Annotated in this window: 48 protein-coding genes and 1 tRNA gene (1 of these 49 running past the window's edge); 21 read left to right on the forward strand and 28 right to left on the reverse strand. The window is 60.7% G+C overall.

Features of this window, described 5'->3' with window-relative positions; translation table 11 throughout:
* Window positions 1–287: 287 nt before the first annotated feature.
* The 9 genes from rplT to recJ form a co-directional block, all read right to left on the reverse strand.
* Complete coding sequence (gene rplT / locus DXC90_RS01700; RefSeq protein WP_022094123.1) at window positions 288–647, reverse strand: 50S ribosomal protein L20; 360 nt, start codon at window positions 645–647, stop codon at window positions 288–290.
* Window positions 648–693: 46 nt separating this feature from the next.
* Window positions 694–885: a 50S ribosomal protein L35 gene (gene rpmI, locus DXC90_RS01705; protein ID WP_117734492.1), complete on the reverse strand. Its 192-nt coding sequence runs from the start codon at window positions 883–885 to the stop codon at window positions 694–696.
* A gap of 32 nt (window positions 886–917) precedes the next feature.
* Window positions 918–1,487: a translation initiation factor IF-3 gene (gene infC, locus DXC90_RS01710; RefSeq protein WP_117734493.1), complete on the reverse strand. Its 570-nt coding sequence runs from the start codon at window positions 1,485–1,487 to the stop codon at window positions 918–920.
* Window positions 1,488–1,734: 247 nt separating this feature from the next.
* A tRNA-Leu gene (locus tag DXC90_RS01715) sits at window positions 1,735–1,821 on the reverse strand.
* A 39-nt stretch (window positions 1,822–1,860) separates the two neighbouring features.
* Window positions 1,861–3,294, reverse strand: coding sequence for a transglutaminase-like domain-containing protein (locus tag DXC90_RS01720; protein WP_117734494.1), 1,434 nt, complete (start codon window positions 3,292–3,294; stop codon window positions 1,861–1,863).
* 254 nt (window positions 3,295–3,548) lie between these two features.
* Window positions 3,549–4,415 (reverse strand): class II fructose-1,6-bisphosphate aldolase, encoded by an 867-nt coding sequence (gene fba / locus DXC90_RS01725; protein ID WP_117734495.1) that lies wholly within the window; start codon window positions 4,413–4,415, stop codon window positions 3,549–3,551.
* 194 nt (window positions 4,416–4,609) lie between these two features.
* Window positions 4,610–5,293, reverse strand: a complete 684-nt coding sequence (locus DXC90_RS01730; RefSeq protein ID WP_117734496.1) for an MBL fold metallo-hydrolase — start codon at window positions 5,291–5,293, stop codon at window positions 4,610–4,612.
* A gap of 84 nt (window positions 5,294–5,377) precedes the next feature.
* A complete protein-coding gene (locus tag DXC90_RS01735; RefSeq protein ID WP_117734497.1) occupies window positions 5,378–7,738 on the reverse strand; it encodes a bifunctional (p)ppGpp synthetase/guanosine-3',5'-bis(diphosphate) 3'-pyrophosphohydrolase in 2,361 nt (786 codons plus the stop codon).
* Between the two features lie 15 nt (window positions 7,739–7,753).
* Window positions 7,754–11,041, reverse strand: coding sequence for a single-stranded-DNA-specific exonuclease RecJ (gene recJ / locus DXC90_RS01740; protein WP_117734498.1), 3,288 nt, complete (start codon window positions 11,039–11,041; stop codon window positions 7,754–7,756).
* Window positions 11,042–11,316: 275 nt separating this feature from the next.
* Here recJ and DXC90_RS01745 point away from each other — a divergent pair, with 275 nt between their 5' ends.
* Complete coding sequence (locus tag DXC90_RS01745; RefSeq protein ID WP_117734499.1) at window positions 11,317–12,315, forward strand: bile acid:sodium symporter family protein; 999 nt, start codon at window positions 11,317–11,319, stop codon at window positions 12,313–12,315.
* Between the two features lie 70 nt (window positions 12,316–12,385).
* Here the strand turns inward: DXC90_RS01745 and DXC90_RS01750 are convergent, their stop codons facing one another.
* The gene (locus DXC90_RS01750) at window positions 12,386–13,063 is read right to left on the reverse strand and encodes a copper homeostasis protein CutC (RefSeq protein WP_117734500.1); all 678 of its coding nucleotides are present in this window, start codon (window positions 13,061–13,063) and stop codon (window positions 12,386–12,388) included.
* 284 nt (window positions 13,064–13,347) lie between these two features.
* On the opposite strand from DXC90_RS01750, the gene DXC90_RS01755 reads away from it, so the two are divergent.
* From DXC90_RS01755 to DXC90_RS01765, 3 genes are read left to right on the forward strand one after another with little or no spacing between them, the layout of a single operon-like run.
* Window positions 13,348–13,668 carry a PadR family transcriptional regulator gene (locus tag DXC90_RS01755; protein ID WP_187362357.1) on the forward strand — a complete coding sequence of 107 codons (321 nt, stop codon included), beginning with the start codon at window positions 13,348–13,350 and terminating at the stop codon, window positions 13,666–13,668.
* Window positions 13,655–14,287: a DUF1700 domain-containing protein gene (locus DXC90_RS01760; RefSeq protein WP_117734501.1), complete on the forward strand. Its 633-nt coding sequence runs from the start codon at window positions 13,655–13,657 to the stop codon at window positions 14,285–14,287. The genes DXC90_RS01755 and DXC90_RS01760 overlap by 14 nt, the downstream gene beginning before the upstream one ends.
* A 14-nt stretch (window positions 14,288–14,301) precedes the next feature.
* Window positions 14,302–14,565 (forward strand): hypothetical protein, encoded by a 264-nt coding sequence (locus tag DXC90_RS01765; protein WP_117734502.1) that lies wholly within the window; start codon window positions 14,302–14,304, stop codon window positions 14,563–14,565.
* 308 nt (window positions 14,566–14,873) lie between these two features.
* Here DXC90_RS01765 and DXC90_RS01770 read toward each other — a convergent pair whose 3' ends face one another.
* From DXC90_RS01770 to DXC90_RS01795, 6 genes are all read right to left on the reverse strand, one after another.
* Window positions 14,874–15,575, reverse strand: coding sequence for an ABC transporter ATP-binding protein (locus DXC90_RS01770; RefSeq protein WP_117734727.1), 702 nt, complete (start codon window positions 15,573–15,575; stop codon window positions 14,874–14,876).
* A 12-nt stretch (window positions 15,576–15,587) separates the two neighbouring features.
* Window positions 15,588–16,448 carry an ABC transporter ATP-binding protein gene (locus DXC90_RS01775; RefSeq protein WP_006234439.1) on the reverse strand — a complete coding sequence of 287 codons (861 nt, stop codon included), beginning with the start codon at window positions 16,446–16,448 and terminating at the stop codon, window positions 15,588–15,590.
* Window positions 16,438–17,517, reverse strand: coding sequence for a branched-chain amino acid ABC transporter permease (locus tag DXC90_RS01780; RefSeq protein WP_117734503.1), 1,080 nt, complete (start codon window positions 17,515–17,517; stop codon window positions 16,438–16,440). The genes DXC90_RS01775 and DXC90_RS01780 overlap by 11 nt, the downstream gene beginning before the upstream one ends.
* A 9-nt stretch (window positions 17,518–17,526) precedes the next feature.
* Window positions 17,527–18,408 (reverse strand): branched-chain amino acid ABC transporter permease, encoded by an 882-nt coding sequence (locus DXC90_RS01785; protein WP_117734504.1) that lies wholly within the window; start codon window positions 18,406–18,408, stop codon window positions 17,527–17,529.
* A 139-nt stretch (window positions 18,409–18,547) separates the two neighbouring features.
* Window positions 18,548–19,735, reverse strand: a complete 1,188-nt coding sequence (locus tag DXC90_RS01790) for an ABC transporter substrate-binding protein (protein WP_117734505.1) — start codon at window positions 19,733–19,735, stop codon at window positions 18,548–18,550.
* Window positions 19,736–20,006: 271 nt separating this feature from the next.
* Window positions 20,007–21,173, reverse strand: coding sequence for an ABC transporter substrate-binding protein (locus tag DXC90_RS01795; protein ID WP_117734506.1), 1,167 nt, complete (start codon window positions 21,171–21,173; stop codon window positions 20,007–20,009).
* A 249-nt stretch (window positions 21,174–21,422) separates the two neighbouring features.
* Here DXC90_RS01795 and DXC90_RS01800 point away from each other — a divergent pair, with 249 nt between their 5' ends.
* Both DXC90_RS01800 and DXC90_RS01805 read left to right on the forward strand, forming a co-directional pair.
* Window positions 21,423–22,766, forward strand: coding sequence for a homoserine dehydrogenase (locus DXC90_RS01800; RefSeq protein ID WP_117734507.1), 1,344 nt, complete (start codon window positions 21,423–21,425; stop codon window positions 22,764–22,766).
* Between the two features lie 221 nt (window positions 22,767–22,987).
* Window positions 22,988–23,737, forward strand: coding sequence for an SDR family NAD(P)-dependent oxidoreductase (locus DXC90_RS01805; protein WP_117734508.1), 750 nt, complete (start codon window positions 22,988–22,990; stop codon window positions 23,735–23,737).
* Window positions 23,738–23,898: 161 nt separating this feature from the next.
* Here DXC90_RS01805 and DXC90_RS01810 read toward each other — a convergent pair whose 3' ends face one another.
* Window positions 23,899–25,461: a cation:proton antiporter gene (locus tag DXC90_RS01810; protein ID WP_117734509.1), complete on the reverse strand. Its 1,563-nt coding sequence runs from the start codon at window positions 25,459–25,461 to the stop codon at window positions 23,899–23,901.
* 184 nt (window positions 25,462–25,645) lie between these two features.
* On the opposite strand from DXC90_RS01810, the gene DXC90_RS01815 reads away from it, so the two are divergent.
* A complete protein-coding gene (locus DXC90_RS01815) occupies window positions 25,646–29,392 on the forward strand; it encodes a phosphoribosylformylglycinamidine synthase (RefSeq protein WP_117734510.1) in 3,747 nt (1,248 codons plus the stop codon).
* Between the two features lie 100 nt (window positions 29,393–29,492).
* Window positions 29,493–30,428: a DMT family transporter gene (locus DXC90_RS01820; protein ID WP_117734511.1), complete on the forward strand. Its 936-nt coding sequence runs from the start codon at window positions 29,493–29,495 to the stop codon at window positions 30,426–30,428.
* Between the two features lie 136 nt (window positions 30,429–30,564).
* Here DXC90_RS01820 and DXC90_RS01825 read toward each other — a convergent pair whose 3' ends face one another.
* The 4 genes from DXC90_RS01825 to DXC90_RS01840 all read right to left on the reverse strand — a co-directional run bounded on the left by DXC90_RS01825 (window position 30,565) and on the right by DXC90_RS01840 (window position 33,986).
* The gene (locus DXC90_RS01825) at window positions 30,565–31,476 is read right to left on the reverse strand and encodes a GGDEF domain-containing protein (RefSeq protein WP_117734512.1); all 912 of its coding nucleotides are present in this window, start codon (window positions 31,474–31,476) and stop codon (window positions 30,565–30,567) included.
* A 339-nt stretch (window positions 31,477–31,815) separates the two neighbouring features.
* The gene (locus DXC90_RS01830; protein ID WP_117734513.1) at window positions 31,816–32,838 is read right to left on the reverse strand and encodes a 2-keto-3-deoxygluconate permease; all 1,023 of its coding nucleotides are present in this window, start codon (window positions 32,836–32,838) and stop codon (window positions 31,816–31,818) included.
* 142 nt (window positions 32,839–32,980) lie between these two features.
* Window positions 32,981–33,304: an AzlD domain-containing protein gene (locus DXC90_RS01835; protein ID WP_117734514.1), complete on the reverse strand. Its 324-nt coding sequence runs from the start codon at window positions 33,302–33,304 to the stop codon at window positions 32,981–32,983.
* On the reverse strand, window positions 33,294–33,986 hold the full coding sequence (locus DXC90_RS01840) for an AzlC family ABC transporter permease (RefSeq protein ID WP_158550197.1): 693 nt from the start codon (window positions 33,984–33,986) through the stop codon (window positions 33,294–33,296). The genes DXC90_RS01835 and DXC90_RS01840 overlap by 11 nt, the downstream gene beginning before the upstream one ends.
* 137 nt (window positions 33,987–34,123) lie before the next feature.
* Here DXC90_RS01840 and DXC90_RS01845 point away from each other — a divergent pair, with 137 nt between their 5' ends.
* Window positions 34,124–34,936, forward strand: coding sequence for an HD domain-containing protein (locus DXC90_RS01845; RefSeq protein WP_117734516.1), 813 nt, complete (start codon window positions 34,124–34,126; stop codon window positions 34,934–34,936).
* On the opposite strand, the gene DXC90_RS01850 is transcribed toward DXC90_RS01845, so the two are convergent.
* From DXC90_RS01850 to DXC90_RS01860, 3 genes are read right to left on the reverse strand one after another with little or no spacing between them, the layout of a single operon-like run.
* Window positions 34,933–36,138, reverse strand: a complete 1,206-nt coding sequence (locus DXC90_RS01850) for an electron transfer flavoprotein subunit alpha (protein ID WP_117734517.1) — start codon at window positions 36,136–36,138, stop codon at window positions 34,933–34,935. The genes DXC90_RS01845 and DXC90_RS01850 overlap by 4 nt on opposite strands.
* Window positions 36,139–36,954 (reverse strand): electron transfer flavoprotein subunit beta/FixA family protein, encoded by an 816-nt coding sequence (locus tag DXC90_RS01855; RefSeq protein ID WP_117734728.1) that lies wholly within the window; start codon window positions 36,952–36,954, stop codon window positions 36,139–36,141.
* Window positions 36,955–36,956: 2 nt separating this feature from the next.
* Window positions 36,957–38,558: an FAD-binding oxidoreductase gene (locus DXC90_RS01860; RefSeq protein WP_233502105.1), complete on the reverse strand. Its 1,602-nt coding sequence runs from the start codon at window positions 38,556–38,558 to the stop codon at window positions 36,957–36,959.
* A gap of 345 nt (window positions 38,559–38,903) precedes the next feature.
* Between DXC90_RS01860 and DXC90_RS01865 the strand changes: the two genes are divergently transcribed.
* The 9 genes from DXC90_RS01865 (at window position 38,904) to DXC90_RS01905 (ending at window position 48,644) form a co-directional block, all read left to right on the forward strand.
* Window positions 38,904–39,200: a hypothetical protein gene (locus tag DXC90_RS01865; RefSeq protein WP_089573322.1), complete on the forward strand. Its 297-nt coding sequence runs from the start codon at window positions 38,904–38,906 to the stop codon at window positions 39,198–39,200.
* Entirely contained in the window at window positions 39,197–39,706 is a 510-nt protein-coding gene (locus DXC90_RS01870; RefSeq protein ID WP_117734518.1) for a hypothetical protein, read from the forward strand. The genes DXC90_RS01865 and DXC90_RS01870 overlap by 4 nt, the downstream gene beginning before the upstream one ends.
* 89 nt (window positions 39,707–39,795) lie before the next feature.
* Window positions 39,796–40,395, forward strand: coding sequence for a hypothetical protein (locus DXC90_RS01875; RefSeq protein WP_117734519.1), 600 nt, complete (start codon window positions 39,796–39,798; stop codon window positions 40,393–40,395).
* Window positions 40,379–40,660, forward strand: a complete 282-nt coding sequence (locus DXC90_RS01880; protein WP_117734520.1) for a hypothetical protein — start codon at window positions 40,379–40,381, stop codon at window positions 40,658–40,660. The genes DXC90_RS01875 and DXC90_RS01880 overlap by 17 nt, the downstream gene beginning before the upstream one ends.
* 18 nt (window positions 40,661–40,678) lie before the next feature.
* Window positions 40,679–42,109 (forward strand): hypothetical protein, encoded by a 1,431-nt coding sequence (locus DXC90_RS01885; protein WP_117734521.1) that lies wholly within the window; start codon window positions 40,679–40,681, stop codon window positions 42,107–42,109.
* A 118-nt stretch (window positions 42,110–42,227) separates the two neighbouring features.
* Entirely contained in the window at window positions 42,228–42,944 is a 717-nt protein-coding gene (locus tag DXC90_RS01890; protein ID WP_199406591.1) for a DUF554 domain-containing protein, read from the forward strand.
* An 87-nt stretch (window positions 42,945–43,031) separates the two neighbouring features.
* Window positions 43,032–44,792: a TerB N-terminal domain-containing protein gene (locus DXC90_RS01895; protein ID WP_233502106.1), complete on the forward strand. Its 1,761-nt coding sequence runs from the start codon at window positions 43,032–43,034 to the stop codon at window positions 44,790–44,792.
* Window positions 44,785–46,089, forward strand: coding sequence for an ATP-binding protein (locus DXC90_RS01900; RefSeq protein WP_117734522.1), 1,305 nt, complete (start codon window positions 44,785–44,787; stop codon window positions 46,087–46,089). Before DXC90_RS01895 ends, DXC90_RS01900 begins: the two co-directional genes overlap by 8 nt.
* Window positions 46,090–46,205: 116 nt before the next feature.
* Window positions 46,206–48,644, forward strand: a complete 2,439-nt coding sequence (locus DXC90_RS01905; protein WP_117734523.1) for a DEAD/DEAH box helicase — start codon at window positions 46,206–46,208, stop codon at window positions 48,642–48,644.
* A gap of 118 nt (window positions 48,645–48,762) precedes the next feature.
* On the opposite strand, the gene DXC90_RS01910 is transcribed toward DXC90_RS01905, so the two are convergent.
* From DXC90_RS01910 to DXC90_RS01925, 4 genes are all read right to left on the reverse strand, one after another.
* Entirely contained in the window at window positions 48,763–49,638 is an 876-nt protein-coding gene (locus DXC90_RS01910; RefSeq protein WP_117734524.1) for a spermidine synthase, read from the reverse strand.
* The gene (locus DXC90_RS01915; RefSeq protein ID WP_117734732.1) at window positions 49,639–51,546 is read right to left on the reverse strand and encodes an elongator complex protein 3; all 1,908 of its coding nucleotides are present in this window, start codon (window positions 51,544–51,546) and stop codon (window positions 49,639–49,641) included.
* 98 nt (window positions 51,547–51,644) lie between these two features.
* Window positions 51,645–52,544, reverse strand: coding sequence for a DUF4097 family beta strand repeat-containing protein (locus DXC90_RS01920; RefSeq protein WP_117734525.1), 900 nt, complete (start codon window positions 52,542–52,544; stop codon window positions 51,645–51,647).
* Complete coding sequence (locus DXC90_RS01925; RefSeq protein ID WP_117734526.1) at window positions 52,541–53,257, reverse strand: helix-turn-helix domain-containing protein; 717 nt, start codon at window positions 53,255–53,257, stop codon at window positions 52,541–52,543. Before DXC90_RS01925 ends, DXC90_RS01920 begins: the two co-directional genes overlap by 4 nt.
* Before the next feature lie 265 nt (window positions 53,258–53,522).
* Here DXC90_RS01925 and DXC90_RS01930 point away from each other — a divergent pair, with 265 nt between their 5' ends.
* The 3 genes from DXC90_RS01930 to DXC90_RS01940 all read left to right on the forward strand — a co-directional run.
* Window positions 53,523–54,395, forward strand: coding sequence for a class I SAM-dependent methyltransferase (locus DXC90_RS01930; RefSeq protein ID WP_117734527.1), 873 nt, complete (start codon window positions 53,523–53,525; stop codon window positions 54,393–54,395).
* 117 nt (window positions 54,396–54,512) lie between these two features.
* Entirely contained in the window at window positions 54,513–55,352 is an 840-nt protein-coding gene (locus DXC90_RS01935) for a tRNA (guanosine(46)-N(7))-methyltransferase TrmB (protein WP_117734528.1), read from the forward strand.
* 309 nt (window positions 55,353–55,661) lie between these two features.
* Window positions 55,662–57,671 carry the 5' portion of an RNA helicase gene (locus tag DXC90_RS01940; RefSeq protein WP_117734529.1) on the forward strand. 672 nt of this gene lie beyond the right edge of the window, so only the first 2,010 of its 2,682 coding nucleotides appear in the window; its start codon is at window positions 55,662–55,664; its stop codon lies off the right edge, out of view.

Raw genomic sequence — 57,671 nt, forward strand, 5'->3', positions numbered from 1 at the left:
GGCCGCGCGGCAAGGAGATATATTGCCAGACCGGAGGGGCCTGTGGAACGTCAATTCCACTCTTCACAAGTCCTACACAATATATCGCCTTCTATAGCAAATAGAAAGACTGGTGCGAATCTTCCGCACGTATCAGATGATGACCCTTTGGTTCAGGAATATATAGAGATCGGTCACCTGTAGGTGTCTATCTACCCGCGCTTTTAGCAATATAAACCGCGCCTTCAGATAAAAAGAGGGAGCGCCGCGCACAACGCGACACTCCCCTAGCGATTCAAGAGAATCTATTAGGCCTCGAGAGCCTTCTTGGCGATGGCGGCCAATTCGTTGAAGGACTCGATGTCCTCGTAAGCCATCTGAGCCAGGACCTTGCGGTCGAGCTCAATGCCGGCAACCTTCAGGCCGTGCATGAACTGAGAATAAGAAATGTCGTTCAGGCGAGCGGCAGCGTTGATACGGGTGATCCAGAGAGAACGGATCTCGCGCTTCTTGTTGCGGCGATCACGATACTGATACTGCAGGGAGTGCTGGACCTGCTCTTTAGCATGCTTGTAAGTACGCGAAGCGGCACCGTAGTAACCCTTCGCACGGTGCATAACGGTACGGCGCTTCTTCTTGGCGGCAACAGCGCGCTTAATACGTGCCATGTTCTATCAACTCCTAGACGGTAAGACGAAAAAAGGGAACGCGAACTTAAGCGAGACGCGACTTGATGACCTTGCGGTCGGCAGCGGCGATCTCGGTCTCCTTGCGGAAGCCACGCTTACGCTTGGTGGACTTCTTGCTCAGGATGTGGCTCTTGAAAGCCTTGGCGCGCATGAGCTTGCCGGTACCAGTCTTGCGGAAACGCTTCTTGGTGCCGCTGTGGGACTTCATCTTAGGCATGAAATACTCCTTAATCGGTTACAGAACACTAGTTACTTAGTATCGTTTGCCGCTTTTTCCTCATCGAAAGCGCCCTTAATCGGGGCGAGCAGCATAAGCATGTTACGGCCTTCCATCTTAGGCTTGGACTCGACCGTAGCGTAAGGCTTGAGATCCTCGGCGAGACGCTCGAGAACGTTAAGACCCTGCTCCGGGTGAGCCATCTCACGGCCGCGGAACATGATGGTGATCTTAACGCGTGCGCCCTTCTTGAGGAAACGCAGAACGTGGCCCTTCTTGGTCTCGTAGTCGCCAACATCGATCTTGGGTCGGAACTTCATTTCCTTGACCTCGACCTTAGACTGGTTCTTACGAGCGGCCTTGGCCTTCATGGCCTGCTGGTACTTGAACTTACCGTAGTCCATGACCTTGCAGACCGGCGGCTCCGCGTTGGGAGCGATCTCGACCAAGTCGAGACCCTGATCGTCGGCGACGCGCTGGGCATCGCGGATGGCGAACAGGCCGAGCTGAGAGCCATCGACGCCAATCAAACGGCACGAAGATGCAGTGATCTCGTCGTTGATGCGGGTGTCATCAGACTTAGCTATTTTCCCTACCTCCATTCATAAAAAAATAACCCGGCGCTTCTCAGCAACCAGGTCGTACACATAGACATCCTCGAAATGAGGAAGGGAATCTAAGTTGTATGACCAGTCAGCTGCTCATTGGCGCCAAAAGGTGGGAACCCTCGGGTTCCTCTTTAGGGCATTGCGGGAACAACGCCTCGGCGATAATAACACGTACAGCGCGCTATCACATTACGTACACGAAAAAGGGGCCTTGGCCCCCTTGAACGCTCAGCTGCATGTATGGTGCCCGAGGCGAGACTCGAACTCGCACGTTGTTGCCAACGGTGGATTTTGAGTCCACTGCGTCTGCCAATTCCGCCACTCGGGCACGTAATGCGTGAGTTAGTTTATCACAGCTTTCTGTTGATTAGTCCGAAAATGGAACTTCGAGCATTTCGATGAGCTCGACCGAACGGAGCATCTCGCGCCGACGGCATCCACGACCGTCGACCGAGACCTCCCCCATCTGGTTGTCATAGGGATCCTCGCGCATACCGTCGAAGACGGGTTCAAACCCTGCCTGGAACCGGGAATTTGCCACCATGCGCCACGGATCGAGGTTACCAAAATAGTGGCGGCGGCGCCATTCCTCCCCCATCCTACGCGCCGAGGAACCAAACGAGACATCGGCGTTGAGCCAGCCAGTCTGCGGCGTATAAAACTCCGCCCAGTCATGCGGCCCCACCGAGTCGGGCGCAACGTACAGGCCGCTCTGCCAGCGGGCGGGCACACCGGCAATGCGGCACATGGTGATAAACGTGAGCGCCATAACGCCACAATCACCGCGAAGCGAATGCGCACAGTCATCGGCGATGGAGCCCAAAAGCAGATACGGCGGCTGATAGCGATAGTCGATATGCAGCGTCAAGTAATCATAGATAGCCCGAGCTCGATCGAGCTGGTCCTCGAGCCCGTCAACGACACGCTCAGTCAGCTGCTGCAGATACGGCGTGAACGCAATGTGTGGACGGTCCTCGGAAATGTCCTCGGGCAGCGATGTGTCCATACACGGATGCGCCGGAAGCGCACCCCCATAGATATCGTGATAAGCGGCATCGATTTGATAACGATAGATCACCGAGAACGAGCGATCGGTCGAGGAGACCCACGAAGCGGTGCGCGCCAAGGCGTTCGCAGGGGCAATGACCCCCTCCGGCGTCATATCAAGAATCTCGATCTGAGACTGCTGGCGGCAGGCAGCGGCAACGGGAAGCCACGCGCGAACGGCCTCTCCTTCCAAAGCCCCGGGGACAGACACGCACGCCTTAAGCGTAATGGTGCGAGACAGGCCGCCCTGCGTTTCCATCTCCTCGAGCATCTGGTTGCGCAGCGCAATGCTATCCGTAGGATCGGGGCGCAGGCCCGGAACCTCCTTGGGATACACGCGCAAGGAATCAAGGAAATTGTCGAGGACGAATAGCTCGCCATCGATAAAACGCCAATCGATACGCTTGCGGTCAATCAGGTCGTCAAACTGCTTATCGGTAAACTCGGGCCATTCCTCGCGGATCATCTCAATAGCCCGATCACGCGACACCGAAAAATGAAGCGGCGTCTCGATCATGCGATACCGCTCGGCACGAACGCAGGCGACAAACGAGGGATCAGGATTCTGCTTCAAAAGACGATCGCAAGCCGCAACCGCCTGTGTCAGATATCCAGCATCCTTGAGACGAAGAATCTCAGGCGGCAATCCGATATCGAGATGACGGAAATCATCGTCACAAACCTCAACAGAGCACCCAACGGGACCCTCGGCAACAACCTTCCCGTCAGCAGGCAAAATATCAATAACAGCCATAACCACTCCCAAGTAGTACGACAACCTGAGCCCATTGTACCGACATAAAAACAAAGCCCCCGACCAAGGAGCCCTCAACACCGATAAACGGTATCAATTCGATTATCTCAGCCCAGTAACCCTGTAGCGAGTTAACGAAGGAGGCCCCGTTCGCCCGGAGCTTTTCTCATTGCGCGACTTCTGGCAAAGCCAGGCGAGCGCAAGGGAAAAGCGTAGGGCGAACGGGGCCTCCGGCGGGAAAGTTAAACCGCTACTTACGCCTTGTTGACGGAGCCAAACTCCTCCATGAGCTCCCTGGTGCGAGCAACGATGTTGTCGCGACCAGGCTTGAGGAGCTTGCGGGGGTCAAAGCCCTTGCCCTGCTGATCCTTGCCAGCCTCGATGTACTCGCGGACGCCCTTGGCGAAGACGAGCTGCAGGTCGGTGTTGACGTTGATCTTGGAGATGCCCAGGGAGATGGCCTTCTTGATCTGATCCTCGGGGATGCCGGTACCACCGTGCAGAACGAGGGGCAGGTCACCGGTCTGGGCCTTGATCTCGCCCAGACGCTCGAAGGACAGGCCAGCCCAGTCGGCGGGATACACGCCGTGGATGTTGCCGATGCCGCAGGCGAGGAAGTCAACGCCCAGGTCGGCAATCTGCTTGCACTCAGCGGGGTCAGCGAGCTCGCCGTTGGAGGTCACGCCGTCCTCGGTGCCGCCGATACCGCCAACCTCGGCCTCGATGGACATGCCCTTGGAGTGGGCAAGCTCAACGAGCTCCTTGGTGCGGTCGAGGTTAAGCTGGAAGGTCTCCTCGTGAGAGCCGTCATACATGATGGACGTGAAGCCGGCCTCGATGCACTTGAAGCAGTCCTCGTAAGAACCGTGATCGAGGTGAAGGGCGACGGGAACGGTAGCGCCCGTGGCCTCGACGGCAGCCTTGACCATGTCGGCGCAGACCTTGAAACCGCCCATCCACTTAGCGGCACCAGCGGTGCACTGAAGGATCAGCGGAGACTTGGCCTCCTCGGCGGCCTGGAGAATGGCCAGGGTCCACTCGAGGTTGTTGGTGTTGAAGGCACCGAGAGCGTACTTGCCGGCCTCGGCCTTCTTGAGCATGTCTGCTGCGTTGACGAGCATAAAAGAAACCTCCTGTAAGGTTGCTCCGATAACGCCTGAGATTTTACCACGGCATACCCGCGCAGAAACGTTCGTTTGTTTACGAATATCGCCCGAATGGACTTTTTTTGACCGTTTGCCCAACGGAATCGACCCGTTGGGGAAAATAACTTGACGTTTGGACACTTCTCGTGCTTACAAAGCTGGCGATAAAGCTATATCTGCATGAACGGGTTCTGCATGAGCTCGCGCGCCATGGTGGTCGAATCACCATGACCCGTCAGGCAAACGGTATCGGCCGGAAGCAGCCGGGCGAGCTTGGAGAGCGAGCGCAGAATCGCAGCCTCGTCTCCGCCGGAAAGGTCGGTACGGCCGCGGCTGCCCGGGAATAGCGTGTCGCCAACAAAGGCGATGCTTCCCTGCTCGGTGGCGGCGAACAAAACAATGCCACCCGGTGTGTGCCCGGGCGTCTCGATCACCTGCAGGCAGATATCGCCCACCTCAATAGCATCGCCCTCGGCGAGCAGGCGCGTCGGCTCCCCGGGGTCGGGCGTCTCAATGCCCCACATAGCTCGCTGTTCCTCGATATTCGCATACGGCACCGCCACATCCTTAGCACACAGCTCATACTGGCAGCCCTCGCCAACGGCGGTTCGTACGCCGGCAACACCACCAACATGATCGGCATGGCCATGAGTGCATACGGCTCCAAGCACGCGTACACCGGGATGCTCGGCTCGAATATGCTCCACCAGGCGCTCGCCTTCCCATGCGGGGTCGATAATCACGCACTCATTGTCCGAAATAACAGCATAGCTGTTGGTCTGAATGGGACCGTTTACGAGCGTCTCGATCTCGACCGATCCTTTGGGAGTTAAATCCAAGGACGCAGCGCTCATATCCCTCTCCTCTCTATAGAACTCGAGGCATCAAACGATGCCTCGAGTGTAGCGAATATCGATAATGTGGCACGTTCGTCGCGACTAAACGCGGCGCTTGAGCTGAGCTCCGCCCTCGCCAGGCATCAAACGACGTGCATCGTAGACCGAGTCGACGCTGCTAATCGATGCCAGCAGCGGATCCAGACCACTCGCGTCCGAGATCTCGACCATAAAGCGCAGGGTTGCAATACCCTCGCGGTTGGTCGACGTGGCAGCAGAAAGGATATTGCCGCCCGCATCGCCAATGGCAATGGTGACATCCTTGAGCAGGCCCATGCGGTCCAGACACTCGACCACGATCTCGACCTGGAAGAGGGTGTCGGCAGCGCCGTCCCACTCTACATCAATCATGCGCTCGGGGTGCTCCATAAGGCCCTTGACGTTGGGGCAGTTGGCGCGATGCACCGAGACGCCTCGGCCGCGCGTGATGAAGCCGACGATGTCGTCGCCCGTCACCGGATTGCAGCAATGCGCCAAACGGACCAGCAGACCGCTGTTGCTCTCGCCCTTGACGATAATGCCGTTGCTGGCGCTCTTGCCGCGCTTTTGCGGCTTGCGGTTGGAGCCGCGGGCAGGCTGCTTGACGACCTCGGCAATGGCCTCGGCCTTGGTGAGCTGCTCCTCGGGCTTGGGGTCCAAGATTTGCTCGACCTTATTGCCCACGGCACGTGGGGCGACTTTGCCCGCCCCAACGGCTGCGAACAGGTCCTCGAGCTGCTTGTAGTTAAACTGCTCCGCCACAGCATTGAGCGCACGCGTGGAACGCGGCGTAGAGATGCCATAGCCGCGCTTGCGCAGGTCCTTGGCCAGTATATCGCGGCCGGCTGCAGCGTCATCGTCTTTGGTCGCGGCAGCGAAGTAACGGCGAATCTTTGACTTGGCAGAAGGCGTCTTGACGATCTTGAGCCAATCGCGCGACGGCTTGGAACTCTTGTTGGTCAGAATCTCGACACGGTCGCCCGTCTTGATTTCGTGCGTGAGCGGCGCCACCGCACCGTTGATCTTGGCACCGACGCAGTGGTTACCGACCTCGGTATGGACGGCGTAGGCAAAGTCGAGCGGCGTAGAGCCGGCGCGAAGCGCCATGACCTCGCCCTTGGGCGTAAAGACAAAAATCTCCTGATCGAACAGGTCAACCTTCAGCGAATGCAGATATTCCTTGGCGTCGGTGATCTCGTCAGACGCCGCCCAGTCGAGTGAGTGCTTGAGCCAGTTAATCTGATCATCCAGACGCTGGGCGTCGTTGGTCTTGGAGGCAGACGATCCGCCCGACTTCTTGTACAGCCAGTGGGCGGCGATGCCGTACTCGGCCTGCTCGTGCATCTCGTAGGTTCGAATCTGAATCTCGAGCGGACGGGCCGTGGGGCCGATAACCGTCGTATGGAGCGACTGATAGTTATTGACCTTGGGCATGGCGATATAGTCTTTAAAGCGCCCGGGCATGGGGTGCCACAGCGTATGCACCGCGCCGAGCGTGGAGTAGCAATCGCGCACCGAATGCGTGATGACGCGCAGTGCCACCAGGTCGTAGATCTCGGAGAATTCCTTGCCCTTGCGCTTCATCTTTTGGTAGATGGACCAATAGTGCTTGGAGCGGCCATTAATCTGGAAACCCTCCAGGCCAATGCGGTTGAGCTCGTCGGTGAGCGTCTTGATGGTCTCGGCCAGATAGCGCTCGCGAACCTCGCGCGACTCCGCCACCATGCGCGCGATGCGCTGGTAGGCGTCGGGCTCAAGGTAGAAGAAGGACAGGTCCTCGAGCTCCCACTTGATAGAGCTCATGCCCAGGCGGTCGGCCAGAGGCGCGTATACGTCCATGGTCTCGCGCGCCTTAAACAGGCGGCGGTCCTCGCGCAGGGCGGCAAGCGTGCGCATGTTATGCAGGCGGTCGGCGAGCTTGACGATGATGACGCGAATATCCTTGGACATGGCAAGGAACATCTTGCGCAGCGTAAGCGCCTGCTTCTCGTCCATGCTGTCGACTTCGATGTTGGTGAGCTTGGTCACGCCGTCGACGAGCTCGGCCACCGTATCGCCAAACAGGCCGGAAACATCGGTAAGCGAGGTCTCGGTATCCTCGACGGTATCGTGCAGCAGCGCGGCGCACACCACATCGCAGTCCATCTTAAGATCGGCCAAAATGATGGCAACCTCGACGGGATGGTTGATGTACATCTCGCCCGAGCGGCGCTTTTGGTTGCAGTGCTTCTCGGCAGCAAAGCAATAGGCCTGCTCCACCTTGGAGAAGTCATCCTCATTCATATATTTGAGGCACAGGCGCTCCAGCTTGTCGTAGCTGTCCGCCATAATCTCGGGCGGCAGCTCATCGGCATGCTTATAGTGCTCCATCTCAGAAAAAGGCTGGAGGGTGGAATCATGGGCGGTACGGGCTGCGGCATCCATCGAGGTCCCCTTCCCCTAGGCCCGTGGTACGATCGGGCGGTTAACTTTGGCTAGCATATCAGAAGCACACGAATCGAGCGCCCAGCTCCGGAAAGCCGAGAACTCCATGCGCGAGCGCAAGCCCTCCAAATAGCGAATTGACCTGCTCAATTGCACGCGGCCAGGGTTTTCGGCCATCGCGATGCGACGGGTGTCGTCAAACCCCGAAACGCGACAGAAACCAAGCTCTTCGAAGATTCCCAGGCCGCTTTCCACCGAGCGCTCATCGACCGGCGTGCGCGCGTCGATTGCAAGGCACATCTGCGCAATGTCGATATCGCTTGCGCAGAATGAATCGTCCCCCGTCTTGCCGCGGTTGGAGCGCCACATGGTCTGCAGCGCTCGATAGAGCGTGACGAGCTCATCGCGTTCGGGCGCGTAGCAATCGAGTAGGCGCTCGTTAATACGGGCGTCACGCGACGAATAGAGCAGATGAATCACAGCGGGCTGTCCGTCACGACCGGCACGGCCGCTCATCTGGTTAAACTCAATCGCGCCAAACGGCATATGGTAGAGCACGACATGTCGGATATCGGGCAGGTTCACGCCCTCACCGAAGGCCGAGGTCGAGACGATGCAGCTGAGGCTGCCATCTCGAAACGCCTCCTCGACGCGGCGGCGATCGGAACGCGCGAGCCCGGCGTTATAGAACGCGATATGGGTCGCACAGTCTGGCACGCGCTTGCGCAGCGTCTTGGCAAGTGCCACGGACTGGTCGCGCGAATTGACGTAGATAACGGTCTTCTCCCCCGTCGCCACAATCGACACCAGGCGATTTTCGCGGCTTGCGAGGTCGCGATCGTCCTCGAGTTGCAGGTTCTCGCGCACGGTCTCGTCAACCACCGTGCTGGTAATGGGCAATACGCGAGCGAGCTCTGCCACGACCGGAGCCGTCGCGGTAGCCGTTGCCGCCATGACAACGGGATCGCCTAGCGCTTTGAGAATATCGGGCATGTCGAGGTACGCGCTCCGGTCGCCACCTTTGGCAAGACCGGCATGATGCGCCTCATCGATAACGACAAAACCGATGCGCCCCGAACGCGCAAAGCGATCGCGGTGAATGGACAGGAACTCGGGCGTCGTGAGCACGATGCCGGTGCGGCCCGAAGCCAAACCGGCAAACACGTCATCGCGCGCCGCCTCCACGGTCTCGCCGGTCAGCACGCCAACACCAATGCCAAGCGCTGCCATCGTCGAAGAAAGGTGATAGGCCTGGTCGGCAACGAGCGCACGCAGCGGATAGACAAAGATGCTCGCACGTCCGCGAAGCACCGCCTCACGCGCGGCATGTACATGGAAGATGAGAGACTTGCCGCGGCCCGTTCCCATAACGGCCAAGACGCTCTTGTGGTCGGCCAAGGCATCGAGTGCCTCAACCTGTGCGCGGTGCGGCTGGTTCGATCCGATAAAGCTGTGAATGAGCGAGCGCGTGAGCTCGGTATAGGAAAGCTGGGCAAGCGTCTCGCGCTTACGCGACTCCAGGCGCGGGCCTAAGTCCGCCGGCCGCACGCCACGACGAAGCTCGCACGCCGGATCGTCGATATTGGGCGCCGTGGTATCGCGCACCAAGACATCTTTGATCATGAGCTTGGGCTTCACGCGTCCCTGCCAATGCTCGGCCACGGCCTCGAACACCAAATCGACGGCGCTATCGCAATTGATGAGCTTATCGATCTGCGGCACGCGGAACATAATAGCCGGCACACTCGCGGCGCCATCGGTCGCCACGAAGCGCATGTGCTCGCCGGTTTTGCCCACCACGGCGCGATCGCACATTGTCACGCCCTCGGCCGCCAACAGCGGCACCTTGTTGCCCTGGCCAAACGGCTCAAGACGGGAGATCTGCTCGATGGTCTCAATATTCAGCTCGGAGAGGTCAACGGTGGCGGCAACCTCGTCGGTGTCCTCAAAGTCCTCGGCGGGAAGCTCGGACAGCACGGCGGAAAGGCGACGACGGAACTCGTCGAGCTTGGATGCCTCGATGGTCACGCCCACCGCACCGGCATGCCCGCCGCGACGAATCAGCAGGTCGGAGCAACGCTCGACGGCGTCGAACAGGTTGACCTTGCCCACCGAGCGACCCGAACCGCGAGCGATACCGTCTTCGATCGAGAACAGCAGCGCCGGCACGTGATAACGGTTGGTCAGACGGCTCGCTACGATACCCTTGACGCCCTCGTGCCAGCCCTCGCCGCCCACGACGATCGCGCGACCGCCGTCATAAGTCTCCTCGACCTTCGCCATGGCATCGCGTGTAAGCTCCGCCTCGATCTCGCGGCGTTGGCGATTGATTTCCTCGAGCTCGGCGGCAAGCGCACTCGCTTCGATGGGGTCGCGGGCAAGCAGCAGGTCGAGCGCCAGCTTGGGATCAGCCATGCGGCCGGCAGCATTCAGACGAGGGATGAGCGAAAACGACAGGCCATCGGCCGTAATGCTAGAGAGGTCGGCCTTGGCGAGCGCTGCCAGCGCGATGTAGCCGGGACGAGCCGTCACGCGCATCTGTTGGATGCCCTCGGCGACCAGTGCGCGGTTCTCGGGCGTCAGCGGCATCATGTCGGACACGGTGCCAAGCGCCGCAACCTCGATCAGCGAACGCCAATACGACGGTTTGCCCAAACGCTCGCCCAGGACTTGCACCAGCTTGAGCGCCACACCGGCACCGGCAAGCTCGCGCGAGGGGCCCTCGTTCTCAAGCTTAGGGTCGGTCAGGGGCACGCCCTGCGGCACCTGATCGGAGGGCTCGTGATGGTCCGTGACCACCAGGTCGATTCCCAGGCTCTCCAGATAGGAGACCTCCTCCTTCGCCGCGATACCGTTATCAACGGTCACGATCAGATTGGGTTGGGCGAGCTCGTTGACGCGGTCGAGCGCCGCGCGCGAAAGGCCATATCCCTCGTCAAAGCGGTGCGGGATGAATGGTGTGACATTGGCGCCAAACGTGCGGAGTGCCTCGGTCAACAGGCAGGTCGACGTAATACCGTCAACGTCAAAATCGCCAAAGACCGCGATGCGCTCGCGGTTACGAATAGCACGCTCGACGCGGTCAGCGACGACCGCCATGCCCGGAATAACGAGCGGGTCCGCCCAGTCGCGATCGAGCGAAGGCGTCAAAAACAGCTGGCCTTCCTCGATGGATGTAATGCCGTGCGCAACCATAATGCGCGCCACCAGCCCGGGTATGCCCAGGCCAGCCGAAAGCTCCTTTTCGAGCTCGAGGTTTTGCCGAGCGACCGCCCAGCGATGCGTCGTCTTAAGCGATGACATAGGCGCCCACCCCCGATAGGGGCAGGTCGCCGCGATACCTCTCACGGTTCATAGCGATGAGTCCTCTGTGTATACCCGCTTCGGCAGGCAGATCTATTGAACGGATTTATTATACCGTGCAGCGCGGACGCACAACGTCCAGCACGCCGCGGTTTCGATAAACGAGGGCGGTAATAGCCTCGAAATATTCGAGCGTTTCTGACGCACAGACGCATGCGAGCGTCTAGCATATCCATTCAAAACGAATTCACGAGCAAAGGGAGTCACAAGAGCATATGAAGCAATGGGTTGGACTGGGCAAGTTTCTCGCGGGGCACATGCAGGTCATCGTTCCGATTTGCGTGACGCTCGGCGTGCTCTTTCCCCAGCAGATCGGCGTGCTCAAGCCCATCGTTCCCGCCCTGTTTGCCTTTATGACGTTCCAAGGTGCGCTCAGCAACACCTTTCACCAGGTGGCCGAGGCGTTCCGCCGTCCCCTACATTTGATTTTGGCGTTATTTGTCTCGGCCGTGCTCATCCCCATCGCGGCGTATGCCATGAGCTCACTGTTCTTTGGTTCCAACCCAAACCTTGTCTGCGGCATCGTGCTCGAGTACAGCGTACCCGTGGCAGTCACCGCCTTTATGTGGATTAGCATGTTCGGCGGCAACGGCCCGCTCGCACTCACCATCATCCTGACGTCTTCGGTTATATCACCCGTCACGATTCCGCTCACGCTTAAGCTCCTACTGGGCGCCACCGTTGCAATCGATGTTCCGGGCATGATGCAGAACATGGCCTTTATGATCGCCATCCCCGCCGTGCTCGGCATCGTGATCAACGAGTTCACGCGCGGATGGGGACACGAGAAACTCTCCCCCGCGCTTTCGCCCGCCTGCAAGTTCATGATGATGGGTGTCATCGCCTCCAACTCCACCGCCATGAGCGAGTACGTGCTGCACATGAATGCGGTGCGCCTGGAAGTCGCCCTCTTTATTTTGACCTTCGCCATCAGCGGCTTTGTCGTCGGCATTCTGGTCGCCCGCGCGTTGCACCTGCCGTATAGCGAGACGACCACCATGTGCTTTACCTGCGGCATGCGCAATATCTCTTCGGGCGCCGTCATCGCCACGCAGTATTTTCCCGGCGAGGTCGTGTTTCCCGTCATGTGCGGAACGCTGTTTCAGCAGGTGCTCGCCTCGGTTATCGGACATCTCTTTGAGCGACTGACCGGCGAGGAGCGCGCCGCCCAGCGCAAGCGCGTCGAGGCCGGCCGCGACGCCATGGCACGCTAGTTTGTCCGCTTTGTTCGAGCGCTCCCCTTGTTACTCAAGCGCCATGGGATGAACACGCAGCCAGCGCGGGCTACGCCTCCAGCGGCACGATCTTGGTGCCATGAAGCTCGGGGACGCCTAGCGCTGCCGCGACCGCGTCGCGATTTGCCGTAGTGATGCCGCCGCCGGGAAGGATGGTCAAACGATCACCCGCATACTCGATTAAACGAGCCAGGTGATCGAAATTATCCTCGATCGACGTACCGGCCGCGCCGCCATGCGTGAGGATGCGCGTAACGCCGCAGTCGGCAAGTGTATCAATCGCATCGAGTTGAGCCTCGGGCGAGAGCTGGTCAAATGCCATGTGGAAGGTGATGTCAAGGGACTCGCGCTTGCATTCCTCGGTCGCACACCCCGCGGCCATAACGAGGGCGCCGAGCGTAAGCTCGTCAAGCGCCCATCCGCCGGCACAAGGCTTGCAGCAGCCAAAGACCAAGCCGTCGGCGCCGGCGCTCACGGCAAGGCCCAAGTCCATCTCCATCATGCGCAGCTCGTCCTGGTTGTAGTGAAAGTCGCCGCCACGCGGGCGAATCATGCACATCACTCGCGCGTCATGCTCGTGAGCATAGCTGACCGTAGCGCTGATAACGCCGGCCGAGGGCGTGGTACCACCGACGGCAAGGTTATCGCACAGCTCGATGCGCTTTGCACCGGCATCGATAGCCGCCGGCACCCGCTCAAAGTTCTCAGCACAAAACTCGTATAGCATAGATAGCCCCCAGGAGACATTTCGATTTCCACACGGCATTGTCGCACGTTAAATAGCAACCCGCACGATGGAACAAAACCTTGACAAGGAGTGTCCCAAAGTGCCGGCACATAAGGAACGTCCCCAGATGCCACCTTGAGCGATGGGTACTCATTTAAGTACGTCCCCAATGAGTACCCGCAGGGGACAGACAGACCGGACTCCCTATACGACAACTGTTGACATCATATACTATGTGTCATATAGTAGGTGTTACACAGTATACTACGAAAGGAGGTGTGCGGATGGAGGCACAGATGAAGCGCGGCTTCCTCGAGGCCTGCGTGCTCGCGGCCGTCTCGGGCGAGGAATCCTACGGCTATCAGATCGTGAAGGACGTGCCCGCGAGTATGGGGCTCACGGAATCCACGCTCTATCCGTTGCTCAAGCGCCTGGAGAAGGCGGGCTGCATCACCGCGCGCTCCGCCGAACACAACGGGCGGCTGCGGAGGTACTACCGCATCACGGACGCCGGGCGCGAGCGTATCGCCGAGTTCCTCGCCGAATGGCCATCCGTGCAGGAGATCTACCGTTACGTGGAGGGGGCGCACCATGACGCGCGATGAGTTCTTGAACCGGCTGGGCGAGCTTCTGGCCTGCCTGCCGGCAGATCAGGTAAAGGAAACGCAGGAGTTCTACGCGGAGGCCATCGCCGACCGTATGGAGGACGGCATGACGGAGGCCGAGGCTGTGGCCGCCATGGGCACGCCCGGTGAGGTCGCCGAGGCAACGCTCGACGAACTACCCGCCGTGCCGCGCGCGATCGCGAGGACCAAGCGCAAGAGCACGGCACTTCTATGGGCGCTCGCCATCGCGGGCTCTCCGGTATGGATTCCGCTGCTGCTCGCGTTCGTCGCCGTTGCCGCTGCAGTCTACATCTGTATTTGGGTTCTTGCGCTCTGCGTGTGGATCGTGGCCGCGGCATTCGGGGGCGCGGGCCTGGTAGGGCTCCTGTTCGCCGTGGACGGCATCATTATCGGGCATGTTCCGTACGTTTTGGCCTCGATGGGAATGGGATTCGCTTCCATCGGTGTGGCGCTCCTCACGGGAGCCGGCGCCTGGACGGCGTCCAGGCAGATCGCGCGCCTCTCTGCCCTTTGGGCGAAGAAAGCCGTTTCGCCCTTCTGGAAAGATCGGGGCAATAAGAGCCGCATGGGCGCTGAAGCGGCGCCGCTCACGGCATAGGAAGGAGTGCAACCATGTCCAGCGTAAAAAAGATTTACCTTGCCGTAGCGGGTGGGCTTGTTGCCACGGGGCTCGTCCTGGCTGCTATCGGATTTGTGGCCTCCGGCTTTAACCTCGCTGTGTTCAACACGCAGATCGACCTGCGCGATGACACCATCATTCTGGGTGGTGTTGAAATGGACGACCCGACAGGGCTTCCACTCATCGAGCAGCTTGCCGAGGTTGGCGAGATCCATATTGGGTCTGCAACGGCTGGTTCGTCTTCTACTCGCAAATGATCGAGCTCGTAGCAGCCATCCCCCTTCGGGCACACCACGACGGGCGTGAGCACGCCGCACTCGGAGCCTTTTGACCTAGTCATTGGGGACGTTCTCAAACGACTAGTCATTCAAGAACGTCCCCAACGACTACCCCCAACGTCGATGTTTTGGCAACGACAGCGAAAACCCGCCAGAGCGAGCAAGGTGCCTTGAAACGAGGCGGCATTGACCTTCTGGTCATGCCGCCGAAGTTGAAAGGCAGATTGCCGCCCTGGCGGACTTGCAGCGTCGAGCCGTTACGCGGTTTGGTAAAACCGCGTAACTAGTTAGCCGCCCAGGTAAGCCTTGCGGACGTTGTCGTCGTGCAGGAGCTCTTGGCCGGTGCCGGTCATGGTGATCTTGCCGGTCTCGAGCACGTAGCCGCGCGTGGCGATGGAAAGCGCCATCTGCGCGTTCTGCTCGACCAGGAGCACCGTGGTGCCGGCCTTGTGCAGGTCCTCGACAATCTGGAAGATCTGCTCGATCAGAATCGGTGCCAGGCCCATGGAGGGCTCGTCGAGCATGAGCAGCTTGGGGTTGCTCATAAGGGCGCGGCCCATAACGAGCATCTGCTGCTCGCCACCCGAAAGGGTGCCGGCAACCTGGCGGCGGCGCTCCTTAAGGCGCGGGAACTGCTCGTAGACGCGCTCAAGACCCGGAGCCACCGTGGACTTGGGCTGCGTATAGGCGCCCATCTCCAGGTTTTCCTCAACCGTCATCTGCAAAAAGGCGCGACGGCCCTCGGGAACCTGAGCCAGACCCTTGCTCACCAGTTTATCGGCGGGCGTATGGGTAATGTCCTCGCCCATAAACTTGATGGAACCGGTCTTGGAGCGCAGCAGGCCCGAGACGGTCTTAAGCGTCGTGGACTTGCCGGCGCCGTTGGCGCCGATCAGGGCCACGATCTCGCCCTCGTTGACGTTAAAGGAGATGTCCTTGATGGCGTGGATGGCGCCGTACCAGACGTTGATGTTGTAGACGGAAAGCATCGGCTCTGCCATTTAGTTCTCCCCCTTATCCTGCTTGCCCAGATACGCCTCGATAACGGCGTCGTTGTTCTGGATTTCCTCGGCCGTGCCCTTGGCGATGACCTTACCAAAGTTGAGCACGCAGATGCCCTCGCAGATGTTCATGACGAGCGACATATCGTGCTCGATGAGCATGATGGCGATGCCGAAGGTGTCACGGATCTTGACGATATTCGCCATGAGCTCCGCGGTCTCGGACGGGTTCATGCCGGCGGCAGGCTCGTCGAGCAGCAGCAGCTTAGGGTTGGTAGCAAGCGCGCGGACGATCTCCAGACGACGCTGGGCGCCATAAGGCAGCGAGCCAGCCTGCTCGTTTGCCAGATGCTCCATATCAAAAATGGACAGCAGCTCCATAGCGCGCTCATGGGCGGCCTTCTCATGCTTCCAATACGTCGGCAGGCGCAGCACGCCCTCAAAACCGGAGTAGCGCTCCTGGTTGTGCAGGCCGACCTTAACGTTGTCCTCCACCGTCATGGTGTTGAACAGGCGGATGTTCTGGAAGGTACGGGCGATGCCCATGCGGTTGACCTGGTAGACGGACTTACCCGAGGTATCCTCGCCGTCGAGCAGGATGGTGCCGTGCGTGGGCTGGTACACCTTGGTAAGCAAGTTGAAGACCGTGGTCTTACCGGCGCCGTTGGGGCCGATCAGACCGGCGATCTCGGTCTTGCCAATGGTCAGGCTAAAGTCGTCGACCGCCTTAAGGCCGCCAAACTCAATGCCCAAGTGGATGCACTCGAGCGCCGGGCGCTGGCCCAGGTCGCGGTCGGGAACGATGGCGCCAGAAGGATACGGGACCATCTTGCCCTTGTTGAACTCAAACTTACTGGGCATCGGCTGCCACCTCCTTCTTGGGAGCAAAGCGGTCCTTAACGCGACCGAAGAACGCCTTGAGCTGCGGGTTGTTGGTAAAGACCATGACCAGGATCAAAACGATGGCATAGATGAGCATGCGATAGTCCGAGAACTGACGGAGCAGTTCGGGAAGCACCGTGAGCAGCGCCGCCGCGATGACAGAACCGCGCATGTTGCCCAGGCCGCCCAAGACCACGAACACCAGAATGAGGATGGACGTGTTGAAGTCAAACTTGGTGGCGGAGAGCTGCGAGAAGTTACCGCCGAACAGGGCGCCTGCAGCACCGGCGAGGGCGGCAGAAACCACGAAGGCGATCATGCGGTACTGGGTGACGGAGATGCCTACGGACTCGGCAGCGATCTTGTTGTCGCGCACGGCCATGATGGCACGGCCGGTACGGCTACGGACCAGATTGAGCACGATCACGAGCGCGATCATGACCAGGATGGCACCGGCAAGGAAGGTCGAGTAGGTCGACACGCCCGACGCGCCCTGGGCGCCCTTGATGATGGCGGTGCCGTCCTCGAGCAGATGAAGGTCGTCGATCGTGGAGTTGCCCGTGATGTTAAAGATCACGTGAAGGCCGCGGGAATCGACGCCCACGATAAGGCAGGTGACGATCTCTTTGATGATTTCGCCGAAGGCCAGGGTCACGATGGCCAGGTAGTCGCCGCTCAGGCGAAGAACCGGGATACCGATCAGGAAGCCCATAATGGCAGCAGCGACAGCGCCGACCACGATGCTGATGATAAGACGCACCGGATCGGAGGGAACGGCGCTCTCGAGGGCAACGGCGGTGACGATACCCGTATAGGCGCCGACACTCATAAAGCCCGCATGGCCCAGCGAAAGATCGCCCGCGATGCCGACGACGAGGTTAAGCGAGATGGCCATGACGATATAGGCCGTGATGGGAACCAGCTGACCGGCGATCATGCGCGGGATCATATGGTTGGACTGCATAAAGAACACGATGGCGAATGCCACGATGCACATGGCGTACGTGACAAAGTCGTGACGCGTCTGCTTGTCTTTAAGGAACTTCATAACGCTCACCTACACCTTCTCGGGGACGTACTTGCCCAAGAGGCCGGCAGGCTTGACGAGCAGGACGATGATCAGAACGCCAAAGACGATGGAGTTGGCAAGGCTCGTGGAAATGTAGGCCTGTGCCATTGCCTCGATGATGCCGATAAGAATGCCGCCGACAAAGGCGCCGGGGATGGAGCCGATGCCACCGAAGACGGCGGCGTCGAAGGCTTTGATGCCAGGCATGGCGCCCGTCGTGGGCTGCAGCACCGGCGAGTAGGAGCACAGCAGCACGCCGGCGATGGCGGCAAGGGCAGAGCCGATGGCAAACGTCATCGAGATGGTGCGGTTGACATTGATGCCCATGAGCTGAGCGGCGGCCTTGTCCTCGGACACGGCGCGCATGGCCTTGCCCATCTTGGTCTTGCCCGTAAAGAACACCAGACCGGCCATGATAATCAGGCAAGCGACGATGGTGACGAGCGAGACAGCGCTCACGTTATACTTGGCCAAGAACTCCGGCACCGGGAAGGTGACGAGCGAAGTAAAGTTCTTGGGCGTGGCGCCCCACAGAAGCTGGGCGGCATTCTGCAAGAAATAGGACACGCCGATAGCCGTGATCAGAACGGCCAGCGGGCCTGCCTGGCGCAGCGGCTTATAGGCCAGGCCCTCGATGAGAACACCGAGAACCGTGCAGACCGCACAAGAGAGAATTACAGAAGCCCAGCCCGGGAGGCCGAGATACGACGTGGCGCAGAACGAGACATAGGCACCGACCATGATGACGTCGCCGTGAGCGAAGTTCAGCATCTTGGCGATACCGTAGACCATGGTGTAGCCCAACGCGATGATGGCGTAGACGCTGCCCATGGACAGGCCGTTGACCAGGTATTGGATAAAGACCGTCATGTTCCACATCCCCCTTTCGAATAGGTTTCCAGTTGATGTATGAAACAGGGACGTTACATCGTCCCTAGATACCAAGCAAGCAGGGAAGGCCAAAACCTCCCCTGCTTGGGATCAAAACCGCTCTATGTAAGGCGGTCTATTAGGCCTGTACGTACTTGCCGTCGGTGATGACGTACGCCGTGGGGTCCTTCTGGACCTGGCCCTTGTCATTCCAGGAAAGCTTGCCGGTCAGACCGTCAACGGTGATCTTGAGCATAGCCTCGGGCAGCTTCTCGGCGACCTCGGTGGGGTCGGCGTCGACGCCCAAGCCGGCCTCCTTAAGAGCCTCGACCACAGCGTGCACGCCGTCGTAGGCGTCGGCGGCAAACTGGTCGGGGGTATCGCCGTACTTATCCTTGTAGGCGTTAACGAAGTCGGCGTTCTTCTCGTCGTCGGCGGAGAACGGGGTCATGAGCAGCAGGCCCTCGGCAAGGGAGGTGTCGAAGCCCTCCACGCCCAGGATGCCGTCCATGCCGTCGCAGCCCATCATCTTGACGTCGTAGCCCATGTCCTTGGCGTTCTTGAGCAGGACGGACGCCGGCGTGTAGTAGATCGGCGCGAAGATCATGGTGGCGCCGGCCTGCTTGGCCTTGGTCAGCTGGTTGGTAAAGCTCGTTGCGGAGTCGTCCTTAAAGGTCTCCTCGTCAACGATCTCGAGCTTGGACTCAGCGGCCTGAGCCTTAAAGGAATCCGCGATACCCGAAGAATAGGCGTCGCCGGAGTTATAGAACAGAACGAACTTCTCGTCCGCATACTTCTGGGCCAGGAACTTGGCAGCGTTGACGCCCTGGTTGGGGTCGGTGAAGCAAACCTGGAAGACGCAATCCTTGCCGTCGGTAACGTCCTCGGAGGACGCGGACGGGGTGATCATGAACGTCTTGGGGTCGTTACCGCACTCGGCGGCAACGGCAACCGACGCACCCGTGGTGGTCGGGCCGACGAGGGCCTGCATGCCCCAGTCGAGCAGGGTATTGAAGGCGTTGACGGCCTTCTCGCCGTCGGCCTGGTCGTCCTCGGCCTTGCTGACAAGTGGCAGTTCCTTGGTCGAGAAATCCTTGCAGCCAAGCTCGACGCCCTGGGTAACGGACTTGCCGTAGGACGCGGCAGCACCGGTCAGCGGGCCGATGGTGCCGATCTTAAACGAGGCGTCGCTCGAAGCGGAACCGCTATCGCCGCCGTTGGAGGAGCAGCCAGCTAGAATAGACATCGCCCCCAGACCTGCTGCGCTCGCGATAACGCTCCTGCGATTCATAACAGGGTTCAATGACTTACCGGTGAGGCTCGACATGCGGCTCTCCTCTCAAATCTCGTCGGGTTTCGGTTACCCGACAGGCCATCCTTCGCCGTGTTCGGCGTTCGCAAAATAGTAGACGCTTTAGTTAGGAAAAGTGGCGATTATTTCAACTTTTCTTTTACCTCAGATTTTTATCCATATTTCTGCGTATTTTTGCCGCTTTATGCATATCTGCCACTTTATTGTGTAAAAGTAATGTTTCCATTCTGTTACAAGCATCCTCGCCCTGAATAAAAGAGCCTCACCGGTTGCGTTTTATACGCTCTTAGGCGGCGATGTACTTGCCGTCCTGAATCACATAGGCCGTAGCGGGCTTTTCGACCTGGCCCTCGTCGTTCCAGGTGAGCTCGCCGGTCAGGCCATCGATCTTGATCTTACGCATGGCCTTGGCAAGTTCGGCGGCAATGTCGGCACCGTCGGCCGTCGTATCGATGCCAGCCTTGTCGATGGCCTCGGCGATCGCGTGGACGCAGTCGTAGGCGTCGGCGGCAAACTGGTTGGGGGTCTCGTCGTACTCCTCCTTATATGCCTTGACAAAGTCGGCGTTCTTCTCGTCGTCGGCGGAGAAGGGCGTCATGAGCAGCACGCCCTCGGCAAGCGAGGTATCGAAGCCCTCCACAGAGAGCAGACCGTCCATGCCGTCGGTGCCCATGAGCGTCATGTCGTAGCCCATGTCCTTGGCGTTCTTGAGCAGGACGGACGCCGGCGTGTAGTAGATCGGCGCAAAGATGAGCGTGGCGCCGGCCTCCTTGGCCTTGGTCAGTTGATTGGTAAAGCTCGTGGAAGAGTCGTCCTTAAAGGTCTCGGTGTCGACGATATCGAGCTTGGACTCCTTGGCCTGCTCGGCAAAGGCGTCGGCAACGCCCGAGCTGTACGTATCGCCGGAGTTGTAGAACAGGGCGATCTTGGCGTCTGCGTACTTCTCGGCCAAAAACTTCGCGGCACTCGTGCCCATGGTGGGGTCGGTGAAGCAGACCTGGAAGACCGTGGTCTTGTCCTTGGTGACATCGAGCGACGAGGCGGAAGGCGTGACCATGAGCATGTCGTCGGCAATCTCACCCGAGACGGCAACGGCGGCACCGGTGGTGACGGGGCCGACGAGCGCCTGCATGCCCCAGTCGCACAGGGTATTGAAGGCGTTGATGGCTTTCTCGCCGTCGGCGACGTCGTCCTCGGACTTAAGCGAGAGCTTGAGGTCCTTGGTCGAGAAATCCTTTACGGCGAGCTTGGCGCCCTTCTCGACCGAGACGCCATAGGTGGCCGCGGCACCGGTCAGAGGACCGATGACGCCGATCTTGAAAGACTTGCCGTCATCGGCAGACCCATCGTCCGAGCCACCCGAGGAGCAGCCGGCAAGTGCGACGGTGCTGCCGAGCGCGGCGGCGCCGGCGAGGAAGTTCCTACGGCTGAGCGTGCTGTTGATGTTGAACATGGTGTCCCCCTTTTCGCTGGCCGCGGTGCGGCCGTCTTGCGGTACAGGGCAAACCTTATGGCCCAAACGTTGACAGTTTGTTACGGGAGTTCGTTTGTAGCGAGCGTGTTTCCAATATTTCCGCAGCGTTTCGGGGGTAGCGTTTTATGCGGCTCTTGTTGCCTGGCAAGCACGCGCCCTTGGTTCACGCTAGAATGCACTCAACCTTAACTGGTCAATCATCCATACAGATGCACGAAGGAGCTATCTATGAGCGAACCCCTGCGCACCGTGAACGTCGGCCTGATCGGCCTGGGAACCGTCGGCGGCGGCGTGGCCCGTCTGATCAAGAGCCACCACGATGAGTACCTGGCCGCCTACGGCATCGACCTTAAGCTGACCCGCGCCTGCGCGCTTGCCTGGGAGCAGGCCGAAGCCGCCGGTATTGAGCGCGAGGCCTTTACGAGCGACTGGCATGATGTCGTCACCGACCCCACCGTCGACATCGTCGTCGAGCTAATTGGCGGCGAGCATCCCGCAACCGAGATCTTCACCACGGCCTTTGAGAACGGCAAGCACGTCGTCTCCGCTAACAAGGCCCTGCTCGGCCGTCACGTCGAGACGCTCGCCGAGAAGGCGCGTGAGTGCGGCGTGCAGGTCAAGTGCGAGGCCAGCTGCGGCGGCGGCATCCCCATCGTCAGCACGCTCGAGCACGACCTGGTGGGCAACAAGATCCTGACCATCGCCGGCATCCTCAACGGCACCACCAACTACATCCTGTCGCGCATGGACGCCGAGGGCGCCGATTACGCCGACGTGCTCGCCGACGCGCAGGCCAAGGGCTACGCCGAGGCCGACCCGTCCGCCGACGTCGACGGCTTCGATGCCGCCAGCAAGACGGCCATCCTCGCCTCCATCGGCTTTGGCACCCGTGTGACCACCGACGACGTCTACCAGCAGGGCATCCGTACCATCGGCGCCGAGGACATCGCCCAGGCCCGCGAGCTCGGCTACACCATTAAGCTGCTGGGCATTGCGCGCAACACCGATGCCGGCGTCGACGTCCGCGTGCACCCCACGCTGATCCCCGCCGACCACATGCTCGCCAAGGTCAACGGCGCCATGAACGCCGTCTACGTGGTGGGCGACGCCGTGGGCGAGACCATGTTCTACGGTGCCGGCGCAGGCTCCTTCCCCACCGCGAGCGCCGTCGTGGGCGATATCCTGTCGCTGTCCGAGCAGATCAGCCGCGGCGTGGCGCCGCTGCCCGAGATTGAGCCCTACGGCCACAACCTTGCCTTTAAGCCCATGGACGAGCTCCAGACCAAGTACTATGTGCGCCTGAAAGTCGCCGACCGCGTGGGCGCCCTGTCCGAGACGGTCGATATCTTCGCCAAGCACAACATCTCGATCTCGCTCATCAATCAGGTCGAGGACGGCAAGTCGGGCGTCAGCGATACCTGCTCGGTCATCTTCCTGACGCACCGCGCGCTCGAGAAGGACGTCCAGGCTGCCGCCGCCGAGCTTGCCAGCGTCGACTGCGTGGCCGAGATCGCCAACGTCCTGCGCATCGAGGACGTCGAGGCCTGGACCGAAGGCGTCATGGCCAACTAGCCCGATTCTCGGCAAATCAAATAACGCATGAGGGGCTCCCATCCGATTGGATGGGAGCCCCTTTTAGTTACATCTTTTGCACGAAGTGGTCGACTAACGTTTGAGCAACTTGACCGTTCATCAACAACCGTGGATACCGTTTACCGATATGCGGCGTCAGCTGTTTTTTGCCGCCACTATGCTGTGCTGCAAGTATCCATGCACATAAGAGAGGAAGCGATATGCTGCTCAAGGGCAAGAAAGCAATCATCACCGGAGGCACGCGCGGAATCGGCTATGCCATCGCCTGCCGTTTTATCGAGGAAGGCGCCGCCGTCACGGTCTTTGGCTCGCGCCAGGAGACTGCCGACGCAGCCGTTGAGAAACTGGCAGCCGCCTATCCCGAGGCCAAGGTTTGGGGCCGCTCCTGCGACCTCACCTCGCTCGAGGCCGTAACTGAGGCCTTTACCCAGGCTGCCGCCGATATGGGCGGCTTGGACACGGTCGTCAACAATGCCGGCATCTCCCAGCGCTCGCCCCTTTTGGACTACACGGCCGAGGAGTTTGCCAAGGTCATGGACCTCAACGTCGTCGCCGTCTTTAACGGCCACCAGGCTGCCGCCAAGATCATGACCGAGGCCGGCCACGGCGGCACCATCACCACCACGAGCTCGATGGTCGCTAAGTACGGTCAGCCCTCCGGCGTTGGCTATCCCACGTCCAAGTTTGCCGTCAACGGCATGGTCCAGTCGCTCTCGCGCGAGCTCGCCCCCATGGGCATTCGCGTCAATGCCGTCGCACCCGGCGTGACCAAGACCGATATGGTCGCCAACCTGCCCGAAGAGGTCATCAAGCCTATCATCACCACCATTCCGCTGGGCCGCATGGGCGAGCCCGAGGATGTCGCCAACGCCTTCGTCTTCCTGGCGAGCGACATGTCCGCCTACGTCACAGGCGCCGTGCTCCCCGTCGATGGAGCCGCCCGCTCCTAAGGGACCACGAGCTTTGGCCCCTGGCCTCAACATAGCTCAACCAAAGAAGGCGCGCTGTCCACATCAACCGCAGACAGCGCGTCTTCTTCTGTTTGAAGGGAAACTGTGTCCCGTTTCGCGTCCGTCCTCAAACGGGAATGCCGCCCCCGCATCAGCGTCGGCTACTTGCCGTCGTCCTCGTCGGCTTCTTCGTGCGCATAAAGCTCCAGCATGCGACGGCGGTACTCGTGCACGGCGAGCTTGGCGCGCTCTAGGCGGCGACGCTCACGCGGGGTGAGCTCGGACGGATCTATCTCGTCGCCATAGGTCTTATCGGCAAGCAGATGCGCCGCATCCACAATGCGCGCATCGATGCGTTCGCTCGCCGCCCGATCAGAAAGGCGCTCGGCAATCGTGTCGAGTGTAGGCAAGCCTTCGAATACGCGACCATGTCCATGCGACGTCAATAGCTCGTGCTCGCGGGCGAGAAGACTTGCCAGGTCGTGATGGGCACGCAGGATATTGAGCGCATCGGCGGGATGCTCGGCAACCTCCGCCACGGCGGCGACCGGCGCCGCATCGACCACGCGGTAGAAGAGCTGCGCGAGCAGTGGCATCAGGAACACCGTGATGGCGCCGGCTGCCACCATAACCGAAGCGACGCCTTGCGATAATGCGCCGGCATTGACGGCGACGCTCGTCACGGCGACGATGATCGGCAGTGCCGTGGTGCAGTAGAGCGCCACGGTGATGCGACCGTAGGCAGAAACATCGCGCGTCTTAGGGCAGATGCCCATGGAGACAACGATGGGCACGGCACGGATAACCAGCAACGCCACGATAAAGCCCACGAGCAGGCCAGGGCGCGATGCTACAGCCGTCAGGTCGATCTTGGCGCCCGAAACGGTAAAGAACACCGGGATCAAAAAGCCATAGGCAAGGCCATCGAGTTTAAGCTCGAGCGTATGGTTGCCCTCGGGGATGATGTAGCGCAGGACGAAGCCCGCGGCAAAAGCGCCCAGTACGATATCGAGGCTAAAAATAGCGGAAAACGCCACGAGCGTGACCAGGATGAGCACTGTGAGGCGCACGAACGTCTGAGAAGTCGTATCGGCGCGCTCCTGAATAAAGGCAAAGAAGCGGCTGCCAATACGCTTGGAGCGGCTGGGGACCACGGCAAGCAGCACGCACACCACGGCGAACAGCCCCAAGATCAACAGCGTCTCGACACCCGTACGGGCAGACAGCAGCACCGACATGGCGAGCACGGGTCCGAGCTCGCCCCACGTACCATAGGCAAGAATCGAATCGCCGACGCGCGTCCCAGAAAGCGACCGCTCGCGCAAGATGGGCATGAGCGCCCCAAGCGCCGTCGAGGTCAACGCCAGCGTCACGGCGATGCCATCAAAATGACTGACCGAAAACCACGGGGTAAAGCGCACGGCAAGCCAGGCGATACCAAACGTGACGACCCACGTCGCCATGCCGTAACGCCCCTCGATGCCCGTGATGTTCTTGGGATCGATCTCAAAGCCGGCAAGCAGGAACAAAAAGGCCAGGCCGAGCTCGGACACGAGCGAGACCTCGGCATCCACATGGATAATGCCGAGCATATGAGGTCCCAGCACCGCGCCAAACACGAGCAAAAAGACCGTCTCGGGAACGGGTTTTCCGGGAATCGCCGAGGCGATGAAGGGACTTGCAAAGGCCACGAGTGCGATGATGGCGAGCGAAACAAATGCCATGTGATGCCTTTCTCTTGTTTGCGCTCCACTGTAGCACCCTCGCCGTCCTCAACGCGCCACGAGCTGTCGTATCATAGTGAGGTTTAAAAGTATGTGGCTCAAGGCGATCGCGAGGCTTGCCCCGCAAACCGACCGCTGCCGCATACCGCACCGTACGCCCAACCGATCAGGAAGGCAGGAACCAATGGTCTCTCGTATTTACGTGGAGAAGAAACTCGGGTTCGACGTCGAGGCTCAGCAGCTCAAGGGCGAGCTGAGCGAGATTCTCGGCATCAAGGGCATCGAGGCTCTGAGGATCATCAACCGCTACGACGTCGAGGGCATCGATGAGGAGCTGTTCCGCTCCTGCGTGCCGACCGTCTTTAGCGAGCCCCAGGTCGATGTGACCTACAACGAGCTCCCCGCAAGCGATGGCGCCGTCTTTGCCGTCGAATTCCTGCCTGGCCAGTTTGACCAGCGCGCCGACTCCGCCAGCGAGTGCGTGCAGCTCATCAGCCAGGGCGAGCGCCCCGCCGTGCGCTCCGCCAAGGTCTATATGATCTCGGGCGCCCTGGACGAGGCCGCCATCGATGCCATTAAGCACTACGTGGTGAACCCCGTCGAGGCCCGCATTGCCTCACTCGACCTACCCGAGACGCTGCACATGGAGACCCCCGAGCCTGCGCCCGTCGAGGTGCTTGACGGCTTCCGCGAGCTCGACGAAGCCGGTCTTGCCGCCTTTATCTCCGAGCGCGGTCTTGCCATGGACGAGGCGGACATCGCCTTCTGCCAGCAGTACTTCCGCGATGAAGATCGCGACCCCACCATCACCGAGATCCGCGTGATCGACACCTATTGGTCCGACCACTGCCGCCACACCACCTTCGGTACCGTCCTGGATGACGTGACGATCGACGACGCCGTGGTGCAGCAGGCCTTCGACCGCTACATGGAAATGCGCCACGAGCTCGGTCGCGACGCCAAGCCCGTCTGCCTCATGGATATGGGCACCATCGGCGCCAAGTATCTCAAGAAGACCGGCGTCATGACCGATGTCGACGAGTCCGAGGAGATCAACGCCTGCACCGTCAAGGTAAAGGTCGATGTTGATGGTGAGGACCAGGACTGGCTGTTCCTCTTTAAGAACGAGACCCACAACCACCCGACCGAGATCGAGCCCTTCGGCGGTGCCGCCACCTGCGTGGGCGGCGCCATCCGTGACCCGCTCTCGGGCCGCAGCTATGTGTACCAGGCCATGCGCGTCACCGGCGCCGGCGACCCCACCGTCCCGGTTTCCGAGACGCTCGAGGGCAAGCTCCCGCAGCGCAAGCTCGTGACCACCGCCGCCGCCGGCTACTCCAGCTACGGCAACCAGATCGGCCTTGCCACCGGTCAGGTCAACGAACTCTATCACCCCGGCTACGTGGCCAAGCGCATGGAGGTCGGTGCCGTCGTGGGCGCTACCCCGGCAAACCACGTGCGTCGCGAGTGCCCCGCCCCCACCGACAAGATCATCCTGCTGGGCGGCCGCACCGGCCGTGACGGCATCGGCGGCGCCACCGGCTCCTCCAAGACCCAGAACACCGAGTCCATCGAGACTTCGGGTGCCGAGGTCCAGAAGGGCAACGCCCCGGTCGAGCGCAAGCTGCAGCGCCTGTTCCGACGCGGCGACGCTTGTCGCTTGATCAAGCGCTGCAACGACTTTGGCGCCGGCGGCGTCTCGGTCGCCGTGGGCGAGCTTGCCGACGGCCTGTATGTCGACCTCGATACCGTGACCAAGAAGTACGACGGCCTGGACGGCACCGAGCTCGCCATTTCCGAGTCCCAGGAGCGCATGGCTTGCGCCGTCGCCGACGGTGACGTCGAGGAGTTCATGGGCTACGCCGCCGAGGAGAACCTGGAAGCGACCGTTATCGCCGAGGTTACCGCCGAGCCGCGCATGCGCATGGCCTGGAACGGCGTCGCCATCGTCGACCTGTCCCGCGAGTTCCTCAACTCCAACGGTGCGCCCAAGCACCAGGCCGCCCACGTCTGCGCCCGCAGCGTGTGGCAGCCCAGCTGGGCCGGCACCACGCTTGCCGAGCGTATGACCTCGCTCGTCACCGATCTTAACGTCGCCTCCAACAAGGGCCTTTCCGAGCGCTTCGACTCCACCATCGGCGCCGCCACCGTGCTCATGCCCTTTGGCGGCAAGACGCAGCTCACCCCGAGCTCTGCCATGGTCGCCAAGTTCCCCGTGGACGGCGAGACCACCACGGCGAGCGCCATGGCATGGGGCTTCAACCCCTACCTGATGGAGGCCGACCAGTTTGCAGGTGCCTACCTGTCCGTAGTCGAGTCCATCGCCAAGCTCGTCGCCGCCGGTTTTGAGCACAAGCGCGCCTACCTCTCCTTCCAGGAGTACTTCGAGCGCCTGCGCACCGAAGCCGAGCGCTGGGGCAAGCCCATGGCAGCCGTTCTGGGTGCTCTTATGGCCCAGGTCGATCTGGGTGCCGGCGCCATCGGCGGCAAGGACTCCATGAGCGGCTCGTTTGAGGACGAGGCCGGCGAGCTCAACGTTCCGCCGACCCTCATCAGCTTCGCCGTGGCCGTGGGTCGCGCCGCCCGCGCCACATCGCCCGAGTTCAAGGGCCTGACGCACCGCGTCGTCCGCATCGCCCCCGCCACCTATGGCGAAGACTACCGCCCCGATGCCCAGCAGCTGCTCGCCGCGTTTGACGCCGTCGAGGCGCTCACCGCCACCGGCGACGCCCTGGCCATCTCCACGCCCGGCTACGGCTGCGGCGCCGAGAGCCTCTTTAAGATGTGCGTCGGCAACCAGATCGGCATCGAGCTTGCCGAGGACGTGGACGTGGAGAGCCTCTTCACCCCGCTCTACGGCAGCTTTATCGTCGAGCTCGCAGAGGATGCCGAGCTGCCCGAAGTCGCCGACGGCGTTGTCGTCGAGCCCCTGGGCACCACCGTCGAGGGCTATGTCATCGACACCGGCTCCGAGGTCATCGAGCTCTCCGAGCTCCAGGAAGCCTGGGAGAGCGGCATCGAGGGCGTCTTTGCCTACCGCAGCACCAGCGAGCAGCCCGAGGCCGAGACCATTGACTATCGCGCCAAGGACATCCATGTGTACGGCGGCGCCAAGATCGCCCGCCCGCGCGTGATTATCCCCGTCTTCCCCGGCAACAACTGCGAGTACGACAGCGCCCGTGCCTTCCGCGCCGCCGGTGCCGAGGCCGACACCTTCGTGATCAACAACCTCACGCCCGAGGCCGTTGCCGAAAGCACCCACGAGCTTGCCCGTCGCATCCGCCAAAGCCAGATCGTCATGATCCCCGGCGGCTTCTCGGGCGGTGACGAGCCCGACGGCTCCGCCAAGTTCATCACGGCGTTCTTCCGCGCTCCCGAGGTCACCGAGGCAGTTCGCGACCTGCTCAAGGCCCGCGACGGCCTGATGCTGGGCATCTGCAACGGCTTCCAGGCCCTGGTCAAGCTCGGCCTGGTGCCCTACGGTGACATCGTCGACGCCACGCCCGACGCGCCCACGCTGACGTTCAACACCATCGGTCGCCACCAGAGCCGTCTGGTGCGCACCCGCATCTCGTCCAACCTGTCCCCATGGTTGTCGCAATGCAGCCTGGACGACCCCTACACCGTCGCCATCAGCCACGGCGAGGGCCGCTTTGTCGCCAATGACGAGGTGCTCGCCCAGCTAATCGCCAACGGCCAGGTCGCCACGCAATACGTGGGCGAGGACGGCAAGCCCAGCATGGATCTTTCCGTCAACCCCAACGGCTCCGCACTCGCTATCGAGGGCATCACGAGCCCCGACGGCCGCGTCCTGGGCAAGATGGGCCATGCCGAGCGTCGCGGCGACAACCTGTACCGCAACGTTCCCGAGCATGTCCCCGGCGATAAGTTCATGCCGATCTTTGAGAGCGGCATAGCCTACTTCGCCTAAAGACGTTCCCATCGGGTACAATCCCTTCGGGTAACAACACCCGCCGCCGGCACCTCCGGTGGCGGGTTCTTTTTTGCTTCGCGCATACAGGAAGGACATCATGGAAAGCCGCAAGCCGCATCTCGCCACCCTGCCCGGACTCATTCTGGGCTGCCTTATCTGCTGTGCGCTCTGGGGATCGGCTTTCCCCTGCATCAAGATCGGTTACGAGCTCTTTGGCATTCCCGCGCACGATAGTGCCTCGCAGCTGCTCTTTGCAGGCTTGCGCTTCACGCTTGCCGGCGCCCTGGTCATCGTTGGGATGAGCGCGGCGAAGCGCCGCCCACTCATCCCGCAGGCTCGCGACATCAAGCCCATCTTTGTCTTGTCGCTTTTCCAGACGATCGGGCAGTACTTCTTTTTCTACCTGGGACTCTCGCGCGCCAGCGCCATGTCGAGCTCCATCATTGAGGCCAGCGCCAACTTCCTCGCAATCCTCTTTGCCGCTCTGGCGTTTCACACCGAGAAGCTCGATACAGCCAAGGTGCTTGGCTGCGTGTTGGGCTTTGCCGGTGTAGCGCTCGTCAACCTTTCGGGCGCGGATGGCACCTTTGGCTTTGCGCTCGACGGCGAGGGCTTTATCCTGGCTTCCACCGTTGCGGGCGCCCTGTCGACCTGCCTCATTGGCATTTTCTCGCGCGAGCATGACGGCGTTTTACTCGCCGGCTGGCAGTTTTTAGTCGGCGGTCTGGTCCTTACCGCCATCGGGCTTTTGATGGGCGGCGCGCTATCCCCCACCAAAATCGTCCCCGCCATCGCGCTCATCATATATATGGCACTCATTTCCGCCGTCGCATACTCGCTGTGGTCTCGCCTGCTCGCCGTCAACCCCGTCAGCCGCGTTTCGGTCTTTGGCTTTATGAACCCGGTCTTTGGCGTAGCGCTAAGCGCGCTGCTGCTCGGCGAGGGTGCTGGCACAAGCCCCGTTACCGTCATTGTGGCCCTGTTCCTGGTCTGCGGCGGCATCATCATTGTCAACAAACCTAAACAGGCCTAACAAGCCAGGCCCTTGCATATGCCGCACCTGCAGCGGACATTCGCGTGGTCGCTTTTTTCTAGCGTATCTGGACGCCGGCTTTTTTCTTCTCGTGCTTTACGCGGTAGAGCTCCGCATCGGCAGCGCGAAGCAAATCTTACCAGGTATCGACACCATCACCCATCCGTGCGTAGCCGATAGACATCCGCAACAGATACGGCACCTCGGTACGCGCGAGCTCGTTGTTGATTGCCTCGCACAGGCGCATGATGTCCTGCTCTGCTATCGCCTTTTGGAGCACTACGAACTCATCGCCGCCATAACGTGCGATAAAGCCACCAGACGCCGAGCAGACATCTTTGGGCGCGGTGGAGATGAGCTGAAGAGCGCGGTCACCCTCCACATGTCCGTAGCGATCATTAATCTGCTTAAAGCCATCAGCGTCCATCATGAGCAGATACACATCGCCCGTATGATCCGCATTCGAGAAGAGCGACAGCATATAGGTCTCAAAACGGTTTCGATTGTTGAGGCCAGTCAACGGATCGGTCGAGATCAGCTGCTCCTGGCAGACGATGTAGAGCAGCAGCATGCTAATCATTATGCCGACACAAAGCCCGGGCACCGAAAACACGACCTGAAAGGTGCCGCCCACCAGGGCCGGAATGGCGAAAAATGCCAAGGTTCGATAGATGGCCTTCTTTTGTAGACTCTCGACCCTGCGCGATTGCACAAACGCGTGCAGGGACGTATGAATAACGTAGCAGTAGCTGACGATGGGCTGGATCATATAGGCAAAGCAGCGATGATACACGCCCTGCGCATCGATATAGAACAGGGCGTGCGTCCAGCAGCTCGTAAACGCCAGCACGACCACCAGCACCGTAGGCAACGTTACGAGCGCCACCTTATAGCGCGCGGTCAAAAGGCGAGAGCCCTGCACTGTCTCGGAATAGATAAACCAAATGAGGCACGCGATGGCAAAGAGTGAAAACGAAACCGCGTTGGAAATCCAGTTGGCGGCAATGCCCAGCGTGCCGTCCACACCATCCGAGAGCGTCCAGATCATATCGAATAATATTTACGCGGCAGAGGTATAGCCGAGCATGCTAAACAATAGCTGCTGGGTACTCGAGAATAAAGAGCGACGGCTTCGCGCGGCAAGCCCGATAAGAACAATCATGCAGAGCAGGAATATCTCAATCTTGAGTGCCTTAACCACTAGACGCCATCCCTTCAATATCCAAGTGGTCAGAATCGCCCGATTCGGGTCTGGGCAACAAACACCCCTACCCGCAGGGGTAAGGGGAATAGTAGCAGAGCGTCCGAACATTACTGCAAGACAGCTTCCGTTCGGACGCTCGAGCGGCGCGAATTGCGCGCCGGCATCATTGATGAATGATGATTGCTACTCGCCATAGATGTCGGTCGCGACGGCTTCCTCGATGGCCTCGACACCGGCGGGCGACAGGTCCTCCTTGCCCTGGCAGAACTTCTTATCGACCCAGCCAGTAAGAATCGGAGCCATGATCGCCGTGATGATAACAGCGGTGGCGATCTGGGCGTACGCGGCGGGCGCAAGCTCTGCATAGCGCGGCGCCACCTCGGCAAGAGCAACCGGCGTGGTCATAGCCGTGCCGGCGATGGTGGAGCAAGCCACGGCGGTCTTGCCGTTACCACCGCACAGGCGCTCGAACGCAAAGGTGATGGGACCGACGACAAACAACGTAACAAGGCCCAGCAAGATGCCGGAAATGCCACCAGTGACAAAGCTCGACAGGCTCATGGATGCACCAAGCTGAAATCCGATGACGGCAATCGCGGGATTGGTGCCGGGAACCAGCAGGTTCTTGATAAACGGGAAGAGGTTGCCCAAAACCATACCGATGACAAGCGGCAGGATGGAGCCGACGATGGTGCCCAGCGGGATGTTAGCAAGACCAGAAACGCCCAGGATGATCATGGTGACGGCGGGGCCGGCCGTAAAGAACAGGATGCCCACGGCGCCCTGCTCGGACTCATCGCCAAACTCGCCCATGATGCCCGTATAGAGCGCCATGTTGCAGAAGGTGATGCCGCCGATAATGGAGACCGAGCTCAGGCCCAAAAAGTTGTCGTTAAAGAAATACGCAACGCCCAGGCCCAGCGCGGCTGCCACCACAAGCTTAGGGATCAGTACGACGACGCCGGTCTTGATAGCGCCCGGCGTGGACTTAAAGCTGATGCCGGCACCCACGAAGAGCAGGATCGCGGCGACGATGGTATTGGAACCGCCGCGACAGGCGGCGGTAAAGAAGCCACCGATCTCGAAGACCTGCGGGCAGAAGGTATTGAGCAAAAGACCGACGATCATCGGGTAGATCATGATGTCGCCCGGGATTCGCGGTACTTTGAATTTCTTTTGCTCGTTGGCGGTCGCTTCCTGTGCCATGAAACCCCCATTTCCGTTGACGGGACACAAAAGCCCACGTCATACTTTGCTACAGTAAAGTTTGACCATGGTACCAGAAGAAGCAGACAGGCTCGGTGAGAAATTCGATTCGCAAAGTCGAGACGGTAAACGCGCCCTGCTCTTATACGAGGCTCAAAACGATATAGAGCACGATGCCCGAGACGCAGCACCACAGCATCGACTTTGTCTTGATTGCCACCGCCACGACGCCGGCAGATGCGATCCAGGGAATCAAGCCCTGCCACAAGCCGGCATCGAAAGCGCCGGGGCTTATCAGGTCGTTAGCGACTAGCGCCGCAAAGGCAGCGGGCGGAATATAGCCCAAGGCCTCGGTAACGCGGGGTGAAAGCGTTCTCCCACGCAAAGCAAACGCCGGGGCAATGCGGAAAAACGCGATGGCCGCCCACGACGAAAGCCACAGGACCAAAAACTCGTTAACGGGCATCGCGAGCACCCCTTCCTTCGGCGAGGGCATCGCACACGAGCGCCGCGGCAACGCCGACGAGTACGCTTACCGGCACGGCGACATTCGTCCACCCCAAGAACTTGCATACGGCGACGGATGCCGCAGCCAAAACGGCAGCTACGGCATTGCCACGCGACAGTCGCTGCGAAAAGAGCAGGCAGATAAAGAGCGATGTGCAGACAAAACCTGCAAGAGCGGTGGGGACATCGACAACGGCACCGACAACGGCGCCCGTTGTGCACGAAACGCCCCATGTTGCGATGAGGATCACGTTGAGCGCAAAGGACTCGCGCGGACCCCAATCCTGCCCCTCAATCAACTTGGCAAGCGAGATGCCATATGCCTCCTCGGTGAGCGTCGCGGCAACGGCCAGCGTCTGACGCTTCGAGGCGCCCGCCAGATGCGGTGCGATCGATGCCGAGTAAAGTGCAAAGCGCGAGGAGATTGCGGCGACGCTAGCGACGATCGATGCCGCAGGCACGCCCGCCAGCCACAGGTTGCAGACCATAAACTGTCCGCAGCCCGTCACAAACGTGCTGCTCAGGGCAAAAACCATCCATGGTTCCATCCCCGCCTGCGCCATAATCATTCCGCACGGCGCACCTATCGCAACATAGGTAAGCATCACCGGCCAGACGGTTTTTAAGATCTTGAGCACCATAACGTTCCTCGTCCCGACAAGCTGTCCGAGCCGCATTCAACGACACGGCAGAATCATCGCCCGGCAGCAACCGACATCACCTACAATTGCCACCGGATCGAAAGATACAGAAAGACACAACTTTTTAGGAAGTCATTATGACAGCTATCGATCGTGTGCGGGCAGCTGCGGCCTTTAAGACCTATACCGATGCCTACGATGCCGCCAATCCACGTATCGCACTCAAAATCGAGCATACGTACCATGTTGCCGAGGCATGCGATGCCGTGGCACGTAAACAGGGTTGGTCACCGCAGGACATTGACCTGGCGTGGCTGTGCGGACTGCTGCACGATATGGGTCGTTTTGAACAGCTGCGGCGCTGGGACACCTTTAAGGACGCCGAGAGCATGAGCCATGCAGCGCTGGGCATCGAGGTCCTCTTTGGCGAGAATCCCGCCGATGCACCCGCCGTAACGAGCATCCGCGACTTTATCGATGACCCGGCAGAAGATGAGCTCATCCGAGCGAGCATTGCTTATCACAGTGATTTCCGTCTACCCGCGCAGCTCGACGAGCGCACGCGGAGCTTCTGCGATATCGTGCGCGATGGCGACAAGATCGACATTATGCGCACCATCGCCGACAGCACTGTCGACACTATCCTCAAAGTGGATGAGGACGCGTTTGTAGCCAGTCGCTTCTCGGCACCGACGCTGGCCGCCTTTGACGAGCACCGCTGCGTCGCACGCGATGAACGCAACGAGCCCGCAGACTACCTGGTGGGACTCATCTGCTTTATGTTTGAGCTCGTCTATCCGACAAGCCGTGCGCTGGCGCGCGAGCAAGGCGATATCTATCGCCTGCTCGACGCGCCCTTTGGCATTACGCGGCCCTTTATCGACCCCACCACGCAGGCAACCTGGAGCCGCCTTAAGGACGAGCTGCGCCGCTGGCTGGCAAGCGCTTAGCACTCGAGCTGAGCCAGCAACTCCTCAACGACCTCGACGGCGTTTCCAACAACCTTGTACTGGGCGGCGCCAAAGATGGGGGCATCCGGGTCCTCATTGATGGCGATAATGCACTCCGCCCCACCGATGCCGGCGAGATGCTGGATAGCACCCGAGACACCGATGCTCACGAGGAGCTTGGGCGAGACCGATACACCCGTCTGGCCAATTTGATGGCGATACTCCAGCCAGCCGGCCTCCACCACGGGGCGCGTGCAGCCAAGCTCGGCTCCCAGAGCCTCGGCAAGCTTTCGCATCAGCGGTAGGTTTTTCTTGGAGCCAATGCCGCGGCCCACCACGACCAGACGCTCGGCATCGGCAATTGAGGCCTGCTGTCCCCACTCCTCGGCGGGAATCGAGATCTCGACACGGGCCTTAGCATCATCCGCAAGCGATATCTGGGTGATCGTGCCGGAACGGCCGTAGTCGAAGTCGGGAGCCTTAAAGATACCGGGGCGCACCGTTGCCATCTGCGGACGGTGGCTGGGGCAAATGATGGTGGCCATCAAGTTGCCACCAAACGCCGGGCGCGTCTGCTGCAGCAAGCCCGTCTCCGCATCCATCGAAAGCACGGTGCAGTCGGCCGTGAGGCCCGTCTGCAGGCGCACGGCAACGCCAGGCGCCAGCTCGCGGCCAAACGCGGTCGCGCCGTACAGAATTGCCTCGGGCTTGCGCTCGGCTACCAAATCACAGATCAGCCGGGCGTAGACCTCCGCGTCGTTCTGACACAGGCGCTCGTCGCGACAGACTAGGACCTCGTCTGCACCGGCGTAAACCAGATGCTCCAGGTCACCGAGAGAACCCTCGGGGCCCATACCGACCAGTGCGACCAGACGGCAGCCGCGGGCATCGGCAAGCTCGCGCCCCTTGCCCATGAGCTCGTAGGCCACAGGAGCCACGGTGTCATGCTCGTCAGTCTGTACGAAGACCCAAATGTCTCGATATGCGTCAAGGTCCACCGCGCCGGCGGCCTCGTCGCGCTCAATCGAGATAGCGTTGACGGGGCAGGCGTCGACGCACCCGCCGCACAGGATGCAGCCGTCGGTTACGTGGGCACAGCGATTGGGGCGCTCGCCCTCCACCACAATGCCACCCGAGGCGCAGGCGCGAACGCAGCGGCCACAGCCAACGCAGGCCTCGCTATCGATTATCAGTCCGCCCATCTATGCCATCTCCTCGATAATCTTGGCAAGTTTTACCGCCTGCTCGGACGCCGTTCCCTCAACGGCCTCGCACGTTTGGTCACGGTCGGGCACAAACGAGCGCACGACCTGCGTCGGTGATCCGGCAAGTCCGCAACGCGAGGGATCGGCGTTTACGTCGGCAGCGCTAGCCACGCGCACGTCTGCATCCTCGGCCGCGCGAATACCGGCAATACTCGGCATGCGCAGCTGGCCAATCTCCTTGGCGGTCGTCATCGCACACGGCATCTCCAGGTACACCGTCTCCTCGCCGGCATCGCAGCCGTGGACGAGCGCCAGCGAGCCACACGTCGTAAATCCCGCACTCTGCACACAGCTCACGTCGGTCACGCAGGGGATCTCAAAGGCGCCGGCCAGCTCGGGGCCAATCTGGGCCGTATCGCCGTCCACTGCCATCTTGCCGCAGATGAGCAGGTCAAAGTCCTCATTGAGTGCCTCGATACCGCATTTGAGGGCATAGGTGGTGGCTAGGGTATCGGCACCCGCAAAGGCTCGGTCGGTCAGCAGCAGCGCGTCGTCGGCACCGCGGGCGATGCAGTCGCGCAGCAGCGATTCGGTCGCGGGGATGCCCATCGACACCACCGTCACACGCACGTCCATGCCAAAGCCGATAAAGTCGTCCTTCAGCGCCAGCGCGCATTCCAGAGCGCTTGCATCGAACGGGTTAATGACCGCCTGCTTGCCATCACGCACGATAGTATTGGTTTTGGGGTCCATCCTGACCTCGGTGCTTCCGGGCACCGCCTTGACGCACACCACCATATGGAAATCACTCATCTTCACGCGCCCCCCTTCTGGACGAGTCCATCCAAGAACTTCTCCGCAAACAGGTTGCCGCGACCCAGCTGGCCGGCAGGATCGAGCTGGAGTTTGAGACGCGCCGACTCGACCATGGCCTCGTGGCCGTACATCGTCTCCAAGAAGCCCGCCTTGATCTTGCCGACGCCGTGCTCGGCAGAAACGGCACCGCCCATGGCCGTGACCTCGGAAGCCCACTGGGCAAAGAGTTCTCCACCGCGACGGTAGTCTTGCGCATCGCGCGGCAGGATGTTCACATGCAGATGGTTGTTACCGATGTGACCCCAGGCGGCAGATTCAAGCCCACTTTCGGCCAACGTGCGACGATAAAGGGCGATGACATCGGCCAAGTGTGCATTGGGCACCGACATGTCCGAGCCCAGCTTGGTGATGGTAGGATCCATGCGGCGGCGCTCGTCGATAAGCATGTTGACGCTCTCGGGGACCGCATGGCGGAAGAACCGCTGGCACTCGCGATCAACCTCGGTGCGCGCGACCCATGTCGCATCGTCGCGGCCGCCCGCAAGCTCCAGCACCCATCCCAGGTGGTACAGCTCCTCGGTCGCCTGGGCCTCGTCATCGCAGTCGAGCTCCACGTAGACACAGACCTTGGCCTCTTTGTCGAGCACCGGCAGCGAGGCAAACGCCGTCGACTGCTCGCGCTGGCGACGCAGAATATCCAGGGCGCCAGCATCGAAGTACTCGATGGCAGCCGCATGGGACAGGACAGGGCGCACGGAATCGGTAAAGGACACGGCCTTGTCTTCGCTATCGAAAAAGCAGCTCACACCCCAAACGACCGCAGGTGCCGCTTGCAGGGCAATCTCGAGCTCGGTGATAACGCCGAGCGTGCCGCAAGCGCCGATAAAGAGGTCGATGGCGTCCATATCGTCCGCAACAAAATAACCCGAGGCATTTTTGGTCTTGGGCATGGTGTAGCCAGGAAGATCGAGCTCGAGTGTGTGGCCCTCTGCCGTCACGAGCGACAGGTGGCGGCCCTGGGCAAAAGCCTCGCCGCGCTGAAGCTCAAGCAAATCGCCATCAGCCAGCGCGACGTGGAGTCCCGTGATATGCGGGCGCATGGGGCCGTAAGCGTAGCTGCGGGCGCCGGAGGCGTTGCATGCCGCCATGCCGCCCAGACAGGCAGATGCCTCGGTGGGATCGGTGGGAAAGAACTGCTCGCGGGCCTCTTGAAACTCATCGTAGGCCTTAAGCGATGCCTGGTCCCAGCCAGCGGCCGGCAGTACCTTCTTGCCCAGCTGCTTGCGCAGTTCCGAAAGCACAACGCCCGGCTCCACGCGCAGCAGAAAGCGGCCTTGTTCATCGCGGCGAAGGCCCAAGTAGCGATTCATGCGGGAAGTATTGAGAATGTGACCGCCATGAGGCACAGCGCCGGCGGCAAGACCGGTCCGGGCGCCCTGAACCGTCACCGGGACACGCTCGGCATGGAGCTTTTTCAAAATGGCGCGGACCTCGTTCTCCGTTGTCGGAAACGAGATGCTTGAGGCCTCGCCCGATGTGCGAGACTCATCGCGGCCATACTCTTCGAACTCGTCGGTGAAGGGTTTGATGGTTGCAGACACGCGAACTCCCCCTTTAGCTAACTACAGTGTTTGCAGGGAGATGTTACCGCATCGTTTCGTCGACGTGTTCGAGACCGTCTCCATAATTGGCGTTTTTTACGTTCGTGCAATTCGGCGAACGGCAAGTCTTCCTCGACAGACGATGCTTTTAACACATATGGCCACGCCGTCGCCGATTGCTCGATTGTCGCTCGAAAAAAGTTGAAGTAATTTTTGCTGCCTTTTACCTGCGGAGAAACCAATCCGTCAAGCATTTGGTCAGAAATTGGTCAAGTTGCGACTGATAGGGTCGGCGTCGACAGCCAAAACCGATAGAAGTTTTGGCCCAAGAGCAGGGAGGTTCCCATGGCATATTACTGGCCCCAGTACGGCGTCGCCATCGAGGTCGACGACGATCCCTATCTCCTGCCTTTCGACGAAGAGGCGTTCCCCGATACGGCGGTCTACCATGTCACCACCGATGTTATCTGCGACCCCGAGTCGTTCTCGGCGCTCGCCCACCACATCGCGCGTATCCACGACATCGAGCTCCCTCACGACTTCGACGAGCTCATCTACTCGCGCCGCCTGATGCTTCACATGCTCTTTGGAGCGGACCCGTCCACGTTCGCACGTGTCTACACCACCAAGGATGCCGCATGAGTGCGAAGAAGCCGCCCCGCCTCGCAGGACTGGGACGTCGCAAGAAACTCGTCGTTGTCTGCCTGGCTATCGTCTGCGCCCTCATCGCCGTAGGGCTATACGCCTGGCAGTCGCAACCCGTGCCCGAAGCGGGTGCCTCAGTCACGACGGCAGAGGGTAAATCGCGCCAAGAAATCCAAGATGAGCTCGATGCCATCGTCCGCGACAACATGATGACGATCTCGGTCGCGCCGGTCGCTCAGCTGCAGGAGAACGGCAAGCTGCGCATCAACGTGCAAAACGTCCAAGACAATAAATTTCCCCAGCGATTCCGCGTCATCCAAAACGACGAGACCATGTACGAATCCGGTGTGGTCGAGACCGGCAAGACAATCGAGACGTGCCCCGCCGGCAACATCAAAGAAGGCGAAGCATACATCGAGATCCAGGCACTCGATGCAAAGACCCTCGACAGCCACGGCAATCCGACACGTGTCAAGGTACGGGTTGAGCAAGCCGAGAACTAGCTTTCCGGCCGACGCGGCACCGCACGCAATTCACCGGCATTTGTCCAATCATCGCGGGGACGGCCCGCGGCGAATAGAAAGGAACGACCATGGACATCACCAGGAACATGAACGGAGCCAGAGCGCTCGTCGTGGGCGCAGGGCTCGCGCTCGCGCTCGCAATGGGCGCCGCCCCGACGCCAGCTATGGCAGCCGGGCGCGTTGGAACCACGAAGGTAATGGTCAGGACCGAGATCGACAACGTTGAGTTCAAAGTTCCGACGGTTATTCCCTTCGTCGCCAAGCCCGACGGCACGCTTCAGGGCCCCTCAGAAGACGCGACCACCATCGACAATCATTCGGCCTACGGCATCCATGTCACCAACATGAAGATCGACGCCATGAACACCTGGACCATTGCCGCCGACGCCAAGGCCGGAACCGCGCAGAACTCCATCGACTTTAAGGTCGGCCCCGACGGCGCACTCCAGAACGCTAGCACCGCAATGCAGGAGACGGGCCTCGATCTTTCCAAGAATGCAGCCTTCGACATGGGTTACCAGGGCATTGCCGGTGGCACGGACAAAATTAAGCTCAAGACAAGCGGAAACGTCGCCCGCGTCACGCGCGACATCTTCCGCGTAACCGGCGAAGGCGATCAGGTTGCAACGATCACCTGGACGGTCGAGCCCGGTGCGCACACGGCATAAGGCCGTCGCCCTGGCCGCCGCCGTCAGCATCCTAGCATTTGAGCCAGCCATGGCCTTTGCCCAGCAAGAACAGGCACAGGCCGCCACGCAAGTGACGGTCGACCTCTCGGAGCTCGACCGTGGCGACCGCGAGGAACCGTTGGCGCAGACAGGCGACAGACGATGGCTCTTGGCAGCAGGCGCCACAGCAGCAGGCGCGGGGACCGCCGGCCTCGGTCTGCACATCAAACGCAGCCAGAAACAAAACACGGACAGGCCGCACTAAATTAGCTAAGGAGACCCCATGGCATCGAAGAACCTTTTGCCCGTCGTCGCACTCTGCGGCGCGCTCGCAACCGGAACGCCTGTCGCCGCCTGGGCGACTCCCGTCATGGCGGACTTCTTACCGGCAGCCCTAAGCCCCGCACCAAACCCGTCGAGCGCCATTGCGTGCAAGCGTTTTTCGTTCGCACAGGCTGCAATCTCAACCTCGGGATGCCTTCGCCGTAATACGGACGGCTCGATAGTCGTGGATATCAATCGTTCGAACAAGGCAAACGGCTCCCAGGCGGGGTGCGCCGTCTGCACGTGGCGCTCGGTTGTGCTCGATGCAGATGGCGATCCATGCAATTTAGAGCTGCGCATCGACATCGCTTCGGTCGATGACTCGGCGAACGGAGCGAAGGTCGCCTTCGACGGTGCGTTTTTCGAGAAAGGAGGCGGTATATGTCTGGGCTGCGCCGCCGCGAATGCAGACGACACGCAGCCCACCCTCTCATTCACGGCATCGTTGCGGCTGACCAAAGCCGGCACCGATGCCATCGCGGCGGGAGAAGCGTCCCTGCTGTTCTACGCCGTCAGCACCAAAGACACAGATGCTCATTTCGAGAAGCCAGCCGGATCACTCAGCCTTACACGAGGGATAGAAGCAGGCCCTATTGAAATCGATGCCCACGCGCAAAGCAGGCAACGCATTCTTGCCGACCCGGCGCTTCTCGAAATGGAGTGGAACGGATCCGGAGCCATCGGAATTCTCCCCTCCGCGCTTGACGCCAAGACGCTCTCCTCAAACGACGAACCCATCAACGCAACCATACAAGAAGAGAGCGCGGACAAGGAAGCGGGTGCGGGCGACACGCCGTCGCCGACAAACAGCGTCCCAGCTTCTTTCGAAGCACCGAATGAGCCCGCTACCGATCAAAACGATCCCGAGCTCGCGGACAGTCTGGGGCTTGCTGATCCTCAAGAGATCGATGAAGGTAACTGCTGCGTGCTTGCCGCGCTCGACCACACGGAGGTCATCGACGCTGCGAACATCGAAGTTGCCGCCGCCAATCAGCCCGTCCGCAAGTCGGCCATCATCGCATTTCCTGAATCCATCGAAGTCGTCTTTTTGCCATCGGGCGAGGTCGTGGCCCCAACACTGCTCACCTTGTTGGGCGCCAAGAATACTCGAAACGAAATTAAAAAGGTCACGGTTGTCGACCCTGCAACCACCGCTAAACTGCGCCTATACGCCGTTGCCCCAGACGGAGGCAAGACCTTGGAATTCGATGGCGACACACTCCTAGCCTGGCGACGTCTGGACATTATGCAAGACGTCTCGTATCAGATCGAACTCGAAGGGTTTGATCGTGCCCGCGATGCCAATATCATCGCCGCGGCTATTGAATCCCCACAGCGGCTTATGACACTGCGCTTTGACTACTATCCCTATGTCCCGACAACCACCTGAGGCTTAAATACTGCGCATCATTCCTAATACCACTTATATAACGTATTAGATGAGTCGCGATGTGCCTCGCATTCCATTCTGCTACGATTGCCACGTTGGCATCAATACAGGAGGGCTCATGCCGGGCTTGGGAACAATCATCAACGTTGTCCTTTTAGTTGCGGGCGGTCTTTTGGGATTAGCGGGCGGTCGCTTTATCACACCGCGTATCCAAGACACGCTCATGAAAGCGTCGGGGCTGTGCGTCCTGTTTATCGGCCTTGGCGGCACCATGCAAAAGATGCTCCTTATCGATGGGAAGGCGCTGGCGACCACTGGTACCACCATGCTCATTGTCTCGTTCGCCCTCGGCTCGCTCATCGGCGAGGCCGTCAACTTGGAGGCCGCCATTGAGAACCTTGGCGAATGGCTCAAGCGCAAAACCGGCAGCGAGGGCGATAACGAGTTCACCAACGCTTTTGTCTCGACTTCACTCACCGTGTGTATCGGCGCCATGGCCATTGTGGGATCGATCCAGGACGGCCTGCTCGGCGACTGGTCAACGCTTGCCCTCAAGGGCGCACTGGACTGCATCATCGTCTGCACCATGACGGCCTCACTTGGCCGCGGCTGCATCTTTTCCGCCCTGCCCGTCGCCTTGTTCCAGGGGACGATCACGCTGTTTGCCGGTGCACTCTCCCCCATCATGACCACGGCAGCCCTCGACAGCCTTTCGCTCGTAGGCTCCATGCTCATCTTCTGCGTCGGCGTCAACCTCATCCGCCCTCAGACCTTCCGCACTGCCAATATGCTTCCCTCCGTCATCATCGCCGTCATCTACGCCCTCCTGTTCTAAATCTATCTACGCAGCGGTATCTCGAACATCTGTTTGATGCTGTGCTATGATATGAGGTCACCGTAGCTGCGTTCGAGAGGAGGAGCGGTGGCCGACCAGGACATCAAGATGCTCATCGAGCGCATTATGGCCGAGGCCCGGACCCATCAGTCCGCCCGCTTCTCAAACGAAATCTACGCAGACGAGCCGATTCTCAAGACCGGCCGACAGATGCAGAACTTCCTCCCCGACCAATACCGCAAGATGCGTGAGATATCGCGTTGGCAAGAAGACCCAAAGGGCGGCGCGGGCCGTTGGCTTTCGGAGGCCGAGCTTTTCTACCGCCAAGGCCTGCTGATGGCCGACTTTGAGGACGACTGTCCCTACAACGGCACCTTTAAGTCGTACTTTCCCACCTACAACGCCATGAGCGACCGGCAGCTGCGCGGCTACTTTACCTGGCGCGCCCAAGTGCGCCGCGGGAATATTGAGGAGACATCGACCTCGTTTGCCTTTCTGTATCTCTATGAGTTGATTTGCGGCATTGGCGTAGATGACCCGCTCGATGGTTTTAACAAGATCGAGGCTTTTTGGGATGTCTATCGCGCCTTCGAGCCCGGCATCGACAGGTTTGCGCGCGTGTGGCTGCAGGACTACGCCGTGTTCCACAGGCTCGACCCCAAGCTGCTTCGTGACTCTAAAACCGTCATGTTCGATAACGCCCTTATCGAGCTGCGGCGCGCGGCACGAGACCTTGTACCAGCACCGGCACCGTCCGGCCAGCCCCCCAAGCGTCGCAAAACCTCCGAGCCCACGCTCCCCCTTCCGCCCGATGAGGTGCGCGAGGAGCGACTCATGGCCGCTATCAATGCCCTCTCCACGTATAACCTAAGTAACTCGCGGCTCGACCGCAGCCACCACCGCGATCTGCGCCACGTGGCGTGCGCCGTGTATGTCCGCATGGCGCGCTACTATGACACGCACCGAAAGACCGGCATCGTGGCGAGTTTATTTGGGGAGGAGACGGCCATGCCCTACACCATGTTTGCCTCTGCCGTATTCTTTGCGCCCGAGCGCCACGAGGACTGCGAATATCGCCTAGATCCTATCCATATCTACCGTTGCCAAAACGGCTTTTGGGAATGCATGCGTATCCACGGTAGTAGGCAAAAGAGCAGCAAGCTCGGTGAAATGATGCGCGCCTGCGACCAACGCCTGCGCCTGGCGCTGGACCCCGCCCATCCCCTTAAGGAAGAAAAGGTCCCCAAATATCTGGCCAAGATTATCGATGACGAGATTGTGGCATGGCTTTCATGGGACGCCGCACACCAGCCCGTCAAGATCGATATCGATCTGAGTCAGCTGGGGCACATTCGGAGCGCCGCCGCGCAAACGCGCGAGGCGCTTTTGATCGACGAGGAGCGCGAGGACGATGCGCTCGCACAGGTTGACGTGGCGGGCTCCGAGCAGCTGGAAGCCAAGCCCGCGTCCGACGTGATTGCCGAGGCGGTCACGGTGCCCATGGGGCAGGATGATGCCGACGAGCCGACCATATCCACCGACCAGTTTGGTGCCGTGGCGCCGCTTCTCGCGCCAACGCCCACGTCCGCAGCAACTGCCTCCGCTGACGCTGCGAACGAACTCGCACCAGCCGCAGCCGTCTATCTGCGCGCACTGCTCGAGCAGAACGCGGCGCAGGCGGCGTCGGCGGTTGAGAGGTCGGGGCAGAGCGAGGACATGCTCGTCGATCACATCAACGAGGCGCTCTTTGACCTGGTGGGCGACACCGTAATTGAGTTTGGAGCTGCAGGACCGCAGATTATTGAGGACTACGAAGCAGACGTGAGAGGATACCTAGACCATGAGTGATACCGCATCCGCAGCACCCCGCGTGCCCAAGCGCGTCGCCGCCGTCATTCTCAACTCGCTCAAGGGCGGCGTGGTCCCGCGCATCGGCCTTCCCTACATCACCGTAGGACGCGAGGTCGAGATCCGCGCCCTGCTCACCGATCTGAGCCTCATCGCCGACGGTGGCGCGAGCTTCCGCTTTCTGGTCGGTCGCTACGGCGCCGGCAAGAGCTTTTTACTCCAAACCATCCGCACGCACGCCATGGGCGAGGGGTTCGTCGTCGCCGATGCCGATCTATCCCCTGAGCGCCGTCTCCAGGGCGGTCAGGGACAGGGCCTTGCCACCTACCGCGAGCTCATCCGCAATATATCGACTAAAACGCGCCCCGAGGGCGGTGCCCTCAACCTTATCCTGGATCGTTGGGTCGCCTCGTGTGCCGACGTCGACGAGTCGGTCGTCAATGCCCAACTAGCCCCGCTCGAGGAGATGGTCCACGGCTTCGACTTCACCCGCATGCTTCGCCGCTATCGCGCGGCCGTATCCGAGGGAGACGAAGAGGCCATGAGCCGCGTGACCAAATGGATCCGCGGCGAATACCGCACCAAGAGCGAGGCTCGCGCCGAGCTGGGCTCCTCAACCATCATCAGCGATGACGACTGGTACGACTACGTCAAACTCATCGCGCGTTTTTTGGTTTGCAGCGGCTACAAAGGCATGCTGGTGCTCATTGACGAGCTCGTGAATCTGTATAAGATTCCCAACGCCATCACGCGCCAGTACAACTACGAGAAAATCCTGACCATGTACAACGACACACTTCAGGGCAAGGCGCAATACCTGGGCATGATCATGGGCGGCACGCCGACCTCCATCGAGGACCGCCGCCGCGGTGTGTTTTCCTACGAGGCCCTACGCAGCCGACTCGCCCAGGGCCGCTTTGCACGCGAGGACCTTAAGGACATGCTCGCGCCCATCATCCGCCTGCAGCCACTCACCTATGAGGAGCTGCTGGTGCTCATCGAAAAACTCATGCAGATCCATGCCGGCTACTTTGGCTGGACGCCCACGCTTACCGAGAACGACCTGGTGGACTTCCTCAAGATTGAGTTCGGTCGCGTGGGAGCCGATACGCACCTGACGCCGCGTGAAGTCATTCGTGACTTTATCGAGTTGCTCGATATCCTGTGTCAGAACCCCGACGCTAGCGTAGCCGAGTTGCTGCAAAGCGTCGGTGGCGACGCGCTGGCGCCGACAGCCGCAACAGACAACACCGGCACCGCAGGCGGCGACCGCAACTTCGCCGAGTTCACCATCTAACCTGCCAAAAAGGGACAGGTTTATTTTGGTAGGTTTTATCTCGGCAAATGCCGATATTGCAATTCGACGACCCATTGCCCGTTGCGTTTGATAACCCGTTGTTGAAAGGAGGCCCCGTGAACGCCTTTGACCGCTACGCCCCGTTTATCCAGGACTTCATCTACTCCCACGATTGGGAGAGCTTACGCTCTATCCAGGTTGCAGCAGCAGACGCCATCTTTAACACGCAAGACAACGTGCTCCTGACGGCATCCACAGCGTCCGGCAAAACCGAGGCGGCCTTCTTTCCCATCCTGACCGAGTTTTGGGAAAACCCGCCCACAAGCGTAGGCGCCCTCTACATTGGTCCCCTCAAAGCACTCATCAATGATCAGTTCGTCCGCCTCAACGACCTCTGCGAAGAGGCCGATATCCCCGTCTGGCACTGGCATGGCGACGTCTCGCAGTCGCACAAGGCAAAGCTCATTAAAAAGCCGAGCGGCATCTTGCAGATTACGCCCGAATCGCTCGAGGCGCTCCTGATCCATAAGCACATGGCGATCCCGCGCATGTTTTGCGACCTGCGCTATGTGGTCATCGACGAGGTTCACTCGCTTATGCGTGGCGACCGCGGCGGGCAGACGCTCTGCCTTATCGAGCGCCTCTCGCGCATGGCAGGTGTGCAGCCCCGACGCATTGGCCTTTCGGCTACCATCGGCGACCCCGAGCGCACGGGCGCCTTTCTCTCGCAGGGAACGGGACGCAGCTGCGTTATCCCCCGTTTTGAGGAACCGCGTCGCGTGTGGCGCATCTCCATGGAGCACTTCTACAACTCGGGCCCCCAGGCGCAGCAGCGAGGATTCGAGAGTGCTGGTCCCCAAGAGGCCGAGGTGCTTGCGTGCGAGCGCATCGAGGCGGCAGCGTCCACGGCACTGCCCGCCGGCACCCAAGACAGACGTCACAGCGGACAGCTCACGCAGGAGGAGCGCCGTCAGCGTCGCGAACAGGCACGGGGCAAGGTTACCTCCAGGGATCGTCGCACTTCCTCGGCCCCCGAGGGCGAAGTCGATATCCCGCGGGCGACCGAGCAGGCGCTTCTCAACCCCACCGACACCGCGCCCGAAAACGCCGACCCCGGCATGGGCTACATCTTTGAACATACGCGCGGCCGCAAGTGCCTGGTCTTTGCCAACTCGCGCGAGGAGGCAGAGGCCGTATGCTCCATGCTGCGCAGCTACTGCGAGAGCCGACACGAGCCCGACCGCTTTCTCATCCACCACGGCAATCTTTCGGCATCGCTGCGCGAGACCGCCGAGGAGCTGATGCGTGACGAGGAGCAGGCACAGACAACCGTCACCACCTCCACACTGGAGCTCGGCATCGATATCGGTCGTCTGGAGCGCGCGTTCCAGATCGATGCACCGTTTACCGTCAGCTCCTTTTTGCAGCGCATGGGCCGCACAGGACGCCGCGATCTTCCACCCGAGATGTGGTTTGTCATGCGCGAGGAAGAGCCCGAGCCGCGCACGATGATGCCCGAAACCATTCCGTGGAAGCTCCTGCAGGGCATCGCGCTCGTACAACTCTATCGTGAGAAAAAGTGGGTCGAGCCACCCGAGCTCGATCGACTCCCCTATAGCCTGCTCTATCACCAGACCATGTCGACACTTGCCAGCACCGGTGAGCTCACGCCGGCAGAACTTGCCCAGCGTGTGCTCACGCTCAGCTATTTTCACCGCATCTCGGCCGATGACTATCGCGTCTTGCTCCGTCACCTCATTACCATCGACCATATTCAGATCACCGAGGGCGGCGGGCTCATCGTGGGTCTCGCAGGCGAGCGCATCATTAACAACTTTAAGTTCTACGCCGTATTTCAGGAAAACGAGGAGTTCACCGTTCGCAGCGAGTCGGCCGAATTGGGCACGATCGTCAATCCGCCACCGCCCGGTGAGCGCATCGCCATCGCCGGACACTGCTGGATTGTCGAGGAAGTGGACTGGAAGCGTCATACCGTCTTTGCCACACAGGTCAAAGGTCGCGTGCCGGCCTACTTTGGCGACTGCCCCGGCGACATTAATACACACGTACTCGAGCGTATGCGCAAAGCGCTTAACGAGCACGCGGCATATCCGTACCTCATGGGTAACGCGAGAGCCCGCTTGGCGCAGGCTCGTCATACGGCCGAGATTTCGGGCGCAGGAACCAAGCCGCTCATCAACCTGGGCGGCGACACCTGGGCGTTCTTCCCCTGGCTGGGCAGCTATGCCTTTCTGGCGCTCGAGCGCATGCTCAAGATTAAATGTGCCGCTGAGCTGGGCCTTCGCGGACTCGACCCGTCGCGACCGTACTATATGCAGTTTAAGATGAAGGCCGACGAGGAGACGTTCTTTGAGGTGCTCGCCGCCGAGGCCGAGAAGGACTTCGATCCCATTGAGCTCGTCTATCCCGGCGAGGTGCCTTACTTTGATCGTTACGACGAATTTGTTCCTGAGGAACTCGTGCGCAAGGGCTTTGCCGAAGGCGTACTCGATATCGAGGGCATGAAGCAGCGCATCCGCAGCTGGACCAGCTAATTTGGGACGGGGCTCTTTTAGCTATCCCTGCCGTTAATCAGCCAAACCGTTCGCGTTACCTGCCGGGGTAGCTAAAAAGCCCAAAAAGACTGGTCGAAAGAGGCCCGCCCCGAATAGGCTAGTCGCGGAGGGCCGCGCCGAGGAAGTCGGCATCGAAGGGCACGGCTTCGGCAAAGGTGTAGTCACCGTCGCTGGCGATGAGCAGGTAGTTCTCCTCGCCGCCAAATTCCGCATCGCCGCAGGGAACCACCCAAGCATGCGCAAACACCTCGAGCGCCGTGGCAACGCAATCGCGCAGGAACGTCACATCGCTCCCCTCGTTTGCACTCACGATATTGGCAGCATAGATACCGCCGGGGTTCAGGCTGCCCCGCACCAAACGCAGCGCCTCAATCGTCGCCAGCTCGCGCACGGGTTCGGCACCGCCAAAGCAATCGCTCACGACGACATCGTAGCGACGATGCCCCACGCTCGTCACGCCCAGATACGAGCGAGCCTCGGCGGTAATCACCCGCAAGCGGTCTCCCACCGTGCGCTCCAGCTCGTCCAGATAGAACCAACGACGTGCTAGACGCGTAATCTCGGCGTCGTACTCAATGACGTCCATGCGCAAGTTCTCGTGCGACATCAGCGCAAACTTGGGATAGGCAAACCCGCCGCCGCCCAGCATAAGCATGCGGTCGATGCCATGACTACAAGCATCGCGCATGGCATCCTCGGCCTCAAACACATCGTCAAACGCACGATAGTACACAAAGACGGGCTCTGCCCAACGCTCGCCAACATAGGTCGCGCTTTGGTACACGCCGCCTTGCACCAACACGCGGACTTCGTCGCCGTTCTCATCGTGCACGCGCTTCACGCGCGCCAGCCCATTGCGGGTCCTCGCGACCTGCAGACAGGCAGCGCGAACAGCAACGGCGGCCGCACCGAGCGCCGCGGCTCCCAGGGCAACGCCGGCAACGACACCGGCAGAAACACTCGGCTTGTTCATCTAGAGCTCCTTTTGCAGATAGAGTCCATGATCATAAAAACCCAAATGGCGATAGTACTCACGCGTGCCAATCGCGCTAATCACGTTGATGCGCGCATAGCCCGCATCCCGAGCAATTTCGCACGCGCGCTCCACCAGCGAGCGCCCCAATCCATGATGCTGAGCCGCCTGGCCTTGATCGCCCACGCGCGCGGCCATACCATACACGTGTACCTCACGAATCATCGCCTCGTCCGGCGTCGTCGGCAACTCGTCCGCATGCGCGGCAACAAATGCGCGGTCGGGCAGCGACAAGCGCAAAAAGCCCGCGATCTTGCCCTGCGGCGTTACCCACTGCAAAAAGCGCTCATGCGTCACCGGCGTCTCGTACGCCACCTCCTCGTTAAGGGTCAACTCGCCCAGGTCGGCGCCCGCCGTGCTAATCTCGCGATACCGAATCTCGCGCACCTTGGCGCCCTTGCCCTGCGCCGCCAGGCGATTCTCGACCAGCTGGCGAAGGTTGGGCTTCTTGTTGCCCACCATAATGTCGTCGGAACTAAAGTCGCGAATCATACGGCTAATGCGGCAGAACGCCGGCGTCACCACGATGTCATCGGCCAACACATCGAGCAGCTCGTCCTCGGTATAGGGGCGCCACTCGCCACGCTCATAGCAGCCCACCAGACGCGAGCCCTCGATGAGCGCACACGGGTAGACCTTGACCTCGTCGGGCATAAAGGCCCCTTCGGTCATAAAGCGCTCGTAGTCGCGCTTGTCCCCCGCGGACGTGGCGCCCAGCAAGTTAAGCATAAAATGTGCGTGGATCTTAAAGCCAAACAGGCGCGCGAGCGAAAACGCCCGATCGATCTGCGCCACCGAAATGCGACGCTCGTTGATATCGAGCAGGTGCTGGTCGAGACTCTGGATGCCCATCTGAATCTTGGTGCAGCCCAGACGGCGGATGAGCGTGAGCGCCTGCGGCGTCACGGCATCGGGGCGCGTCTCGATAACGAGCCCCACCACGCGATGCTTCGCCGTCTCGTTGATGCGCTGCTGGCGCTCAAGCTCCTCCATTGTTGCCGTCTGCCACTCGGCAACCCGGCCCCACGGCGTGCCGGGGCCATAGAGCTTTCGCACCGCGCGGTTATAGCCACCCACGGCAGCATCCACACGCCCTTGCTCGCCGGCAACGCCGGCGGCAAGCTCAGCCTCATCGGTCGCAATGCCGGCAGTCCTATAGCGCTCGCGACGCACCGCCACCACCGGCGGCAGGGCATCGGCGGGAGCGTCATCGAGCAGGCGCCCCGCCTCGGCACGGCTGATGCCCGGACGCGCCAACATGGGGTTGGCTGCCACGCCGGCCACGGCATCGTCATTGAGCGCACGGAAAAGCTCCGACACAAACCATGTTTGATACCCTTGCGGATAGTCGCTCCAAGTACCGCCAAGTACGATGAGCTCGATCTTGTCGGTCGCATGCCCCATTTGCGAAAGCGCGGTCAGACGAGCGCTCACCTGCAGATACGGATCAAAGCAGTTTTGCTCCGCACGGGCGCACGCCGGCTCGGCGTGCAGATAGCTTTTGGGCATGCGCAGGTCGTTGGGGCAAAACAGGCAATCGCCCGAGCACGGCCAGGGCTTGGTGATGACAGTAATGGTCGCCACGCCCGAAGCCGTGCGGCGCGGCTTCATACGCAACACCTGCAGCAGTTGACGCTCAAGCCTGGCGTCGATGTTCCACCCAGCCCAACGAGCCGGCTCTTCACGTTTTACCCGCTGGTAGAACGGCAACAGACGGCGCTTGGCCAAATCGCGTTTGTCGGCACCCTCACGGCGCGCCTCGGCATGTATCAGTTTGACGAGCGCTTTGTCGTCCACGGTCTCGCCGCGACGCAGAGCCTCGAGTATGTTCAAGATAATCTGTTCCATGCCCCCCATTGTAAAGGCAAAGGCGCCGAAGCCGACCACGGCCCCGGCGCCTTCATCAAACAGCGCGTCTATGCTTACGGGTTTTCGAAAAGCGCCCGTTACTCCGAATCAAACGACACGTCGCCCGAGCCGATCTCAAAACGATACGTGGCGGACTTATCGCCATTGTCGAACTCAGAATTCAATATGGTCTCGCCATCGTAGCCAAGCGGAAGGAAATCACTCTCGAAGTCGCCACTGCCCAGGGTAAGGCTCGCCTTAAAGCCCGTAGAGTTCGGAACCGTTATCTCTACATCGCCCGAGCCCACGGTAACGTCCATCGAGCTCGCGGGGGCCTGGTAGAGCTCGAACGTCGCATCGCCCGAACCAACCTCGGCATTCAGGGTATCGGTCACGGCGCCCGTAAACTCGACGTCTCCCGAATTCAACGTTATATCCAGATCATGGCACGCAATGTCCGCGACCGTCAGGTCGCCTGATCCTACATTCGCCGTAATGCCCACCAAGTTATCCGCAACATCTCGCGGCAGCTCAATGGTAATTGTGCGGTCAATCGCGCGCTTATCATCGTAGTAGAGCTGACTGATCTTGAGCGTAGAGCCCTTGACCTCAGCAAGGTTCCGGGTAGCCGCATCAGAAGCAGACGTCCCCTTCGCAACGCGGCCGCTTTCGATAACACGCACCGGGCCGCCGGTGACGTGTTTGACCTCGACCGTGCCCGACGTCACGTCCAAGTCAAGCGATGTGAACGCGTCGGCATCAAACGTTTCGCTCGAAAGTTGTTGAGGCCGAGCGGAATAGTTACCGCTATCCAAGAGATCATCGTCGTCAAACATATCGTCAAAATCAGACAAATTGCCAGATAGAATACCGGTCGTACGCACCATATCGGAATGAGCCAATAGCCGCGAAATGCCAAAGACAAGCCCGATGATGAGCACAAACGCTCCGATGCCAACGCCCAAGCGCACCTTGGATTCATGCGAAAGCTTCATCATTCATCACCCTCTTTGGTACTCGTCTCAGCGGAGGTTGTAGCAGCCGCGTCAGCATCAACCGCAGGGAAATCATCCTGAGCCTTGGCTGCCACCGGCGCCGGACCAACCTGAATATCCCCGCGCGCCCAATCACCATCGAGCGCACGCGCCACCCAGTGATAGATGGGAATCGTAAAGAAGATCAGCGCGGCAAAGGGACCGGCGCCAAACAGGAACATCAGCAGAAAGAACAGCATCCAGCACACAGCCCAATACGGGAACGACTGGAACGGTCCTTTCACCGGAGTCGGATTGACCGCACCGGCGTTCGTCGCTTGCGCCGTCGCGGCGTTAGCCGCCTGCGCGCTCCAGCTTGCAGCCTGCGCCGCCTTAGCCGCGGCATCACTCGCCTGCGTTGCGGCCTCGGTAGCGCGTGCCGCCGCCTCGTGGGTACGGGCTCGCTCCGCCGCCTCGGCCTCGCGCTGGCGGGCGCGGTCCTCATTCTCAAACTCGATATCGTCCTCGATCTCGTCGCTCGGATTGAGCAGCTCGTCCAGACTCACACCATAGAGCTTGGCGAGCGAGATCAGGTTCTCGGTATCGGGCGAGCTCTCCGCGCGCTCCCATTTACTGACCGCCTGGCGCGACAGTCCCAGCTTTCGCGCCAATCCCTCTTGGCTAAAGCCCTTGCTGCGGCGAAGGTCGGCGAGCCGCTGCGCAGTTTCTACATTCATGGTTCCTCCTATGCGATGCCAGCCGTGCCGCCGGACCGTTTTTTCTTAAGGCGCCTTGCACAGTTAAAAATCTATCCGCCACCGCCAAAAGCATGCCACCTATTCTAGTGAGATTTTTGACAACCGACGGTTGCGGGCACATATGAGCTGCGAAAATGCGTCCAAACAAAGCAATGACCCGCAGCTCGGTTGTCCCCGTTGCGGCGTTAACGGTAGTATGGTCGTACTGTTTATTCCGCACCGCCAACGGAGGGAGTTCCGCGCCGTGAACCGCGATTTCGCCTCATCGCTCATCCAGCTCAACAATACGTTCTATCGCGAGCACTCCGCCTCTTTTTCCGATACGCGCCAGGCCCCGTGGCCCGGCTGGGTGCGCACCATGGACATCGCGCTCGGGCAGCTCGACGTCGCCACGATCGAGCATCCCGTCCGCGTCTTCGATCTCGCCTGCGGCAATATGCGATTCGAGAACTTTGCCGCCGGCGGCACACTTGCCGCCAAAGGCGTCGACGGCACGAGTCCCTCGGCAGACGCCAGCTGCCCGCTTGAGTTCTATGGCGTCGACTCGTGCCAAGACCTGGCCATCGATGCTCATGGCCACGCCCTGCGCATCCCCAACCTGCACTTCCAGGAACTCGACGTGCTCGATGCCCTCATGAAGCTCAACCCCGCCGAGACACCCGACGCGCTTTTCGACGCCCCGCTCGCCGACATCTCGGTCTGCTTTGGCTTTATGCACCACGTGCCGTCGTGCGAGTATCGCGTGCGCGTGCTCGACGCCCTGGTGCGCCAGACGCGCCCGGGCGGCATCATTGCCATCAGCTTTTGGGAGTTTATGAACGACGAGCGTATGGCACGCAAAGCCGTTCGCGCCGAGGCCCGCGCCGAGCTCACCCCGCCGTTTGAGGGCTACGATTCCACGCAGTTCGAAGCCGGCGATCACCTCATTGGATGGCAAAATGACCGCCATGCCTACCGCTATTGCCATCACTTTGACGATCAGCAGATCACCGACCTGGTGCGCGGCGTTCGTACGTTCTACAAGAGTGGCGAGGTTCCCGTACGCGAGCTCGAGCGTTTCCACGCCGACGGTCGCAGCGGCGAGCTCAACCGCTATGTGATCCTCAAGCGCCTGTAGGCATCGGCGACCCGCCGCCGAGTCGCGCCGCAACTTCCGGGCAAACCATGCCCACCTTTTCCAGCCCGTTGACCGAACGCGCAGTCATGCGTTCCATGCGTATAACCAAGGAGCCTCATGGGAGCCGTCCACGTTCGCACGCCTAAGAACTTTGTGCTCGAAGAGCGCCTGGAGCGCTACGCCGATGCGATTGAGACGAACCCCGAGGCCTATGCCGGGAATTGGCGCGAAGCCTGCGCGCCAGCCGGCGGCCTGTCCTTTACCCGCCTTCATCTGGATCTAGGCTGCGGCAAAGGCACCTATCTGGTTGAGCGAGCTCGCCGTGAACGCGACACGCTCTTTGTCGGTATGGACCAGGAGCCCATCTGCATCGCCTATGCCGCACAGAAAATCTGCGAGCAGGGGCTGCCCAACGCGCTCGTACTCCCGCGCGGAGCTGCAGCGTTGCCCGCGCTGTTTGCCGCAGGCGAGCTCGATGCCATCACCATCAACTTTCCCACGCCGCAGCCCAAAGCCAAGTACGCCAAAAAGCGGCTCGTCCATGTCGACCATCTGATGCTCTACCGCCCGCTCCTTGCAGCCGGCGCCACCGTCACGCTGCGCACCGACAGTAAACCATTGCGCGACTACGCCCTGGGGCAGTTTGCCGCGGCAGGCTACGACACGCGTTGGATAAGTGACGACGTCCGCCGCGACCATCCCGAGTATCCCGAGACCGAATATGAGTGCCGTACGCGCGAGATGGGTGCCGCTGTCTACGGCATTTGCGCCACACCCGGCGCACAGCCCGGTGACGATGAGCTCACGGCGGGGCGCATGCAGGAGCAAAGTCTTGCCTGCTACCTGCCCGACGACCTTAATGAGCTCACGTACGTGCCCCTGGGCATGGAAGAGGCCGTCGAGAATTTTAAAAACCGCGCCCGCAAGGGCAAGAAGCGCCTGCCGCAAGAGTCCTAGGGGCTTTTGGCAGTCGCGGCGCCGGTAGCCAAACGCAAATAGGCGCCGACGAACGACCCTCAAACCTAAGTGAGTAGACTTTTTGGCAATAGCCAAGCACGACCCGTATGGCGAAAACTAAAATCGCAGGTAGAGCCCTTGCGTAAAATTCGCGTGCTCGCGATATCGCAAAAAGTCTACTCACTTAGTTAGCGGCCGCCCCAAACAGCTGGGCAGAACGCCCATTTCCTGCATTTTCTTGCCTGCGAACGCATCGATGCGACGCTACGCCATAATAGTTGGCGGACAAACGCGAGAGAAAGCAACCACATGGCACAGACCACGACAGATACCGCCGCCAGCACCGTCTCCGGCGCCGGCGCTGCCAGCTCATTCTCGGGCGGCACGGGAACCGAGGCAGAGTTCGGCTCGCTCGGCGCGCTCTCCCCCACTTGGTGGGAGCCCGAGGATGGCAGCGAGCCCGAACCGTGGCTCACGCCCGATCAGGCCTTCGAGCGCTTCTTTGAATGGACGAGCGACCGCGGCATTGAGCTGTGGGACCACCAAGAAGAGGCCCTCATGGACCTGGCCGCCGGCGATCACGTCATCTTAGGCACGCCGACCGGATCGGGTAAATCGCTCGTCGCGCTGGGCATGCTTTTTATGGGCATGGCGCAGGGCAAACGCTGTTATTACACGGCCCCTATCAAGGCCTTGGTCAGCGAAAAGTTCTTCGACCTGGTACAGGTGCTCGGCCGCGATAACGTCGGTATGATCACCGGCGACACGCACATCAACACCAAGGCGCCCGTCATCTGCTGCACGGCAGAGATCCTTGCTAACGACGCACTGCGCGAGGGCGAAGATGCCGACGTGGGCTGCGTCGCCATGGACGAGTTCCACTATTTTGCCGACCCCGATCGCGGTTGGGCCTGGCAGGTACCGCTGCTCACCCTGCCCCACACGCAGTTTATGCTCATGAGCGCCACGCTCGGCGATGTCACCGCCATCGCCGCCTCACTCGAGGAGCACACCGGCGCTGCCTGCGACTTGGTCGTCGATGCACCACGCCCTGTTCCGCTGAGCTACGACTATGTGACGACCTCCCTCGAGGGTACGGTCGAGCTCGCCATGCGCCGTGGCGAAGCCCCACTCTATATCGTGCACTTTAGCCAGGATGCCGCACTTGCAACGGCGCAGTCACTCGCCAACTTTGGTATTGCCAGCAAGGAGCAGCGCGAGGCCATCAAGGAGGCGGCCAAGGGCACGAGCTTCTCCACGGCCTTTGGCAAGATTCTCAAGCGCCTGCTCGGATGCGGCGTCGGCGTGCACCATGCCGGCATGCTGCCGCGCTATCGCCTGCTGGTCGAGCGCTTGGCGCAGCAGGGCCTACTGCCCGTCATCTGCGGTACCGATACGCTCGGCGTCGGCATCAACGTACCCATCCACACCGTGGTGCTCACCGCACTCACCAAGTTCGATGGCTACAAGATGCGTCGCCTGCGTGCCCGCGAGTTCCACCAGATTGCCGGTCGCGCCGGCCGCTCGGGCTTCGATACCGAGGGCATGGTGATTGCCGAGGCACCTGAGCACGAGATTGAAAACGCCAAGCTCATGGCAAAGGCGGGCGACGATCCCAAGAAGCTTCGCAAGATTAAAAAGAAGAAGGCGCCCGAGGGCTTTGTCACCTGGAACAAGCAGACCTTTGAGCGCCTGATCGAGACGCAGCCCGAGACACTCAAGCCGCGCCTGCGCATCACGCACTCTATGGTGATTAGCGTAGTCGAGCAGGACGGCGACGCCCGCGCCCGCGTGCACGACCTTATCGAGACAAGCTTGCAGACCCCCGAGGAAAAGGCCAAGCTCGAGGTTCGCGCCGACGAAATCTTCGCCACGCTCATCGATTCCGGCGTCGTCGTGCGTACCGAGGTGCCGCCCGCACCCAACGCCCCGGCCGACGCCACGCCAGACATCGACTATGCGCTGACGGTCGATCTACCCGAGGACTTCGCGCTCGATCAACCGCTCTCGCCATTTTTGCTTGCCGCGCTGGAGCTGCTCGACCCCGAGAGCGAGACCTATACCATGGATCTCATCAGCATGGTCGAGGCCACACTCGAAGACCCTAAGCAGGTGCTCCGCGCCCAGGAGCGTGCCGCGCGCGACCGCGCTATGGCCGAGATGAAGGCCGACGGCGTCGAATATGAGGAACGCCTAGAGCGCATTCAGGACGTCACGTACGAAAAGCCGCTCGAGGAGCTGCTCGATGCCGCCTTTGACAAGTACTGCCAGGAAGTGCCCTGGGCAAACGACTACCAGCTCTCGCCCAAGAGCGTCCTG

This window comes from Collinsella sp. TF09-1AT, from assembly GCF_003436895.1.
GTDB lineage: Bacteria > Actinomycetota > Coriobacteriia > Coriobacteriales > Coriobacteriaceae > Collinsella.

Coding starts and splice junctions, on each gene's coding strand:
- rplT (WP_022094123.1), bottom strand. CDS start 647: ATGGCACGTATTAAGCGCGCTGTTGCCGCCAAGAAGAAGCGCCGTACC.
- rpmI (WP_117734492.1), bottom strand. CDS start 885: ATGCCTAAGATGAAGTCCCACAGCGGCACCAAGAAGCGTTTCCGCAAG.
- infC (WP_117734493.1), bottom strand. CDS start 1,487: ATGGAGGTAGGGAAAATAGCTAAGTCTGATGACACCCGCATCAACGAC.
- DXC90_RS01720 (WP_117734494.1), bottom strand. CDS start 3,294: ATGGCTGTTATTGATATTTTGCCTGCTGACGGGAAGGTTGTTGCCGAG.
- fba (WP_117734495.1), bottom strand. CDS start 4,415: ATGCTCGTCAACGCAGCAGACATGCTCAAGAAGGCCGAGGCCGGCAAG.
- DXC90_RS01730 (WP_117734496.1), bottom strand. CDS start 5,293: ATGAGCGCTGCGTCCTTGGATTTAACTCCCAAAGGATCGGTCGAGATC.
- DXC90_RS01735 (WP_117734497.1), bottom strand. CDS start 7,738: ATGGATGCCGCAGCCCGTACCGCCCATGATTCCACCCTCCAGCCTTTT.
- recJ (WP_117734498.1), bottom strand. CDS start 11,041: ATGTCATCGCTTAAGACGACGCATCGCTGGGCGGTCGCTCGGCAAAAC.
- DXC90_RS01745 (WP_117734499.1), top strand. CDS start 11,317: ATGAAGCAATGGGTTGGACTGGGCAAGTTTCTCGCGGGGCACATGCAG.
- DXC90_RS01750 (WP_117734500.1), bottom strand. CDS start 13,063: ATGCTATACGAGTTTTGTGCTGAGAACTTTGAGCGGGTGCCGGCGGCT.
- DXC90_RS01755 (WP_187362357.1), top strand. CDS start 13,348: ATGGAGGCACAGATGAAGCGCGGCTTCCTCGAGGCCTGCGTGCTCGCG.
- DXC90_RS01760 (WP_117734501.1), top strand. CDS start 13,655: ATGACGCGCGATGAGTTCTTGAACCGGCTGGGCGAGCTTCTGGCCTGC.
- DXC90_RS01765 (WP_117734502.1), top strand. CDS start 14,302: ATGTCCAGCGTAAAAAAGATTTACCTTGCCGTAGCGGGTGGGCTTGTT.
- DXC90_RS01770 (WP_117734727.1), bottom strand. CDS start 15,575: ATGCTTTCCGTCTACAACATCAACGTCTGGTACGGCGCCATCCACGCC.
- DXC90_RS01775 (WP_006234439.1), bottom strand. CDS start 16,448: ATGCCCAGTAAGTTTGAGTTCAACAAGGGCAAGATGGTCCCGTATCCT.
- DXC90_RS01780 (WP_117734503.1), bottom strand. CDS start 17,517: ATGAAGTTCCTTAAAGACAAGCAGACGCGTCACGACTTTGTCACGTAC.
- DXC90_RS01785 (WP_117734504.1), bottom strand. CDS start 18,408: ATGACGGTCTTTATCCAATACCTGGTCAACGGCCTGTCCATGGGCAGC.
- DXC90_RS01790 (WP_117734505.1), bottom strand. CDS start 19,735: ATGTCGAGCCTCACCGGTAAGTCATTGAACCCTGTTATGAATCGCAGG.
- DXC90_RS01795 (WP_117734506.1), bottom strand. CDS start 21,173: ATGTTCAACATCAACAGCACGCTCAGCCGTAGGAACTTCCTCGCCGGC.
- DXC90_RS01800 (WP_117734507.1), top strand. CDS start 21,423: ATGAGCGAACCCCTGCGCACCGTGAACGTCGGCCTGATCGGCCTGGGA.
- DXC90_RS01805 (WP_117734508.1), top strand. CDS start 22,988: ATGCTGCTCAAGGGCAAGAAAGCAATCATCACCGGAGGCACGCGCGGA.
- DXC90_RS01810 (WP_117734509.1), bottom strand. CDS start 25,461: ATGGCATTTGTTTCGCTCGCCATCATCGCACTCGTGGCCTTTGCAAGT.
- DXC90_RS01815 (WP_117734510.1), top strand. CDS start 25,646: ATGGTCTCTCGTATTTACGTGGAGAAGAAACTCGGGTTCGACGTCGAG.
- DXC90_RS01820 (WP_117734511.1), top strand. CDS start 29,493: ATGGAAAGCCGCAAGCCGCATCTCGCCACCCTGCCCGGACTCATTCTG.
- DXC90_RS01825 (WP_117734512.1), bottom strand. CDS start 31,476: ATGATCTGGACGCTCTCGGATGGTGTGGACGGCACGCTGGGCATTGCC.
- DXC90_RS01830 (WP_117734513.1), bottom strand. CDS start 32,838: ATGGCACAGGAAGCGACCGCCAACGAGCAAAAGAAATTCAAAGTACCG.
- DXC90_RS01835 (WP_117734514.1), bottom strand. CDS start 33,304: ATGCCCGTTAACGAGTTTTTGGTCCTGTGGCTTTCGTCGTGGGCGGCC.
- DXC90_RS01840 (WP_158550197.1), bottom strand. CDS start 33,986: ATGGTGCTCAAGATCTTAAAAACCGTCTGGCCGGTGATGCTTACCTAT.
- DXC90_RS01845 (WP_117734516.1), top strand. CDS start 34,124: ATGACAGCTATCGATCGTGTGCGGGCAGCTGCGGCCTTTAAGACCTAT.
- DXC90_RS01850 (WP_117734517.1), bottom strand. CDS start 36,138: ATGGGCGGACTGATAATCGATAGCGAGGCCTGCGTTGGCTGTGGCCGC.
- DXC90_RS01855 (WP_117734728.1), bottom strand. CDS start 36,954: ATGAGTGATTTCCATATGGTGGTGTGCGTCAAGGCGGTGCCCGGAAGC.
- DXC90_RS01865 (WP_089573322.1), top strand. CDS start 38,904: ATGGCATATTACTGGCCCCAGTACGGCGTCGCCATCGAGGTCGACGAC.
- DXC90_RS01870 (WP_117734518.1), top strand. CDS start 39,197: ATGAGTGCGAAGAAGCCGCCCCGCCTCGCAGGACTGGGACGTCGCAAG.
- DXC90_RS01875 (WP_117734519.1), top strand. CDS start 39,796: ATGGACATCACCAGGAACATGAACGGAGCCAGAGCGCTCGTCGTGGGC.
- DXC90_RS01885 (WP_117734521.1), top strand. CDS start 40,679: ATGGCATCGAAGAACCTTTTGCCCGTCGTCGCACTCTGCGGCGCGCTC.
- DXC90_RS01890 (WP_199406591.1), top strand. CDS start 42,228: ATGCCGGGCTTGGGAACAATCATCAACGTTGTCCTTTTAGTTGCGGGC.
- DXC90_RS01900 (WP_117734522.1), top strand. CDS start 44,785: ATGAGTGATACCGCATCCGCAGCACCCCGCGTGCCCAAGCGCGTCGCC.
- DXC90_RS01910 (WP_117734524.1), bottom strand. CDS start 49,638: ATGAACAAGCCGAGTGTTTCTGCCGGTGTCGTTGCCGGCGTTGCCCTG.
- DXC90_RS01915 (WP_117734732.1), bottom strand. CDS start 51,546: ATGGAACAGATTATCTTGAACATACTCGAGGCTCTGCGTCGCGGCGAG.
- DXC90_RS01920 (WP_117734525.1), bottom strand. CDS start 52,544: ATGATGAAGCTTTCGCATGAATCCAAGGTGCGCTTGGGCGTTGGCATC.
- DXC90_RS01925 (WP_117734526.1), bottom strand. CDS start 53,257: ATGAATGTAGAAACTGCGCAGCGGCTCGCCGACCTTCGCCGCAGCAAG.
- DXC90_RS01935 (WP_117734528.1), top strand. CDS start 54,513: ATGGGAGCCGTCCACGTTCGCACGCCTAAGAACTTTGTGCTCGAAGAG.